The organism is Rhodococcus sp. YL-1 (genome assembly GCF_001942025.1).
Lineage (GTDB): Bacteria > Actinomycetota > Actinomycetes > Mycobacteriales > Mycobacteriaceae > Rhodococcus_F > Rhodococcus_F qingshengii.
The window spans coordinates 57,672-115,342 of sequence record NZ_CP017303.1; the positions used below are offsets into that span (position 1 = coordinate 57,672).

General features: G+C 63.6%; 47 protein-coding genes, 8 pseudogenes and 2 other annotated features (1 of these 57 only partly in view). Of the genes and pseudogenes, 31 read left to right on the plus strand and 24 right to left on the minus strand.

Annotated elements, in window-relative coordinates:
• Positions 1 to 308: 308 nt before the first annotated feature.
• Positions 309 to 524: a hypothetical protein gene (locus BH682_RS32395; RefSeq protein WP_075836103.1), complete on the plus strand. Its 216-nt coding sequence runs from the start codon at positions 309 to 311 to the stop codon at positions 522 to 524.
• Between the two features lie 93 nt (positions 525 to 617).
• On the opposite strand, the gene BH682_RS32400 is transcribed toward BH682_RS32395, so the two are convergent.
• Both BH682_RS32400 and BH682_RS32410 read right to left on the minus strand, forming a co-directional pair.
• Complete coding sequence (locus BH682_RS32400) at positions 618 to 917, minus strand: hypothetical protein (protein ID WP_157127682.1); 300 nt, start codon at positions 915 to 917, stop codon at positions 618 to 620.
• Positions 918 to 1,554: 637 nt separating this feature from the next.
• A protein-coding gene (locus tag BH682_RS32410) for an IS3 family transposase (protein WP_157127683.1) occupies positions 1,555 to 2,828 on the minus strand; the annotation gives its coding sequence in 2 pieces (ribosomal slippage) (positions 1,555 to 2,552 and positions 2,552 to 2,828; 1,275 coding nt in all).
• Positions 2,425 to 2,556 (minus strand) — a sequence feature (AL1L pseudoknot). Its footprint overlaps the gene before it by 132 nt.
• A gap of 57 nt (positions 2,829 to 2,885) precedes the next feature.
• Between BH682_RS32410 and BH682_RS36900 the strand changes: the two genes are divergently transcribed.
• The 4 genes from BH682_RS36900 to BH682_RS32435 all read left to right on the plus strand — a co-directional run bounded on the left by BH682_RS36900 (position 2,886) and on the right by BH682_RS32435 (position 7,646).
• Positions 2,886 to 3,728, plus strand: coding sequence for a hypothetical protein (locus tag BH682_RS36900; protein WP_232354269.1), 843 nt, complete (start codon positions 2,886 to 2,888; stop codon positions 3,726 to 3,728).
• Positions 3,729 to 3,755: 27 nt separating this feature from the next.
• Positions 3,756 to 5,402: a flavin-containing monooxygenase gene (locus tag BH682_RS32425; protein ID WP_075836106.1), complete on the plus strand. Its 1,647-nt coding sequence runs from the start codon at positions 3,756 to 3,758 to the stop codon at positions 5,400 to 5,402.
• A gap of 118 nt (positions 5,403 to 5,520) precedes the next feature.
• Positions 5,521 to 6,726 (plus strand): serine hydrolase domain-containing protein, encoded by a 1,206-nt coding sequence (locus BH682_RS32430; RefSeq protein WP_075836108.1) that lies wholly within the window; start codon positions 5,521 to 5,523, stop codon positions 6,724 to 6,726.
• A gap of 149 nt (positions 6,727 to 6,875) precedes the next feature.
• Entirely contained in the window at positions 6,876 to 7,646 is a 771-nt protein-coding gene (locus tag BH682_RS32435) for a glucose 1-dehydrogenase (RefSeq protein ID WP_075836110.1), read from the plus strand.
• Between the two features lie 91 nt (positions 7,647 to 7,737).
• Here the strand turns inward: BH682_RS32435 and BH682_RS36115 are convergent, their stop codons facing one another.
• Complete coding sequence (locus BH682_RS36115; RefSeq protein WP_143542640.1) at positions 7,738 to 8,250, minus strand: hypothetical protein; 513 nt, start codon at positions 8,248 to 8,250, stop codon at positions 7,738 to 7,740.
• 238 nt (positions 8,251 to 8,488) lie between these two features.
• Between BH682_RS36115 and BH682_RS32445 the strand changes: the two genes are divergently transcribed.
• The 3 genes and pseudogenes from BH682_RS32445 to BH682_RS36905 all read left to right on the plus strand — a co-directional run.
• Positions 8,489 to 10,249: a sigma-54-dependent Fis family transcriptional regulator gene (locus BH682_RS32445; RefSeq protein WP_083954814.1), complete on the plus strand. Its 1,761-nt coding sequence runs from the start codon at positions 8,489 to 8,491 to the stop codon at positions 10,247 to 10,249.
• Positions 10,250 to 10,428: 179 nt separating this feature from the next.
• Positions 10,429 to 10,551 (plus strand): hypothetical protein, encoded by a 123-nt coding sequence (locus BH682_RS37145; protein ID WP_269750910.1) that lies wholly within the window; start codon positions 10,429 to 10,431, stop codon positions 10,549 to 10,551.
• Between the two features lie 48 nt (positions 10,552 to 10,599).
• Positions 10,600 to 11,555 (plus strand): annotated as a pseudogene (locus BH682_RS36905) (IS3 family transposase); the annotation flags it as partial.
• Positions 10,872 to 11,003 (plus strand) — a sequence feature (AL1L pseudoknot). (Overlaps the previous pseudogene by 132 nt.)
• 7 nt (positions 11,556 to 11,562) lie before the next feature.
• On the opposite strand, the pseudogene BH682_RS32465 reads toward BH682_RS36905, so the two are convergent.
• A pseudogene (locus BH682_RS32465) lies at positions 11,563 to 12,913 on the minus strand (IS30 family transposase).
• Positions 12,914 to 13,004: 91 nt separating this feature from the next.
• Here BH682_RS32465 and BH682_RS32470 point away from each other — a divergent pair.
• A pseudogene (locus tag BH682_RS32470) lies at positions 13,005 to 13,325 on the plus strand (integrase core domain-containing protein); the annotation flags it as partial.
• A 53-nt stretch (positions 13,326 to 13,378) separates the two neighbouring features.
• On the opposite strand, the gene BH682_RS36910 reads toward BH682_RS32470, so the two are convergent.
• Positions 13,379 to 14,023, minus strand: a complete 645-nt coding sequence (locus BH682_RS36910) for a hypothetical protein (protein ID WP_223304715.1) — start codon at positions 14,021 to 14,023, stop codon at positions 13,379 to 13,381.
• Between BH682_RS36910 and BH682_RS36915 the strand changes: the two are divergent.
• The 6 genes and pseudogenes from BH682_RS36915 to BH682_RS32505 all read left to right on the plus strand — a co-directional run.
• Positions 13,943 to 14,407: pseudogene (locus tag BH682_RS36915) on the plus strand (helix-turn-helix domain-containing protein); the annotation flags it as partial. The gene BH682_RS36910 and the pseudogene BH682_RS36915 overlap by 81 nt on opposite strands.
• Before the next feature lie 268 nt (positions 14,408 to 14,675).
• Positions 14,676 to 16,169: an APC family permease gene (locus tag BH682_RS32485; RefSeq protein WP_075836116.1), complete on the plus strand. Its 1,494-nt coding sequence runs from the start codon at positions 14,676 to 14,678 to the stop codon at positions 16,167 to 16,169.
• Between the two features lie 13 nt (positions 16,170 to 16,182).
• A complete protein-coding gene (locus BH682_RS32490; RefSeq protein WP_075836118.1) occupies positions 16,183 to 16,503 on the plus strand; it encodes a TIGR04076 family protein in 321 nt (106 codons plus the stop codon).
• On the plus strand, positions 16,500 to 17,528 hold the full coding sequence (locus BH682_RS32495) for an LLM class flavin-dependent oxidoreductase (protein WP_223304713.1): 1,029 nt from the start codon (positions 16,500 to 16,502) through the stop codon (positions 17,526 to 17,528). Before BH682_RS32490 ends, BH682_RS32495 begins: the two co-directional genes overlap by 4 nt.
• Positions 17,521 to 18,534, plus strand: a complete 1,014-nt coding sequence (locus BH682_RS32500) for an LLM class flavin-dependent oxidoreductase (RefSeq protein WP_075836120.1) — start codon at positions 17,521 to 17,523, stop codon at positions 18,532 to 18,534. Before BH682_RS32495 ends, BH682_RS32500 begins: the two co-directional genes overlap by 8 nt.
• Positions 18,488 to 19,957 carry a flavin monoamine oxidase family protein gene (locus BH682_RS32505; protein ID WP_223304712.1) on the plus strand — a complete coding sequence of 490 codons (1,470 nt, stop codon included), beginning with the start codon at positions 18,488 to 18,490 and terminating at the stop codon, positions 19,955 to 19,957. Before BH682_RS32500 ends, BH682_RS32505 begins: the two co-directional genes overlap by 47 nt.
• A 56-nt stretch (positions 19,958 to 20,013) precedes the next feature.
• On the opposite strand, the gene BH682_RS32510 is transcribed toward BH682_RS32505, so the two are convergent.
• Positions 20,014 to 20,616, minus strand: coding sequence for a TetR/AcrR family transcriptional regulator (locus BH682_RS32510; protein WP_075836123.1), 603 nt, complete (start codon positions 20,614 to 20,616; stop codon positions 20,014 to 20,016).
• A gap of 188 nt (positions 20,617 to 20,804) precedes the next feature.
• Between BH682_RS32510 and BH682_RS32515 the strand changes: the two genes are divergently transcribed.
• From BH682_RS32515 to BH682_RS32525, 3 genes are all read left to right on the plus strand, one after another.
• A complete protein-coding gene (locus BH682_RS32515; RefSeq protein WP_075836125.1) occupies positions 20,805 to 22,088 on the plus strand; it encodes an amidase in 1,284 nt (427 codons plus the stop codon).
• Positions 22,089 to 22,153: 65 nt separating this feature from the next.
• Positions 22,154 to 22,432, plus strand: a complete 279-nt coding sequence (locus BH682_RS32520; RefSeq protein ID WP_075836407.1) for a hypothetical protein — start codon at positions 22,154 to 22,156, stop codon at positions 22,430 to 22,432.
• 29 nt (positions 22,433 to 22,461) lie between these two features.
• On the plus strand, positions 22,462 to 23,127 hold the full coding sequence (locus BH682_RS32525; protein ID WP_075836409.1) for a response regulator transcription factor: 666 nt from the start codon (positions 22,462 to 22,464) through the stop codon (positions 23,125 to 23,127).
• 42 nt (positions 23,128 to 23,169) lie between these two features.
• Here BH682_RS32525 and BH682_RS32530 read toward each other — a convergent pair whose 3' ends face one another.
• The 4 genes from BH682_RS32530 to BH682_RS32545 all read right to left on the minus strand — a co-directional run bounded on the left by BH682_RS32530 (position 23,170) and on the right by BH682_RS32545 (position 26,609).
• Positions 23,170 to 24,120 (minus strand): PDR/VanB family oxidoreductase, encoded by a 951-nt coding sequence (locus BH682_RS32530; protein WP_075836127.1) that lies wholly within the window; start codon positions 24,118 to 24,120, stop codon positions 23,170 to 23,172.
• Between the two features lie 31 nt (positions 24,121 to 24,151).
• Positions 24,152 to 24,910 (minus strand): SDR family NAD(P)-dependent oxidoreductase, encoded by a 759-nt coding sequence (locus tag BH682_RS32535; protein WP_075836129.1) that lies wholly within the window; start codon positions 24,908 to 24,910, stop codon positions 24,152 to 24,154.
• 95 nt (positions 24,911 to 25,005) lie between these two features.
• Complete coding sequence (locus BH682_RS32540) at positions 25,006 to 25,368, minus strand: hypothetical protein (RefSeq protein WP_075836131.1); 363 nt, start codon at positions 25,366 to 25,368, stop codon at positions 25,006 to 25,008.
• 68 nt (positions 25,369 to 25,436) lie between these two features.
• Positions 25,437 to 26,609 carry an acyl-CoA dehydrogenase family protein gene (locus BH682_RS32545; protein WP_075836132.1) on the minus strand — a complete coding sequence of 391 codons (1,173 nt, stop codon included), beginning with the start codon at positions 26,607 to 26,609 and terminating at the stop codon, positions 25,437 to 25,439.
• Between the two features lie 183 nt (positions 26,610 to 26,792).
• Here BH682_RS32545 and BH682_RS32550 point away from each other — a divergent pair, with 183 nt between their 5' ends.
• From BH682_RS32550 to BH682_RS32560, 3 genes are all read left to right on the plus strand, one after another.
• Positions 26,793 to 28,256 carry a PAS domain S-box protein gene (locus BH682_RS32550; RefSeq protein ID WP_075836412.1) on the plus strand — a complete coding sequence of 488 codons (1,464 nt, stop codon included), beginning with the start codon at positions 26,793 to 26,795 and terminating at the stop codon, positions 28,254 to 28,256.
• Positions 28,257 to 28,470: 214 nt separating this feature from the next.
• Positions 28,471 to 29,967, plus strand: coding sequence for a GMC family oxidoreductase (locus BH682_RS32555; protein WP_075836134.1), 1,497 nt, complete (start codon positions 28,471 to 28,473; stop codon positions 29,965 to 29,967).
• 31 nt (positions 29,968 to 29,998) lie between these two features.
• Positions 29,999 to 31,453, plus strand: coding sequence for an aldehyde dehydrogenase family protein (locus BH682_RS32560; protein WP_075836137.1), 1,455 nt, complete (start codon positions 29,999 to 30,001; stop codon positions 31,451 to 31,453).
• A 71-nt stretch (positions 31,454 to 31,524) separates the two neighbouring features.
• Here the strand turns inward: BH682_RS32560 and BH682_RS32565 are convergent, their stop codons facing one another.
• From BH682_RS32565 to BH682_RS32585, 5 genes are all read right to left on the minus strand, one after another.
• Positions 31,525 to 33,252: an amidohydrolase gene (locus BH682_RS32565; RefSeq protein WP_190287681.1), complete on the minus strand. Its 1,728-nt coding sequence runs from the start codon at positions 33,250 to 33,252 to the stop codon at positions 31,525 to 31,527.
• A gap of 45 nt (positions 33,253 to 33,297) precedes the next feature.
• On the minus strand, positions 33,298 to 34,491 hold the full coding sequence (locus BH682_RS32570) for a flavin reductase family protein (RefSeq protein ID WP_075836139.1): 1,194 nt from the start codon (positions 34,489 to 34,491) through the stop codon (positions 33,298 to 33,300).
• A gap of 98 nt (positions 34,492 to 34,589) precedes the next feature.
• A complete protein-coding gene (locus BH682_RS32575) occupies positions 34,590 to 35,177 on the minus strand; it encodes an aromatic-ring-hydroxylating dioxygenase subunit beta (protein ID WP_083954792.1) in 588 nt (195 codons plus the stop codon).
• Positions 35,170 to 36,468: an aromatic ring-hydroxylating oxygenase subunit alpha gene (locus BH682_RS32580; protein WP_075836419.1), complete on the minus strand. Its 1,299-nt coding sequence runs from the start codon at positions 36,466 to 36,468 to the stop codon at positions 35,170 to 35,172. The genes BH682_RS32575 and BH682_RS32580 overlap by 8 nt, the downstream gene beginning before the upstream one ends.
• Before the next feature lie 194 nt (positions 36,469 to 36,662).
• Positions 36,663 to 37,208: a nuclear transport factor 2 family protein gene (locus tag BH682_RS32585; protein ID WP_075836421.1), complete on the minus strand. Its 546-nt coding sequence runs from the start codon at positions 37,206 to 37,208 to the stop codon at positions 36,663 to 36,665.
• A 332-nt stretch (positions 37,209 to 37,540) separates the two neighbouring features.
• Here BH682_RS32585 and BH682_RS32590 point away from each other — a divergent pair, with 332 nt between their 5' ends.
• A complete protein-coding gene (locus BH682_RS32590) occupies positions 37,541 to 37,840 on the plus strand; it encodes a DUF485 domain-containing protein (protein WP_223304711.1) in 300 nt (99 codons plus the stop codon).
• Positions 37,837 to 39,384: a solute symporter family protein gene (locus BH682_RS32595; protein WP_075836141.1), complete on the plus strand. Its 1,548-nt coding sequence runs from the start codon at positions 37,837 to 37,839 to the stop codon at positions 39,382 to 39,384. The genes BH682_RS32590 and BH682_RS32595 overlap by 4 nt, the downstream gene beginning before the upstream one ends.
• 221 nt (positions 39,385 to 39,605) lie before the next feature.
• Here the strand turns inward: BH682_RS32595 and BH682_RS32600 are convergent.
• Positions 39,606 to 40,433, minus strand: a pseudogene (locus BH682_RS32600) (hypothetical protein); the annotation flags it as partial.
• 118 nt (positions 40,434 to 40,551) lie between these two features.
• Here BH682_RS32600 and BH682_RS32605 point away from each other — a divergent pair.
• From BH682_RS32605 to BH682_RS32620, 4 genes are all read left to right on the plus strand, one after another.
• Positions 40,552 to 40,743, plus strand: coding sequence for a hypothetical protein (locus BH682_RS32605; protein ID WP_143542650.1), 192 nt, complete (start codon positions 40,552 to 40,554; stop codon positions 40,741 to 40,743).
• A gap of 324 nt (positions 40,744 to 41,067) precedes the next feature.
• Entirely contained in the window at positions 41,068 to 41,556 is a 489-nt protein-coding gene (locus BH682_RS32610; protein WP_075836145.1) for a hypothetical protein, read from the plus strand.
• The gene (locus tag BH682_RS32615) at positions 41,553 to 42,683 is read left to right on the plus strand and encodes a hypothetical protein (RefSeq protein ID WP_190287680.1); all 1,131 of its coding nucleotides are present in this window, start codon (positions 41,553 to 41,555) and stop codon (positions 42,681 to 42,683) included. Before BH682_RS32610 ends, BH682_RS32615 begins: the two co-directional genes overlap by 4 nt.
• A 22-nt stretch (positions 42,684 to 42,705) precedes the next feature.
• Positions 42,706 to 43,989, plus strand: coding sequence for an IS256 family transposase (locus BH682_RS32620; RefSeq protein WP_075832375.1), 1,284 nt, complete (start codon positions 42,706 to 42,708; stop codon positions 43,987 to 43,989).
• Positions 43,990 to 44,319: 330 nt separating this feature from the next.
• Here BH682_RS32620 and BH682_RS32625 read toward each other — a convergent pair whose 3' ends face one another.
• The 4 genes and pseudogenes from BH682_RS32625 to BH682_RS32640 all read right to left on the minus strand — a co-directional run bounded on the left by BH682_RS32625 (position 44,320) and on the right by BH682_RS32640 (position 50,128).
• Positions 44,320 to 45,162 carry a Fic/DOC family protein gene (locus tag BH682_RS32625; protein ID WP_075836147.1) on the minus strand — a complete coding sequence of 281 codons (843 nt, stop codon included), beginning with the start codon at positions 45,160 to 45,162 and terminating at the stop codon, positions 44,320 to 44,322.
• Positions 45,159 to 45,374 (minus strand): antitoxin VbhA family protein, encoded by a 216-nt coding sequence (locus BH682_RS32630; protein ID WP_075835818.1) that lies wholly within the window; start codon positions 45,372 to 45,374, stop codon positions 45,159 to 45,161. Before BH682_RS32630 ends, BH682_RS32625 begins: the two co-directional genes overlap by 4 nt.
• 156 nt (positions 45,375 to 45,530) lie before the next feature.
• A pseudogene (gene nhaA, locus BH682_RS32635) lies at positions 45,531 to 47,327 on the minus strand (Na+/H+ antiporter NhaA); the annotation flags it as partial.
• 119 nt (positions 47,328 to 47,446) lie between these two features.
• Entirely contained in the window at positions 47,447 to 50,128 is a 2,682-nt protein-coding gene (locus BH682_RS32640) for an excinuclease ABC subunit UvrA (RefSeq protein ID WP_051649789.1), read from the minus strand.
• Between the two features lie 202 nt (positions 50,129 to 50,330).
• On the opposite strand from BH682_RS32640, the gene BH682_RS32645 reads away from it, so the two are divergent.
• From BH682_RS32645 to BH682_RS36920, 3 genes and pseudogenes are all read left to right on the plus strand, one after another.
• Positions 50,331 to 51,524 (plus strand): alcohol dehydrogenase catalytic domain-containing protein, encoded by a 1,194-nt coding sequence (locus tag BH682_RS32645; RefSeq protein ID WP_003943355.1) that lies wholly within the window; start codon positions 50,331 to 50,333, stop codon positions 51,522 to 51,524.
• A 209-nt stretch (positions 51,525 to 51,733) separates the two neighbouring features.
• Entirely contained in the window at positions 51,734 to 52,705 is a 972-nt protein-coding gene (locus BH682_RS32650; RefSeq protein ID WP_075836151.1) for a helix-turn-helix domain-containing protein, read from the plus strand.
• A gap of 184 nt (positions 52,706 to 52,889) precedes the next feature.
• Positions 52,890 to 53,033: pseudogene (locus BH682_RS36920) on the plus strand (SRPBCC family protein); the annotation flags it as partial.
• 72 nt (positions 53,034 to 53,105) lie between these two features.
• Here the strand turns inward: BH682_RS36920 and BH682_RS32660 are convergent.
• Positions 53,106 to 53,504: pseudogene (locus tag BH682_RS32660) on the minus strand (transposase); the annotation flags it as partial.
• A gap of 104 nt (positions 53,505 to 53,608) precedes the next feature.
• Between BH682_RS32660 and BH682_RS32665 the strand changes: the two are divergent.
• A complete protein-coding gene (locus tag BH682_RS32665) occupies positions 53,609 to 54,934 on the plus strand; it encodes an ISL3-like element ISPfr2 family transposase (protein ID WP_075836153.1) in 1,326 nt (441 codons plus the stop codon).
• A 104-nt stretch (positions 54,935 to 55,038) separates the two neighbouring features.
• On the opposite strand, the gene BH682_RS32670 is transcribed toward BH682_RS32665, so the two are convergent.
• The 3 genes from BH682_RS32670 to BH682_RS32680 all read right to left on the minus strand — a co-directional run.
• Positions 55,039 to 56,487 carry an aldehyde dehydrogenase family protein gene (locus BH682_RS32670; RefSeq protein ID WP_075836155.1) on the minus strand — a complete coding sequence of 483 codons (1,449 nt, stop codon included), beginning with the start codon at positions 56,485 to 56,487 and terminating at the stop codon, positions 55,039 to 55,041.
• Between the two features lie 86 nt (positions 56,488 to 56,573).
• Positions 56,574 to 57,440 (minus strand): alpha/beta fold hydrolase, encoded by an 867-nt coding sequence (locus BH682_RS32675; RefSeq protein WP_003941838.1) that lies wholly within the window; start codon positions 57,438 to 57,440, stop codon positions 56,574 to 56,576.
• 57 nt (positions 57,441 to 57,497) lie between these two features.
• Positions 57,498 to 57,671 carry the end of a hypothetical protein gene (locus BH682_RS32680; RefSeq protein WP_003941837.1) on the minus strand. The gene runs 231 nt beyond the window's last position, so only the last 174 of its 405 coding nucleotides appear in the window; its start codon lies off the right edge, out of view; the stop codon is at positions 57,498 to 57,500.

The following is a 57,671-nucleotide window of genomic DNA, read 5'->3' on the forward strand; positions in this document are numbered from 1 at the left end:
CGCGCCGATTCGGTGACTATCGCCGGATCTCTACGCACCCCGTGGCGCTGTGTCAGCTCAGATCATCACATGTCGCGGGCCGCCATAGTCAGACCCGCGTTGTTCAATGGGGAAAGCGAGGCGCCGACCCACTACAGCGTCGACTATCGGAGAGAGGGCTGTCATGGCTGGGACGATCTTCTTCTCGTCGGGAGCACGTTGGACCGCCCGTTCGTCAGTCTTTGCCCTCGCTCTGGAGGCACTGATTCCGATGATCGGAGCTCGAAACTCACGAGCTTGTCGTTGCCCTCAACCAGGGCAACGTCGGCATGCTCGACATCGAGGACTTGCCGCCCCGAGGAAGAACCGAGGTGTTGCAGATTCTTGCGGACGGGAGGCATTGGGAAGCGATGCAGGCGATGATCACCGGTGGCCAAGAGTGGATTGATGCCCTCGAGAAACCGATGGCGGAACTGTCAGCTCTCGCAGCTGTCGCGATGCGAGAAGGAAGTGACGGCTCATCGGCTAGCGAAATCCGCCCCTAAGATCGCTGCCGCCGGCAGTGCCCGAAACCCGTGCACCCTTCAGCTGAAAACGTCCAAGCCTTTGGCAACAAAGAAGCTTCGACGACAAACGCCTCAGCTACCCACGCCACCCAATTCGCCGCCAGAATTGGACAAACGCGAGTCGCGACGGCCACGCACATACCTCACAAGAAACCACACCCCACCCAGAACAAGGGACACGAGAACACCCGTGGAAACAAAAATGCCGAAAGCAGCTGCAAACGAAGTAGTTTCGTCGATCCAGAGTGTCGGCACAGCAGACAGCAGAATCACCACGATGGTGGCAACTGTTTGAGCTCGGGGAACACCGGCGAAGTGACCGAACACCACGAAGAAACCCGCCACAACGACTGCAGTCACCATAATCGACATCGGACCGTCACTTTCCTGTACCTACTCACCACACTCGGCCAGCAAGACTGTGGCAGGGATGATGCAAAATTGCCTGGGGAGAACAACACCGTCGACCGTGTCACTTAGCTCGCCGCAACCGAACTCGGTCGATCAGCAACCAGATCCCAAACACTGTGCAGAACAGCACAAAGGTAACACCGCTCGCGACCACAACGGCTGCGGCCGGGGACAAGTCAAGAAAGCCCGTGACAACGATCAATGCGGAAATCACCAACATGCAGAAGGGGAGACCCACCATCAAGCGCTCCATATCCGTCAAAATTCCTCACCCCTTTCGCCCGGCAAAACCAGAACACGCACGCCAATGTCAGGACACTTCCCAGATCATCGCACCTGCACATGACACCACGAACATGAAGAAAGCCACTCACCGTTCTCGGCAAGAGTCAGCGCCACCGGCAATTCCACGCCTACGGCATATGCAATTCCGCACCCAACGCCTCACATCAACACTCACGACACACCCCGCCCCATAACTTTTCGTGGCGGCCGCACCAAGAACCAGTGAGCCTTCCCAACACTGAGCGTCTGACACAAATTCAGCGGTGCGTCCTCGAAAAGAAACTGAACCATCCCGGGTCTCATGCACACACTGTCATTTGTGTGCGACCGGTTGATCGGCACGGTGTTCAGCGTAGTACTTGGCTTCGTACTCGGCCGGTGGGATCCGCCCGAGACGATGCATGAGCCGGCCGGTGTTGTACCAGTGCACCCACGCCGCGGTGGCCTCCTCGACGTCGCCGATGGTGCGCAGCGGCCCCTTGCGGAACGGGGAATCGTCGGCGACGCACTCGGCCTTGTAGAGCCCGATCGTCGTCTCCGCCAGGGCATTATCGTAGGCGTCACCTACCGACCCGATCGACGGCCGAAGTTCTTGCAGGAACAGGGTTTCCCCGAAGCGCAGAGCCGTATATTGAGAGCCCGCATCCGAGTGGTGAATAGTCCTCTCGCGCAACGGATTGCCTTGCATCGACCGCAGCATGCAGGCCTGATTCACCGCCCGCTCTACGAACGCGGTTTCCTTCGACGTCGACACCTCCCAACCGACGATCGTGCCGGCGAACGCATCGATCACGAACGCGGTGTACGCGAAGCAGGGCACCATCCGCACGTACGTGAAGTCGGCGACATAGAGCGCATCGGGCCGGTCGACCCGGAAGTTCCGGTCGACCAGGTCCGGTGGCCGCGGCGCCGACGGTTCCGCGATCGTGGTGCGGACCCTCTTCGTCCGGGTGGTGCCGCGCCACCCGTTCACGCGCATCAGCCGCTCCACGGTGCAGCGGGCCACCTCGATGCCCTGACGTTGCAGGTGGGCCCACATCTTCAGCGAGCCGTACAACGACTCCGGTTTGCGTCTGCCGTGCTCGTCCCGCTCGACGTAGTACGAGGCCAGCACCGCGGTGATGGTGGCGTCCCACAGGGCGCGCTTCGACAGCGGGCGCGCCAGCCAGGCGTAGAAGGTTCTCGGGGCGATCGTGCACCCGTGCTCGGTGAGCACACGGCAGATCGGTACGACCCCGAACTGATCGCGGTGTTCGGCGATGAATCGGCAGATCACTTGCGTGGCGGGTCGCACTCCCGCGCGAAGAAAGATGTTGCGGCTTTGAGTATTTCGATGGTCTTCTCGAGCTCGGCGTTCTTCCGGCGCAATGCCCGCAGTTCGATCTCCGCCTCGGACGCCGACGCGGCATGGGTGCCATCACCCGCCGCTTCGGCCTTGCGGACCCACACCCGTACGGTCTCCGTCTTCAGTGACATCCGTTCGGCGATTGTGCGGATCGCCTCGTACTCCGAGGCGTAGTCACCACGGTGCTCGAGGACCAGGCGCACGGCCTTCTCCCGTACCTCGGCTGGATAGACATTCGGCATAAGGTTCACCTTCCCAAGAAAGAAGGTGTGCATCAAACCCGGGACGATTCAGCGATCATGAGCACACATCGCAGGGCTTCGCGGATCGCCAAGGCGAGCGTCGTGCCCGCCACGGCCGCAGCGATCGTGACAGCAGGGTCGGGCTTGGCCTCGGCCGCTCCGGTCGAGCTGCCCTCGCAGGGCGGGGTGACCACCCCGGCACCGTCCACCCAGGGCGGCACCACCAGCGCCCCGAAGCCGGCCCCGGCTCCTCCGGCCAAGCAGATCTACTGGACCCCGCCTCCGGCGCAGCAGCGTCAGTACGCGCCGCTGCCGGACTACAACTACGACACGAACCGTTACGAGCGGCAAAGCGCCCCGCCGCCGATCGACCCGCTGGCGCTGCGGGCACCGCAGCCGGTCACCCCGGAGCCGATCTACCTCGCCCCACCCGAGAAGATCATGATCGGCGATGTCCACTTCAACCAGCCGAACTGGGTCACCGACGACGACCGCGAGCGCACCAACAACACCGCCGGTCTGATCCGCTCCGAGGTGGCGACGTTCTACACCTCGGTCGGTGTCGATGCCAGCCGCGCCGGCGGTATGCACTGCCCTCTTGCACCGGCCCTCCCGCCGGGTGGTTTCTCGTCGAGTCGAACCGGGTCTCCGGCAGGTACAGCGACCGTCCAAAGAGTGTGTCCGCCTTCAGATAGACCGGTAGGTGCGCTCGCGGGTCGGGTGACGTCTCACCGAACCCGCTGGGCACTCGATCACGCAAGAGATGCGCCCCGCTCAGCTGTGTCGTGGGCCCGTGTGTCAGTTGAGCCGGATGGGCGCCTGTCGTCGCCGCGGACTCAACTGTCCGAAGATCGGACAGCGATCGACTCTTTTGGCCCGCAACAATACTCGGCATCGTGATTCACACCACAGCGAAGGGATGTTGCGATGCCACATCACACCACCACCACGACTCTCGAAGCGGAGACTCCGGCAAATCTCACCACACTCGATGCGCTGATCATCGGTGCGGGGGTGGCCGGCTTGTACCAACTGCATCAGCTACGCGAACAGGGCCTGCGCGTGCGTGCCTACGACACCGCCGAGGACGTCGGGGGGACCTGGTACTGGAATCGTTACCCCGGCGCCCGGTTCGATTCGGAGGCCTACATCTACCAGTACCTGTTCTCGGAAGAGCTGTACAAGAACTGGAGCTGGAGTCAGCGTTTTCCCGGCCAGCCCGAGATCGAGCGCTGGATGCACTACGTCGCCGACAGTCTCGACCTGCGCCGCGACATCCAGTTCTCGACCACGATCACCAGCGCACACTTCGACGAGGCCGCCGGCCGATGGCTGGTACGCACCGACCGCGGGGAAACGATCACCACGCAGTTCCTGATCACCTGCGCCGGCATGCTCTCGGCGCCGATGTCGTCGGTGTTCGCCGGACAGGAGGACTTCCGCGGCCCGATCTTCCACACCTCCCGGTGGCCGAAGGACGGCGCCGACCTCGCCGGGAAACGTGTCGCCGTGATCGGGGTCGGTGCCACCGGAATCCAGGTGATCCAGACCATCGCCGACACCGTCGAGCATCTGAAGGTCTTCATCCGCACCCCTCAGTACGCGTTGCCGATGAGGAACCCGTCCTTCGACGAGTCGGACGTTGCAGCGTACAAGGAGCGTTTCGAGGAGCTGAAGGCAACGCTGCCGCACACCTTCAGCGGCTTCGAGTACGACTTCGAGCACGCCTGGGCGGATCTGACGCCCGAGCAGCGCCACCAGGTGCTCGAGGAGATCTACGCCCACGGTTCGCTCAAGCTGTGGCTCGCCTCGTTCGCGGAGGTGTTCTCCGACGAGGAGGTCAGCGAGCAGGTCTCGGAGTTCGTCCGGGAGAAGATGCGCGCGCGGCTGCAGGACCCGGAATTGTGCGAGCTGCTCATCCCCACCGACTACGGTTTCGGCACGCACCGGGTGCCGTTGGAGACCGACTACCTCGAGGTCTACCACCGCCCGAACGTCGAGGCCGTCGGCGTGCGTTCCAATCCGATCAGCCGGATCGTTCCGGAAGGGATCCTCCTGGCGGACGGCACCCTGCACGAGGTCGACGTCATCATTCTGGCCACCGGCTTCGACGCCGGAACCGGTGCGCTGACCCGGATCGACATCCGCGGCCGCGGCGGCCGGTCCCTCGAGGAGGACTGGTCTCGCGACATCCGCACCACCATGGGATTGATGGTGCACGGCTATCCCAACATGTTGACCACCGGCGCTCCCCTGGCTCCCTCCGCGGCGCTGTGCAACATGACCACCTGCCTGCAGCAGCAGACCGAGTGGATCACCGAGTGCATCCGATACATGCGCGCGCACGGCCACACCGTCATCGAACCGACCCCGGCCGGGGAGGACGAGTGGGTCGCCCACCACGACGAGACCGCGAACGCGACCCTGATCTCGAAGACCGATTCCTGGTACAACGGCGCCAACGTTCCGGGCAAGCCCCGGCGGGTGCTGTCCTACACCGGCGGTGTCGGGACCTATCGAGACAAGACCCTGGCTGCCGCGGCCGCCGGCTACAAGGGATTCCACTTGAACTGATCCCGCCCCCACAGCCGACCCCCACCGAGGGCGACGATCCGCTCCTCGCCCTCGGTTCCGCGGCCCGGATCGCCGCTTCCACCCACGGTCCGGGCCGCCCCACCAGAACGGACCCACGATGAACACCACATCCTTCCCGTCCGCCGCCGACGAAATTCTGCGCCGTGCGGTGACCGCAGACGCGCCGGTGCCCGGAGTCGTCGCCATGGTCACCGACCGTGTCGGCAACCTCTACGAGGGCGCTGCCGGCGTACGCCGCGTCGACGCAGACACCGCGATCACCCCGGACGACATCTTCGCCCTGTTTTCCACCACGAAGGCCGTCACCGCGACCGCGGTCCTCCAGCTGGTCGAACAAGGGCGCGTCGACCTCGACGTGCCGGCGCGGACCTATCTTCCGCAGATCGGCGCGTTGAAGGTCATCGACGGGTTCACCGCGAGCGGCGCACCGCGGCTGCGTGACCCGAAACGCGAGGTCACCACGCGCATGCTGTTGACCCACACCGGCGGTTTCGGCTACGACTTCTTCAACTCGACCTATGCTCGGCTGGCCGAGGAATTGGGCCAGCCGAGCGTGATCACCGCCTCGAAGGCCGCGTTGACGACGCCGCTGTTGTTCGACCCCGGCGAGCGATGGGAGTACGGCACCAATCTCGACTGGTGCGGCCAGCTCGTCGAGGCCGTCACCGGCGAGCGCCTCGGTGAGGTCTTCGCCACCCGGATCTTCGAGCCGCTCGGCATCGAGGACATGACGTTCGAACTCGATGATCGGCTGCGAGCGCGCCTGGTGGGCATGCATGCGCGCAACACCGACGGCTCGCTCACACCGATGGACTTCGAGCTGCCGTCCCCGCCGCAGGTCCACATGGGCGGTCACGGTCTCTACGGCACGGTCGGTGACTACATGCGCTTCATCCGGATGTGGCTCAACGACGGTGAGGGCGAACACGGTCGGGTCCTGTCGGCCGAGACGGCCCGGATGGCCGTGCAGAACCATCTGGGCGATCTGAAGGTCACGCCGCTGACGGGTGTGATCCCGTCGTTGTCGAACGATGCGGAGTTCTTCCCGGGACTGTCCAAGTCGTGGTCTCTGCCGTTCATGATCAACGACGAGCAGGCGCCGACCGGTCGCCCGGCCGGCGCCCTCGGGTGGGCCGGACTGGCCAACCTGTTCTACTGGATCGATCGGAGCAACGGATACGGTGGGTTCTGGGCCACCCAGATTCTCCCCTTCGGCGACCCGACCTCGTTCGGGCAGTACCTGGAGTTCGAGTCCGCCCTCTACACATCGATCCGGCAGCCCTCCGCTGCTGTCCGCTACTAGCCGGGGGGTGGCTCCTCACCAGGGGCCGTCCCCTCTCCATGGGGTCTACCGGCGGCCCCACCACGGTTCGGCCCGCACTCCGTCCGGCACCGAATCACCACTCGCCACTACGACGTACGAATCACGTTGAGAAAAGGAAGTACTCGATCATGAGAAGAGTCGAAGGTAAGGTTGCGCTCGTCACCGGCGGCGCACGAGGGATCGGCGCGGCGACCGCCCGGCTGCTTGCCGCCGAGGGCGCACGCGTCGTCGTGACCGATGTCGACCACGACGCCGGACACGCCGTCGCGGCAGCGATCGACGACACCTTCACGCACGCGATGTTCCTTCCCCACGACGTCACGGCGGAGGACGACTGGGCCGCGGTGATCGAGCAGGTCACCGACCGATTCGGCCGACTCGATGTACTCGTCAACAATGCCGGTGTCGTGTCCACGGCGAACGTCGAGGACGAGTCGCTCGAGCGCTGGCGCTGGCTCCAGTCGATCAATCTCGACGGGGTGTTCCTGGGCACGAAAGCCGCCATCGCGGCGATGAAGGTCGGGGGCGGCGGTTCGATCGTCAACCTCTCGTCCATCGAGGGACTCATCGGCGATCCCGCCCTGGCCGCCTACAACGCCAGCAAGGGCGGCGTGCGGATCTTCACCAAGTCGACCGCGCTGCACTGCGCGAAATCCGGCTACGGCATTCGCGTCAACTCCGTCCACCCCGGCTACATCTGGACCCCCATGGTGCAGGGGGTCGCAGCAGAAGGCGGCGACATCGAGCAGGGGCGTGCAACGCTGACCGCGCTGCACCCGATCGGACGGTTGGGCACTGCCGAGGACATCGCCTATGCGATCCTCTATCTCGCCTCCGATGAATCGTCTTTCGTCACCGGCGCCGAACTCGTCGTCGACGGAGGATACACCGCCCAGTAGATCTGGTCGGGCGGCTCGGGCCGGTTGTCGTAGTCCACCTCGGAAGGGCTACGGCAACCGGCCCGAGGACCGTCCGTAGACGGTGCGCTCGTCACCGTGGCAGGGCGGACAATCGTGCTCGCCGCAGCGCGATCACCTCGGCCAGTTCCGCCTTGTACCGCTCGTAGTCGACACACCACTCACGGTATCGCCGGTCCCGCTCGCACCAGGCTTCGACCTCATTCCACTCCTCACCCTTTCCGCGGCAGCGGCTTCGAGCGCTCGACGCATTCTGGGACGGCCCCGTACTGTGCGCGCTGTCTCTGCCGTCTTCCCCCTGCTCCTCGGCCCGGGCGGCCCACGGCCCGGCATGCGTACCGGCACTCGGCTCGGTCGTCTCCGGACGCCCGCCCCCATCGTCGGCGAGGGACGTCCCGCCGGGCCGCGGACTCGCGTGCACCGTATGTGCCTGGTCGTCGGACTCGGTGCCGGCCGTCTCGGCCGAGCGCGATGTCGGTACGTGCTCGACTCCCGCGGAGCCTGTCCGGCTTCGCCGCCGCCCACTGTCGGCGACTGTCGCCTCGAATATCTCGGGACATGACCGAGGGCTGGAATTCGTAATCATGTTCCTCACAGTCTGGTGTGCAATTTCCGGCGGCGCTGCGCCGGTCGATGGGGCGCGACGGCACCCTGATGACGGTATGGCGCGGTCTGTCTCTCCACGAAGAGTCGACCGGCTCGTCCGGACGCTGATCATAGAACCTGCCACGGCGATGCCCGGCTGTCCGATATTCGAACACTCGTCCCGCGTGATTCAGGACACACTGGATAGGTACGGGATGTGCTCACGAGACGGAGGAGAGATGGCCCGCCAGCGCCGACCCACGCCGACCGCCAACGAGCACCAGGACGTCCCCGACCTTCCCGGCGCACCATCCGGGACACCCACGGTCATAGCGCAGTCCTGGCACCGCTCGCGCCGCGCCGGGGTGGATCCCGACAGCGCCTGCCTCCCTCGCCTGCAGTACGTCGACGACCTGGACCTGCAGCGCCGGTTGGTCCAATGCGCAGCACCGGTTTTGGACCGACTGCACGACGACCTGGCCGGGATGCCACTGAGCATCGCGCTGACCGACGAGCACGCTCAAGTCATGCTGCGCCGCGACAACGACCCTCTGCTCGCCGCTCGACTCGACGGAGCCCACTTCGCTCCCGGCTTCAACTACGCCGAGGACGTCATCGGCACCAACGGTGTGGGCACCGCCCTCGAGACGGGGATGGCCGTCTACATCCACGGCCCTCAACATTTCCACGAATCGATCCGCGCGTTCACCTGCGCCGGCGCACCGATCCACAATCCCCTCACCGGCCGCCTCGAAGGATTGCTCGACATCAGCTGCCTGGCAAAGGACGCGCACCCTCTGATGCGCCAACTCGCCCTCGGAGCGGCCCGCGATATCGAGGCGGCACTGCGCGCAACCGGTTCGGCCAAACAACAACTCGTTCTCGCAGCCTTCGTCGCCGCGTGCCGGCGACGGCACGTCGCGGTCTACTCCCTCAGCTGCGGGATCTTCATGTCGAACTCCTACGGTGCCCGCCTCCTCGACCCGGCCGACGAGGCCTACCTGCGTGAAGAAGCCCACTGCCTGCTCACCCCCTCCCGGCTCGGGAACTTCGATCTGACCCTCCCGTCGGGTCACACCATCGCCGTCAAACGCACCCTGGTCCACGACGGAGGCGAGGTCGCGGGCGTAGTTCTCGAAGTCGAGCGAATTGCCGGCACCACCGCCGCCGTTTCTCCCCAGCGCACTGCGCCCACGCTCCCCGGATCCTCCGGCACCTCCCCGCAATGGACTCGGTGCCGCACCGAGATCGCCGCCCTCGCCACCGCGAACACCAATACCGTTGTCCGAGGCGAGCCAGGTAGCGGCAGACTCACCCTCGCCCGTGGCGCCCACCTGCACAAGAACCCCCAGGCACGACTGACCGTTGTGGACTGCGCGGCGGCAGAGGACCTCGACGACGCGATGAGCACCGCGCTGAACTCCTCGGCCACCACCGTGGTGCTACGACATGCCGACCGGATGCCCGGACCCCAAGCCGACACCGTGGCCCGTTTCCTGGCCGGCGACCAGCACACCTACCCGGCGAGGTGGATAGTCGCCACCACAGCCGACACGGAGGTGCTCACACAGTCAGCCCTCGCCCAGTGCTTCACCGCCGTCGTCGACGTTCCCGCCCTGCGCCACCATTCCGACGACATCCCCACCCTCGCGCGCATGCACCTGGAACAACTCGCCCCACACCGCAAACTGGACATCGACCCCGATGCCCTTCGCACGCTGCAACGCTACTCCTGGCCAGGGAATGTCACCGAACTCGTCGACTCACTCAGATACGCATTACAACAACGCATTTCCGGCACCATCGTCACCGCCGACCTACCTCCAGCGGTCCATTCCGCACCCCGTCGACTCATGACCCCGCTCGAGAACGCCGAGCGCGACGCCATTGTCACCGCCCTGCGCGAATGCGGAGGCAATCGCCTCAAGGCGGCCGCCAGACTCGGCATTGCCAGGTCGTCGCTGTACCGGAAGATCGACACCTACGGCATACACGGGTGAGCAGAAACTACTGCGTGCACCGAGGACAGATGGACCGGATCGGTGAGCACGCCGTTGCTGCGCACCGGCGCCGCACGGACGCTAACTGCCCCGCTTATACCGGTCCGCGGCGGCCGATCCGGTGCCCGCCCAGCCCTGCGGGGAATCCCGCCGCATACCACCGAAGGATGGGATTGACGATGGTCGAGCGCAAAGTCGTGACCAAGACGATCGCGAACCGCTACATGCGGGTCGACAAGGCCGGTAAAGCGCGGATCCTGGACGAGTTGTGTGCCACCACCGGTTGGCATCGTGATCGCTGAATCGTCCCGGGTTTGATGCACACCTTCTTTCTTGGGAAGGTGAACCTTATGCCGAATGTCTATCCAGCCGAGGTACGGGAGAAGGCCGTGCGCCTGGTCCTCGAGCACCGTGGTGACTACGCCTCGGAGTACGAGGCGATCCGCACAATCGCCGAACGGATGTCACTGAAGACGGAGACCGTACGGGTGTGGGTCCGCAAGGCCGAAGCGGCGGGTGATGGCACCCATGCCGCGTCGGCGTCCGAGGCGGAGATCGAACTGCGGGCATTGCGCCGGAAGAACGCCGAGCTCGAGAAGACCATCGAAATACTCAAAGCCGCAACATCTTTCTTCGCGCGGGAGTGCGACCCGCCACGCAAGTGATCTGCCGATTCATCGCCGAACACCGCGATCAGTTCGGGGTCGTACCGATCTGCCGTGTGCTCACCGAGCACGGGTGCACGATCGCCCCGAGAACCTTCTACGCCTGGCTGGCGCGCCCGCTGTCGAAGCGCGCCCTGTGGGACGCCACCATCACCGCGGTGCTGGCCTCGTACTACGTCGAGCGGGACGAGCACGGCAGACGCAAACCGGAGTCGTTGTACGGCTCGCTGAAGATGTGGGCCCACCTGCAACGTCAGGGCATCGAGGTGGCCCGCTGCACCGTGGAGCGGCTGATGCGCGTGAACGGGTGGCGCGGCACCACCCGGACGAAGAGGGTCCGCACCACGATCGCGGAACCGTCGGCGCCGCGGCCACCGGACCTGGTCGACCGGAACTTCCGGGTCGACCGGCCCGATGCGCTCTATGTCGCCGACTTCACGTACGTGCGGATGGTGCCCTGCTTCGCGTACACCGCGTTCGTGATCGATGCGTTCGCCGGCACGATCGTCGGTTGGGAGGTGTCGACGTCGAAGGAAACCGCGTTCGTAGAGCGGGCGGTGAATCAGGCCTGCATGCTGCGGTCAATGCAAGGCAATCCGTTGCGCGAGAGGACTATTCACCACTCGGATGCGGGCTCTCAAGGCGTATTCAACTGGTCGAAGCAACACGTTGCTGTTGAATTGATCGTAGGTGTTCGTCCCAGGCTTCAGCGGGGGTTCGCCATTGGAGTCGTTTCCGTGGTCGCGTGTTGAGAGCGTGGGCGACTGCCGCGAGATCGTCTGGGTTCCATCGCGAGAGATCAGTTCCCTTCGGAAAGTATTGGCGCAGTAGTCCATTCGTGTTCTCGTTGGTGCCTCGTTGCCATGGGCTGTGTGGATCGGCGAAGTAGACCTTCAGCCCGGTGTCGATGGTGAACTGGGCGTGTGCGGACATTTCCTTTCCTCGGTCCCAGGTCAGCGAGCGTTTGAGTTCGGTGGGCATCGACGCCAGTGCCTGCGCCAGTGCTTTGTTCATCGACACCGCTCCGTATCCCGACAGTGCCGGCCCGTTCTTGGTGATCGGTTGCTGTCGCCACCCTTGTTCCCGAGGCAGGTGCACGAGGGTGGTGTATCCGGTTGTGCGCTCGACGATGGTGCCGATCGCGGACCTGTCCGTGCCGATGATGAGATCACCTTCGTGGTGCCCGGGGATCGCACGGTCGTCGGCTTCTTCGGGACGCTCGCTGATGAGTACGTCCGGTGTCACATGGGCCCAGGCAACGCGTTTCGCTCTCGCGCGTGGCATCCGAAGAGCGCGGCCGGTGCGCAGGCACAAGATGAGTTCGCGGCGCAGGCCGCCGCGACCCTCGATGAATAGGGACTGGTAGATGGCTTCGTGGCTGATCCGCATGGACTCATCATCGAAGGAAGTCGATCGGTAGCCGGTGCGAAATCTGCTCAGGGCTCCACGCTTTCACCCATCGGCGGTCCTGACGATGCGGCTTGTTCAAGCCCTTCCATTGCCGTTCGAACGGTCCGGCGACCGCATCGCCGCCCGGCTTGGTGATCTGGCCTGAGAGTCGGTCCTCGACGTAGTGCCGTAACCGATCGTTGGCCGCGAGCTTGGCGGTCTTCGGGCGACGAGCAAACAACTCGGCTTTCCAGTGCGCCACGCTGGCGCGGTACTCGAGCTTGCCGCCACGCGTGGCAGCGTTACGCCGCAGCTCCCGCGAGATCGTCGACGGGCTCCTCCCGATGGCACTCGCGATCGCGCGCACTCCGTGGCCTGTGGCGTGCAGGATCGCGATTTCCTCACGTTCTGTCAGAGAGAGGTACCTGCCTGCCGGCGCGGGCCATGAATACGGCGTCATCCCGCCAGCGTGCCGGAACCACCGCTGGCCCACAGGCTGTCCCACGCCGACAGCGTCAGCTGCCTCGCGAGGAAGCTTGCCTGTGGCGATCTGGTCCCAAAACTGCCGTTCCTTCGACCGGGGATGGCCCGGTGCTCCCGGTGACCTCATCGGAGCCCTGCCCGTTACTTCCCGCACCCAATCCGATGGACGACCCACAACACCCTCCTGACCTCGAATGTTGCGTCCACCGATTGAGCCCAATCAATTCACCTCGGTCCGCTACGGCGAACGGCTCGCCGAACTCGGTGCAATACCGTCGATCGGGACCGTGGGCGATTCCTACGATAATGCTCTCGCCGAGAGCGTGAACGGCTACTACAAGTACGAACTCATCTACGGCCCAACGCATCCTGGTCCATGGCGCAGCATCGACGACGTGGAACTGGCGACACTGTCGTGGGTGCACTGGCACAATCACAGGCGGCTGCATGGTCACTGCGGCGACATCCCGCCAGCAGAGTACGAGAAGACGTTCTACGCTACTGAGCAGGGTGAGCAGACCTTGGTTGAAATCAAATAGCCAGAGCCTCCATCAGACCCAGGGCGATTCAGTTACGCAATCACCGCCGGCTTTCACCGGTCGCTTCGCATCACCATGTTGGTGCCGTTCGCCCCTGGGGACAAGGGCAGTAGCTCCATCACCCTCGACACCACTGGATGCGAACCACGGGAGGTCCACCGCGGAATCGGACTCAGACAAGCCATTCGGCAAGCCGAGACGATCCACATCCACCTAGACGGCAAGAAGCTGAGCACTCTGCGCATCGACGAGTACCCGATGAGATCGACGAGTCCGAGCTCAGGACTACCGCCGATATCGCCCGTGACCTGGATATCGTCCAAGACAGAACCGGCAGCATCTTCGCAATGCCCACGGAAATCAGCGGCCTCGAACGGATCTGGCTCCGAATCCTTCGCATCATAGTCCGCGGAAACCGGCACCTCCTCGAACGGTCTTGCGGCAAGCAACCCCTGACCAGCACGAGATCCCGATCGCCTGAACGTCGCCGGTCGCACACCCCCGGCGCGCACACCGCCGCGATCGGTCCGCAGTTCGAACGAGTGTGCGCGTCGGTGGATCGACACCCAGTACGTTGCCGGCAGCGCCGCACCGATCCCGAAGACCGACCACGTGATGGGGCAGTCGTGCGACAGCTCGGCCTCGCCGAGAGCCACCTGAATCGGGTAGCCCGCGCGGTCCAGTGGATTCGCGCACACTACGCAGAGCCGATTCGCGTCGAAGACGTTGCACTACAGGCAGGTATGAGTGTGTCCTCATTTTACCGTCACTTCCAGACCGTGACCGCGACGAGTCCCATCCAATTCCAGAAACAGATCCGACTCCAGGACGCCCGGTTGCTGCCGGCGACCGACCCGAACGACGTCACAGGCGTCGCCCACCTCGTCGGCTAAGACAGCCCTTCCCCATTCAGTCGGGAATACCGCAGACAGTTCGGCACCTCACCCAGTCAGCGACGCCGCACATCTGAACTCCGCGCGTCTGCCCGGTGCGCCCGGGAACCCGCGACACCGACACCGTACGAACCGGTCCGCTTTCCCGGCCGCCGGTCAGGGGTAAAGATTTCTCTGATGCGTTTTTAGACCACAAGCGTTGACACAAAAGAGTGACGTGTCGCACAGTAGTGCTTGCCGAAATACTCCGAAGCCGGGCAGCCTCCCGCAGCCCTCGACTGGTCCACCCTCACGTTCGAGACGATTTCGATACGTCAAATCTGCGCTGAAAGGCGGGGACTGACCGACGAAGCGAAGTCGGTCGACGAAACGGAGCCGTTACGTCACCGCACTAGATCGGCAATAGAGCGGCCGCATTCTTTCATCAACATACGTTGACCAAACGAAGGACTTGCCCATGTCGACAGCCAACGCCCTCCCGCCGGGCGGATCACCCCGCTCGACGGAGTCGAGCACCTCCGGTCCGACCGGTTCACTCGCACAGGGCAAACTCGGCACGACCGACCTCGTCGCGCAGTCACTGGCCGTCGGACCGATCACCTCCGCAGCGCTGCTCGGGGGGATCATCGCTGCGAAGGGTGGCAGCGCCGGCCCCCTCTACCTTGTCGTCGTCCTGTTGGGCATCCTCGGGCTCGGGGCGATTCTGGTCATGTTCGCACGCCGGTACACCCATGCCGGTGTCATGTACGAATATGTCGGACGCACGTTGGGTCCCACCGCAGGTATTTCCACGGCCGGGTTCTACTACCTCGCGTACATCATTCTCGGCGGCCCGACAATGCTCGTCGGAGCCGGAGTTCTCGGCCATGATCTACTGCTCAGCTACCTCGACGTCGACATTCCGTTCTGGCTGATCTCGCTCGGCGTTCTCCTCTTCGTCGCTCTCGTGAACATCAGGGGCGTCGATCTGTCGGTACGCGCCCAGTTGACCATCTTCGTGCTCTCCGTCGTGCCCTATCTCGTCATCGCCGTCACGGTGATCGCCAAGGGCGGCAGAGACGGCAACAGCGCCGTCGTTCTCGACCCGTCCGCAGCGAGCGCGGGTCAATTCCTGCCGACCTTCATGTTCTGTGCATTGTTGTTCGTGGGGGTTGAATCGGCGGCATCCCTCGGCGAAGAAGCAAGGGATGCAAGGAAGTCAGTCCCTCGCGCCATCATCGCCACCATCCTGATCGTCGCAGGCTTTTGTCTTCTCATGCAGTATGCCGGGACGATCGGGTTCGGCGCGGACTCCGTCGCCGTCGACTGGGCGTCGGACCCACTAGGCCTGTCGACACTCGGATCCATGTACGTGGGCACCTGGATAGCCCCGTTCGCCCAGCTCGGCCTGGTCCTCGACATGATCGCGGTCGCAATCGGTTTCATGGTTGCATCGTCGCGCGGGATCTTCGCTCTCGCCCGCGGCGGCCTGCTCCCCGGATCTGCCGCCAAACTCAGCCGGTGGCAGACTCCTGTCGTCGGAATCGCCGTCTTCGCTGCCGTATCGGTCGTCGGTATCGCCGTCGTGGCACTCGTGAGCTCCCGAACCGGCATGGATCCGTACGTCGGTTTCTCGATCGGCGCGACACTCGGCGGACTACTCGTGATGAGCGCATATTTTGTTCTGATAGTCTCGGCGACAAAGCTTCTCGTTCGTCGCGAATGGCATGCAGCAGGCTGGATCGCCGTCGTCGTCGCAGTTCTCACGGTGGGCGCGGGAATCGTCGGTTCCGTGATTCCACTGCCCGCCGACGAAGCACGATACGGCGTGTTCTCCGCCGGTGTCCTGCTTGCGCTCTGTGCCGCGTGGGGCATATTTCACGGCATCGGACGGAACCACACGCTCCCGGAACTCGCCGACGCAGAAGCCCCTCTCCCGCACACCGACGTCCCGCACTCTCACATCATCTGAAAGGACTTCCCGGATGGACAACGAGGAAATGACGTTGTACGACCTGCGAGTCACCGTATGCGAGATCAAAGGACGATCCGTGTGCGGCATGAAGGAAGGTGACTACTTCGAGGTCCGCAACAGTGACCAACTCACACTCCCCGACGGACAAGCTTTCTGCTACTGGGCAATTCAATCCGTACTGCCGATGCTCCCGGCCAAGATGCGGCGCCTGCCCGCCGCCGACTGGCTGGAGCAGGACACCATGGCATGTTGCCCGGACCCGGGGGAAGGACTTCTCATGCGGATCGACCGCATCGGAGAAGTCACGATGCGGACGGCAGATCTGACGTGAGCACACAACGTACCGAGTTCGGTGTGGGGTTCGGAGGAACACTGCCTCCCGAGAGTTACGCTGCGTTGGCACGGCAGCTGGAGACCCACGGATTTCACGTTGCGACCGCGTTCGGGGACCTGATGATGCAGCCGCCGGCGATGGTGCTGGCCGGCATGGCTCAGGCGACGGAACGATTGCGCCTCGGCGTGGGCTGTTTCACCCCGTGGACCCTTCATCCGGTGGAAATCGCCGGCCAGATGGCCTATCTGGATGCACTGTCCGACGGTCGTGCATTTCTCGGTCTGGTGCGGGGTGCGTGGATGGACCAGCTCGGCATCGACACCTCCCGCGCACTCGCGGCCGTAGCCGACACTCTCGCGGTGGTGAACGCCGTTCTCCGAGGCGACGGGAACGGCTACCAGGGAACGACGTATTCGATCGCCCCCGGAACGACGCCCTACTACCCGGTTCTGCGACCGACGCTGCCGCTGATGATCGGCACCTGGAGCCCCAAACTTGCCGAGTTCGCCGGTCGGCACGCCGACGAGATCCAGATCGGCGGGTGTGCGAACGCAGAGATGCTTCCGCTGATCCGACAATGGGCGAGCGCGGGCGAGGAATCAGCCGGGCGCGCCGCCGGATCGGTCGCCTTGGTGTCGACGGCGGTCACCGTCGTCGACGAGGACGGCGACATCGCCAGGGCCAGGGCCAGAACCGAAGCGGCACTTCCGATGCATGCCGTCGCGGCACTCGATCGCACGGTGGACGTCGACCCGGAATTGTTGTCACGCATGGGCGCACTGCTTCGTCGACACGACTTCGAAGGAGCGGGAAAACTGATCCCGGACGAACTGCTTCACCGATTCACCTTCTGCGGCACACCGATCGAAGTCGCCGAGCACGCCGCGGCCGTCTACGACGCCGGCGCACGGCGAGTCGAATTCGACTCGCCCTTCGGCGTCACACCCGAACGTGGTGTCAACCTGCTCGGCACCGAGGTTCTCCCCGTTCTGCGTACGCTCGGGTACGGTCTCGATGACTGAATCCCGGCGACACTACGAAATCGGAATAGGACTGGCAGGAAGCCTGTCCCCCAAGGACTACGGGCAACTGGCAGCGCGGGCCGAGGAAGCCGGTTTCGACGCCGTCACCGTGTTCGGGGATCTCATGTACCAGCCACCGGGCATGGTCCTCGCGAGCATGGCAGCGGACACCTCCGTCGTCCGGCTCGGCGTTGCCGCGTACACGCCCTGGACTCAGCACCCCGTCGAGATAGCCGGGCAGATCGCGATGCTCGATGCGCTGTCGGGCGGCCGCGCCTTCTACGGTCTCGTCCGAGGCGCCTGGATGGACCGACTGAACATCGATCAGAAACATGCACTCGCCGCGATCGAGGACACCGTCGCCATCGTGAAGGCCGTGCTGCGGGGTGAAGGCGAAGGTCACACGGGCAGAGTCTATTCACTCGCGCCCGGAACACGACCCTTCTACGACGTGGTCCGGTCGGAGGTGCCTTTGCTCATCGGCTCGTGGAGTCCCCGTCTGGCGGCCGTCGCCGGGCGTATAGCCGACGAACTGCAGGCAGGAGGAAGTGCGAACCCGCACATGATCCCTCGATTGCGTGAGCTGGCGGATCAAAAACCGGGAACTACACCGATCCGATTGTCTCTCAACGCAATCACTGTTGTCGACGACGACCGCGACGCGGCACGATCCGCCGCCCGCACAGCCGCAGCCCCGTACTTCGACGTCATCGCCGCTCACGATCCCACCGTCGAACTCGATCCCGCACTACTCGACCGAGTGAGAACCGCGTGCAGACGAGGTGAACACGAAAGTGCCGGCCGTCTGATACCCGACGACGTTCTGGACAAGTTCGCATTCTCCGGCACTCCCGACGACGTCGCCGAACACGCCGCGTCGATCATTCGCGCCGGAGCATACCGCGTCGAATTCGACACCCCCTTCGGCCTGAACACGACGGACGGACTCCGAGTCCTCTGTGACCGGGTGTTACCGAAGGTGCACGCCCGGCTCGCCGAATCCTGAAACCGAATCAAGCGTCACACCTCATCGAGCAGAAAGTTTCGACGATATGAACCAGCAGACACCGTGGAACCAGAACGAGCAGCCTCGACGCAAGCGAGTCGTCGTCGTAGGCGCGGGATTCGCAGGGCTCACTGCAGCAAGGGAACTCGAGAACGCCGGTGTCGAGGTACTGGTCGTGGAGGCACGAGACCGTGTCGGAGGCCGGGCGTGGACGGACTCACGACTCGGCGGCCATCAGCTGGAGATGGGCGCGACGTGGGTACATTGGATGCAGCCGTTCGTGTGGACGGAGATAACTCGGTACGGGCAGGAGATCTATCCGAGCCCCGACATCGATCGCGCGTACTGGGTCAGCGACGGAACGGTGCATACGGGAACCGAGCACGATCTCGACGTTGCGCTGACCCCACTTCAGGAACGCATATTCGAGGGATCGCGAGAGTTCTTCCCCTACCCACACGATCCTCTGGCGATTCTCGACGATCCGAACACCGATGACGACCTCAAACAACGTTTTCTGGCGGCGGACACCGGCAGTGTGCTCGACTGTCTGCGCGACGGTTCCTTCACCCGGGAACAGATCGACCTCGCCGACTCCTACTGGTCCGCCGGTTACCAAGGGTCGACGGCGACGGCCTCGCCGCTGATGGCCAAACACTGGGCGTCACTGAGCGATCACCGTAGTTCTCTCATGGACGAGCAGACCCTGCGGTTCAAACTGACCGCCGGAATGCGCGGCCTGTACGAAGCTCTCGCGTCGGACGTACGCGGAAGGATCCTTCTCGAGACACCGGTCGCCCACGTCGCCCACGACACCGAGTCCGCCACGGTGACGTTGCGCGACGGCGGCGTCGTCCACGCCGATGCCGTCGTCGTGACCGTCCCCATCGGGGCGCTGGGTAATCTGACGTTCGAACCGGCACTCGGTTCCGAACAGGCCGAGCTCGTCGAGAACGGATCCAATTCGACGGGGCTCAAGATCTGGATCAAGGTGGCGGGAAGGCAGTCGGTGATCGCGGGCGCCCCCGGCGGACACCCGATATCGTTGCTGCGGAGCGAGTACTTCCTCGACGAGGAGGATGCCACCATCCTCGTCGGATTCGGATCCGACCACACGGCAATCGATCTGAGCGATGTGGCCTCCGCCCAGAAGGCGGTGGACGTGTGGGCGGCCGGTCTGGAGGTTCTCGACTGCGGTGGGCACGACTGGGTCGCGGACGAGTGGTCGGGGCAAACCTGGGCGACACTGCGGTCCGGTCAGTTCTTCAACGGCTGGAAAGCATTCCACAACACCGACACGAGACTGCGCTTCGCCGGCGCGGACTTCGCGAAGGGGTGGAACGGGGTGGTCGTCGACGGCGCCATCGAGACGGGAATCCGAACGGCAAGGACACTGCTCCGGGATCTTCGAACCGAGAGCTGAGCCGGCTGTCGGGATGGCGCTCTGCAGACCGGGAGGGCAGTCCCGACGCGAGCCCGTCAGTCGGGCGGTACAGGGGCGCGGCAGCCGTCGACGATCGTGTCGATCAGCGCCAGCTGATTCTTCCTCGACGTTCCCGGACGATCCAGTACGGCGGTGACCTGAAGACCGATCATCGTGGTCATGATCAAATCGGCGTACCTGCTCACCGCGATCGACTGCAGGACACCGTCTTCGACCGCTTCACGCAGATGGAGAGCGATTTGCGCACGCCACTGAGCGACAGCGGTGTTGTTCGACAGTTCCATGGTGCTGTCGGTAATAGCTCTCTGCCACAGCGAGATTGCGATCCTCGCTTCGAGACGTGCCTCCTCGGTGAGCGGCATGATCTCCCGGCACATCTTGTACAGGGCCGTGAGCCCGCGCTGATTCGCGACCGCACGATCTATCCGGCCGTTCGTCTCTTCGAGGACCAACTCGAAAGCCGTCCGGAGAATCTCGTCCTTACCGGAAAAGTACCGGCTCAGAGCACCGTTGGTGTAGCCGGCTTCGGCGGCCAGATCACGCATGTTGATGCCGTCGATGCCACGCGCGGCAATCAATCTCCACGCCGCGGACACGATCGCGTGACGCCGCTCGGCGTGGTCGACTACCTTCGGCATGCGCTCTCCATCGGATCGAAAGAAACACCACCGTAGCAAGAATCGATCGGTGGACCACTCGTCCGTCGATCCACGGCTGCGCCTGCGGCGACGTCGGTTCGCACACCGCGTGCGAGGCTCAAGGTTCCTTTACTGTCGGCCGGAACCATTGCAGGGCATACTTGAAGTTCAAGCTACGAGGAGGCACGGTGAGCTCGGCCAACTGTCGTCAATCCATCAGCGCCCAAGCGGCAGCCGTCCGCGAAGGCTCCGTCACGGCACAAACACTCGCGTGGCAGGTGCGCGAAGACATCGTGCGGCGAGAGCCGAGTATCCGGGCCTGGGTGGAGTTGTCGAACGATCTCGATGCTCAGGCGTACCGGATAGACAGCGGGCACCTGGACGGCCCACTCGCAGGCGTCTCACTCGGTGTGAAGGATCTCGTCGACGTCGCCGGGCTGCCGACCCTGGCGGGATCGACTGTGACGTCGACGCATCCGCAACCCGACGATGCCGCCTGCGTCGCGCGGTTCCGCGCATTGGGCGCGATCGTCCAAGGCAAGACCGTCACCACCGAGTTCGGCTACTTCGCACCGGGACCCACCCGCAATCCACATGCACCGGACCACACCCCCGGCGGCTCGTCGAGCGGTTCGGCCGCCGCCGTCGGGGCCGGTGTCGTTCCCGTTGCGCTCGGAACCCAGACGGCGGGATCGCTGACTCGTCCCGCGTCGTTCTGCGGAGCAGCCGGCCTGGTTCTGTCGCAGGGCACCGCCGACCTCACCGGAATAACCGGGCTCAGCGATTCGCTCGATTCACTCGGTCTGCTCGCTCGATCCACCGAAGACCTGCGGTACGTGTACGCGGCCTTCGCCGGTCTCGGCGACATCACCGGCGTCGAATCACCGCGCAAGGCCCGACTCTGGACCGGCAGCGAACTCGGTGTCCTAGACCCGTCCATGCAGAAGTTGCTCGCCCTCCTGCCCACGGTATTGAACGGCATCGGGGTGAAGGTGGAGGAATTCGAATCGGACGACCACGTTCGCACTCTCGCCGACGACCACGCCACCGTCATGTCGTACGAGGCGGCCGGAACTCTGCACGAGACGTTCGAGCGGCACGGCGCAGACCTGAGTACACCTCTACGCGAACTGGTTCGGGACGGACGCTCGGTGACCGCCGATTCCCACGCTGCCGCACTCGTCCGCAGGGACCGGAGTCGCCGCATGCTGAGCGAGATACTCGGCGACGACACGGTGATCATCGGTCCCGCCGCCCTGGGACCTGCACCGCAGGGTCTGGACGCGACGGGCTCACCGATCCTGAGCCGCCCGTGGCAGTTGCTCGGTGCACCTGTGATCGTGGTGCCCGGTGCACGCACACCCGGCGGCCTACCGCTCGGGCTTCAGATCATCGCCCCAACGGGGCACGAAGCCGGGCTGTTCGACGTCGCCGTTCGGTTGGAACCCGCACTGCGAGCGATCTCGTCATGACGAGCACCACGCGAAAGGAATCGACGACGGTGGCTGCCACATCCGGATCGACAACCGATCATCGCATGTTCCTCATGTGCTACGAGGACAAATTCAACTACGGCTGGCACCACGTCGACCTGTTCGTCCACGACGGCAGTGGCCGCGAACTCAACTGGGTGCACTGGACGGTGGAGGCGGACGGTCCGGACGCCGCGGACCAGTCCGTCCGGCGTGAGGAACCGACACTGCTGCGGACGTCGGACTGGGAGCATCGCGTCAGTTCTTTCGGCATGAACTACTGGATGGCCGACGCCTCGTGGCCGGATGCAGACGTCGGCGGCAACGGCTCGGCCCTGACGTGATCGGACTCGACCGGATCGGAGATCACCCGATGAACGACACCTCGAAACGACCGGGCGACGCGGAGCAGGCGATCGAGAAGAATCCGACGACCGTGTACGTCGTCGACGACGATCCCGAACTGTGTGAGTCGGTCGACTGGTTACTCGACAGCATCGGCATCAAACCGACGATCTGCCACAGTGCGGACGAATTCCTGACCGCGTACTCCGGACACCATCCGGCGTGCATCGTGCTCGACGTCAGGATGCCGCACATGAGTGGTCCGAGGTTGCAGGAGAAGCTCAACGAACTCGCTCCCCACGTGGCGATCATCTTCGTCTCGGCGCACGGCGACATCAGGATGTCGGTGTCCACGATCCAGGCAGGCGCCATGGACTTCCTCGAAAAGCCTTATGCGCCTCAGCGTTTACTCGACGCCGTACAGACCGGGGTCGAAGCAGCGGCCGAACGGTTTCACACCTACGAGCTCAAACGACGGATCGAACGCAAAGTCGACCTGTTGACCCCGCGAGAGCGCGAGATCCTCACCCTCGTGGTCGAGGGACTTCCCAGCCAGAACATCGCCCGAATGCTCTCGATGAGTGTCAAGACCGTCGACGTGCACCGGGCCCGGATCAAGAGCAAGACCGATGCCGACAGCGTCAGCACCCTGGTGCGCGACGTTCTGCGGTTCGACGTAACGATCTCTCGGTAACCGGGGCGCGATCCGTCTTCGCACCCCGGCCGCCGAGTCACGTCAGTAGTAGTCGATGACCAGACGCTCGCCCTTCGCCCGTGACACACAGACCGCGATGACCTCGCCGGATTCCTTCTCCGACTTGCTCAGTACGTTGTCGCGATGGTCGGGGTCGCCCGAGAGCACCTGCATGATGCACGTTCCGCAGATCCCCTCCTGGCAGGACGTGTCGATGTCGCACCCGTTCTCGTCGAGAACGTCCAGGATGCTTCGATCTGCCGGTACCTGATAGGTCTCGCCGTCCAGTTCCACCTCGAAGGCCGTGTCCGGCCCGTCTCCGAAGTGTTCGACGGCATGGAAGTTCTCGATGTGAACATTCGCCGACGGAATGTACTTCGCGGCGACGGCAACCGTCTTGTCCATGAAACCGGTTGGACCACAGACATATACATGAGCACCGACCGGAGCCTGCTGGAGTGCCGCAGCGAGTACCGACTCCTGCTTCTCACGGGGAACACCCAGATAGGAGTGTAATTTCTCGGGGCACCGGTCCTGCAACAACGGAAGGAACGCCGCTTCCTGCGCGCTGCGCGCGAAGTAGTGGAGTTCGAACTCGATGTCGTGGACGTGCATGTACCTCGCCATGCTCAGCATCGGCGTGATACCGATTCCGGCCGCAACCAGGACGTGATACGTTGCCTCCGAGTCGATCCCGAGCAGGCTGCGCGGAGCACTGATCTTCAGCCGGTCGCCCACCCGCAGTTCGTGCAGCGCAGCGGAACCTCCTCGCGAGTTCTCCTCACGTTTGACGGCCACGGCGAACGTCTCGCCGGCATCAGGCGTACTGCACAACGAGTACTGCCGGGTGATCGCAGTCGGCCCGATCACGTCGATGTGCGCACCAGGCGAGTACGTTCCCATCGGTGTGCCGTCGCTCTTCGACAGATACAACGTCTTGACCGACGGCGTCTCGACCACAATTTCGGAGACTACGACGTCGATGAGTTCCATGAGATTCTCCTGCTGCAGCGGTAGATGTCGATCAACGAACGTAGAGTCCGCCGTTGACGTCCCAGCAAGCGCCGGTGACGAAATGAGCGTTGTCGGCCGAGAGCAATCCGACCATGTCGGCGACGAACGTCGGATCTCCCAGTGTCCGAACCGGAATCCCGGCGACGACTGCATCCAACTTCTCCGGGGGAACCGTCGCCTTGACGATCGGCAGATCGTGCGGACCCGGGGCGATCGCATTGACCGTGACACCGTTTCCGGCCAGTTCTCGCGCAAAGATCTTGGTGGTGGTCAGGATTGCCCCCTTGGACGTCGCGTAGTGCGCTCCGGTGGCGGTACCACCGTTCTGGCCTGCCAGCGAGGCCATGTTGACGATCCGTCCGTACCCTCGGCGCGCCATCGCCGCACCGAAGATCTGGCAGCCGAAGAAGACACTGTTGACGTTGGTGGACAGCACTCTCGTGAACTCGTCCTCCGTCAGCGTCATGGCATCGGCCGTCTCGGTGATCGCGGCGTTGTTCACCGCGATGGTGGGTACGCCCCAACTGTTCTCCAACTCCGTCAGCACGGACACGAAACTCGTGCGGTGGGCGACGTCCAGAGACGTGGCTCGCGCCGTCGACCCGTCCGGCGACAGTTCGGCCGCGATCTCCGCGGCCGCATCGACCGCGATGTCGGTCAACAGAACTCGATGTCCGTCCGCGTGCAGGCGACGAGCGATGTGTGCGCCCATCCCGCCGGCAGCGCCGGTGACGACTGCGATCCCCGAACGACTCGGAGTACGTGACATATCTTGACCAACCTAACTGGGGTGCGGGTATCCGGTGGACAGGATTGCCCGAAGACGGGGTGCGCGTGTGCTTCCCGGGGAGAACGGGTGCCCGTTCAGAGTTCGACGTCGTCCCTGATCGTGAGTTCGCGCCCCATCCGCGCCTCGACCTTGAAGTACTTCCACAGTGCGTGATCGCCGACCATCTTCGTGCGCAACAGATTACACGCAGCCTTCACGGTCTGCTGGTCGCGAACGTCGGCAAGGACGTAGAACGTCCACGGCCATCCGTCCGACGGTCCCACCATGTGGGCATCGTCGTCGAACGTACCGAGAATGTCGATGCCGTCCATGTTCTTGAGTGTCGACAACATCGACGACGTCGCAAGCCAGATCGGACCGATGTCCGACTTCGGCAGGTCAAAGAAGTTCTGGTTGTTTCCGAAGCAGAACAGCGTGCGCAATGACTCGTCGGCCATGGCATCTCCTGTGATTCGGTAATTCGGTGACTCGGGGTGCAGTAGATCGGGGGTGCTGAGTGCGACGGTCAGGGGAAGCTCGGAATCCCGGCTTCCAGACCCATGAGAAGAGCGCCGGCGGCCTCGTACGTGTTGGTCTGCAGCATCGCGTGCTGGGCCGGCACCAGGGCGTCCTGGAGATAGCGTTGCAGTGGATGCGTCTCGTAGATCGCTCCGGTTCCCGCGAGATCGAAGGCCTGCAGCACGACGCTGCGCCCGGCGTGGGCGGCGTGTGTGGCACTCAGGCGCAGCAGGGCCGTGTCTTCGGGGGTGATCGCGGCGCCGTCTACCGCCTTGTCCCACACGTCGTCGGTGATCTGATAGAAAAAGGCACGCGCAGAACGTAGTTCGGCCTCCGCGCGAGCGAGCCCCGTCTTGTACGCCGGACGGTTTCCCTTGGCCTCACCACCGGTGATCGACGTACGGGATGCCCCCACTTCCCTGACGTAGTCCAGCGCGCCACGAGCGGCGCCGAGCGTCACCACGGCCAGTACCTGAGCCGCATACGAGAGGGAGGGGTACCTGGTCAACGGTTCGTCGACGCGGGGCGCTCCGCCGCGGACGAATGTCATCTCCTCCGGAACGAACAGACGATCCGCACGAATCGAATGCGAGCCGGTGGCCTTCATCCCCGCGACACCCCAGTTGTCGACGATCTCGACGTCCGACGGAGTGACGAGCGCCGTCAACGGGCGACCGGCGGTTTCCGGACCACCTTTGAGTCCGATCCCGAGGATGTCGGCGCCGCGACAACCGCTCGCGAATTGCCAGACGCCCGAACACAGATATCCGCCGTCGACCTTCTCTGCCTCCTGCATCGGGAACAGCCCACCGGCGTAGGCCACGTCCGGGCCCGCAGCGTAGATCTTTTCCTGCGTCGATACCGGCAGCGCCGCGAAGTACACCAGCGAAGACCCGAAACTCGACACCCATCCGGTCGCGGGGTCGACAGCGGAGATGCGCTCGACCATCGACATGAATTCCGACGGCGGCAGCGGTTCACCACCGAAGGCTGCCGGTGTCGACGCCCGGTACATCCCGGCCTTCTTCAACAAAGCTATGTACTCCCGGGGAACGTACCGCTGGGCGTTGAACTCCGCCCGCTGGTCCTCGAGCACATCGAGTGCGTGATCGAATGCTGCGGTACGCGCCGGTCCGGGCGGCTCCGCGACTATCCGATCGGTCAAGCTCTCGGCGATCATCCGTGTCTCCGTTCAGGTTCGGCAATCCCTGTGGAGTTATGCTAGGAGCTCACTGAAATCGTCGGTATCAGGAGTTTCCGCGCAGTGCCTGAATATTTCTTTACGTGTCGACACCGATCGGGCGAGACCGGCGGAGAGGTTGTGAATGTGAACAGGTTTCCGGCGCGGCGCGATTTCGAGCAGATGGCCCTCGAAACCGGCATGGGGATTCTGATCCACGAAGCGAGCTCGAAGAACATCCTGTGGGCCAACCCCGCCGCCTGCCGGATGTTCGGGTTCACGCTCGAGGAACTGAAGCCTCTCAAGGCGCATCACATGAGCGCACAAGAACGTCAGTACCGTCGCGAACTCGGCGTCGCCTGGTTACAGTCCGCTGTCGTACACGGCACCAGTCGCAAACAGTGGAAATACCGGACCAAGGACGGCGTCGACTTCCTCACGGACTGCCGGGCGACACTGGTTCACTTCGAGGACTGCCCCGTGGTGATGGTCGAATTCCGCAACATCGACGAGGAAGTCGAACTCCAGGAGGAACTGACGTGGGTGTCGGAGTCCTTGCAGCGCATCATGACACACACTGCCGCAGGCATCGTCGTCCTGGACGACGACAACTGTATCGAAGACATCTCCTCGATGGCGGCGGGGTTGTTCGGGCGTACCCCGGCGCAGTTGTCGGGCATGCACCTCGAAGACGTCGGACGGTGCGAGCCTCGACTGACGTCCGAACAGGTCGTCGAACGCCTCGGAAACACCTCCGTCTCGATCCAGTTGGAGGTCCGCAAGAGCGACGGAATCATGACGTGGCTCGCCGGTGAGCTGGAAATCGTGGCGCACGACGGTATTCGATCTCGGGTACTGACCGTCAGGGACGTCACCGAACGCGTCGAATGGGAACGCAAGCACGCGTATCAGGAAGCGAATCTGCAGTATCTGAGCCGCTACAACGCCATGGGCGACATGGCGATGATCCTGGCCCACGAACTCGGTCAGCCATTGGCAGCCTCGACCAACTACCTGAGCGGATTGAAGACCCGAGTAGCGGCCGAGACCATCGACGCACGCAGTCTCACATACGGAATCGCACAGATCGAGCAGCAACTTCATCGCGCGGCCGAGATCGTGACCTCCGTCAAACGTTACGTGCAGCGTATCGAGAGTACGGCCGTACTGATGGATCTCAACGAAACCGTCGAGGAAAGCCTCTACTTCGTGAGGCTACGCGCGGCCGAACGGGGGGTACGGGTGTACGCGGAGATTCCGGAGCGCAGTTTCCACATCCACGGCGAAAGCGTGCTGATCGGCCAGGTCGTCATCAACCTCTGCGTGAATGCGCTTCACGAGATAGTCAGACCCACAACCGAAGTCAAGGAACTTGCCGTCACGACCGGTGAGTCGGACGGCAACGCCTACGTCTGCATCCGCGATCAGGGGCGCGGCATGGAGGGCCCGATCACCGACAGGCTGGCCTCCGGGGCGTTCTCGGCGAAACAGGACGGCGCCGGTATCGGTCTGATCATCTCCGAACACATCGTCGAGCGGCACGGCGGCTTCATCGAGTATCTGCCGAACGATCCGACCGGTACGATCGCGAAACTCGTCCTGCCACTTGCAGAGCGGGCACCTGCAGGTGAGCGGCCGGCGTCGTAAAGATTCCCGTACAGGCCGTCGGGCAGAAATCCGTATCCACTCGGCGGATCCGCCGGTAGGTTCATGACACCGACAACGGCGTCGTGAACACTCGTCCGCTCGAACCGTCGATCGAATACGTGTGTGCAGCGCACCCGCACGAGACATCCCGCTACCTCCGTGCCGCACCACGTCGTTCTCGTCGGGCACAGCGATGCAGCCACCAGGAGGTCACATGTCCACTCCCGATGTTCTCGTACTCGGTTCCGGCACTGCGGGTTCGATCGTCACGCGCCGGCTCCTCGACGCCGGACACACCGTCACCCTCGTCGAAGCCGGAGGTCTCGACACCAATCCCGCCATTCACGATCTCTCCAGAGTCGGGGAATTGTGGTTGGGTCCGGAAGACTGGGGGTATTTCTCCGCCCCACAGGAGCGCGCATCGGGTAGGCGCCTGCATATCCCACGCGGCAAGGTCGTCGGCGGCTCCAACCAGCTCAACGGAACGATCTGGGTACACGGAAATCCGTGGGACTACGACCGGTGGGCGTCGATGGGAAACACGGGGTGGGACTGGGCATCGGTTGCGCCGCTGTTCGAACGCCTCGAGTGCGGCGCCGCCCGAGACGGTCTGATGGGGACCGTCGAACCAGAGCTCGCCCCCATTCACCAGTCCATCATGGATGCGGCGGTCGCCTGGGGTATGCCCGTCAACGCCGCATACAATTCCGGCGATCAAGAGGGCGTCTCGCGCATGAAGTTGAATCTGCGTGACGGGAAACGCCAGTCGACGTGGGCAGCATATCTTCGGCCGGTACTCGGTCACCCGAACTTGACCCTGGAACTCGGTTCGCTGATCGACTCCCTGGTGATCGTCGGCGGGGTCGTCGTCGGCGTCAGAGTGATCGGCGAGGGCGGGATGCGAAAGCTTCGCGGCGGCACCGTCGTGTTGTGCAGCGGGGCGATCGGATCCCCGGCCGTGCTCCTCCGCAGCGGAGTCGGACCCGCAGCCGACCTCGAGCGACTCGGAATCGACGTCGTGGTGGATTCACCAGGTGTCGGCAGCAATCTGCAGGACCACTTCCTCGTGCCGGTGATCTTCGGAACCGACCGGCCGGTGGACCCGCCGAAGCCGTTCCAGCCGGTCACGCAGACGCATTGGTTCTGGAAGAGCGACCCCACCCTGCCTGTTCCCGACACCCAACCGATCAACTTCAGCGTGCCGTTCTACTACGACGAGACAATGACAGGGCCACCGTCCGGATTCACGCTCCACGCCGGCCTCGTTCGCCCGCACAGCGTCGGCAGTGTGTCGTTGACGTCCACCGACCCCGCCGCCCATCCGACGATCGACTTCAACCTCTTCGACGATCCGCGGGACATGGCGGCCCTGGTCTATTCCGTCCGCCAGTGCCGCGAGGTGGGACGGCAGGGGCCGCTCGCCGATCTCTGGGGCGCATACGAGGTACTGCCGGGACATGATGTCGCCGACGACGATCACGCCCTCGAGCAGTGGATACGACGAGCCGTCAACACCTACCACCATCAGGCGGGGACCTGCCGAATGGGGATCGACGACCAGGCTGTCGTGTCCCCGGACCTTCGAGCGGTCGGTCTCGACAATCTGGTCGTCGCCGACGCCTCCGTCATGCCGACCGTTCCCACCGGAAACACCAACGCGCCGACCGCCATGATCGCCGAGCGCGCCGCCGAGCTGCTGACCTCAGCATGATCCGCCATCCGAACAACGAAGGGCTCCAACCATGATCGATCTCTCGACAGTACGCACCGACCTGTTCATCGGCGGTGAATGGCGGAAGGCGCGTGAGACGTTCACAACGCTCAATCCGGCAACCGGCCGACCCCTCGCCGAACTGGCTGCCGCCGACGCCGCGGACGTCGACGCCGCGGTCACGGCAGCCACCGACGCCTTTCGCGGCGACTGGGGCGCCCTGCCCCCGTCACGGAAGGCAGTACTGCTCAACAAACTCGCCGACCTCGTCGAACGTGACGTCGAGAGGCTGGCCGCCCTCGAATCCGCCGACATGGGCCGTCCGGTCGGAGCCGGCATTGCGCTGATGATCCCCAATCTCGTTGCCACCCTACGCTACTACGCCGGTTGGGCAGACAAGATCAACGGTGAACTCATCACCAACGACGGATACATGGGTGGACCGACCCCCACACACGCGTATCTGCGGCGCGACCCACTCGGTGTCGTCGCGGCCATCGTGCCCTGGAACGCGCCGCTGATGATCCTGGGCTGGAAGCTGGCGCCCGCGCTCGCCTGCGGCAACACCGTCATCGTCAAACCGGCCGAGGACGCGTCCCTGTCGATCCTGGCGCTCGCCGACCTCGTGACCGAGGCAGGTTTCCCGCCCGGCACCGTCAACGTGCTCACCGGTATCGGCAAAGTCGCAGGCGAGGCCCTGTCCCTTCACCCCGGAGTCAAGAAGATCTCCTTTACCGGATCCACCGAGGTCGGTCGGACGATTCTCCGCAATTCCGCCGCCACGTTCAAACGCACCGCACTCGAACTCGGCGGCAAGGCACCACAGATCGTCTTCGACGACGCGAACCTCGAGGCCGCTGTTCAGGGCTGCGCGATGGGGATGCTCTTCAATCAGGGTGAAGTGTGCGCGGCCGGCACCCGAATACTCGCTCACCGAACCGTTTTCGACGCCGTGGTCGCCGGGCTGAAGGGTGCAGCCGAGGCGCAGGTGCTCGGTGATCCGTTCGACCCGGCCACCACGCTCGGCCCCGTGGTCAACGCGAAACAGCGTGACCGCGTCGTCGACTTCATGAACAAGGGTGCAGCCGAAGGCGCTGACGTGATCACCGGCGGTTCGGCCGCCACCGGCGAAGGATTCTTCGTCCGACCCACCGTCCTCGTCGGCCGGAACGACATGACTGTCGCACGTGAGGAGATCTTCGGCCCGGTGGCTGTCGTCATTCCGTTCGACGACGACGACGAGGCGGTCGCTCTGGCCAACGACAACCAGTACGGGCTGTCGGCGACGCTGTGGACCGGTAACGTTTCTCGGGCACACCGGATCTCGGCCCGTATCGAGGCGGGGGCCGTCGCCGTCAACGGTTGGTCGCCGCTGGCGCCTCAGCTGCCGTGGGGTGGGATGAAGGCCAGCGGTATCGGACGCGAACTCGGCTACGAAGGGATTCTGTCCTACACCGAACCCAAGACCGTCACCGTCGTGCTGTAAACGCTGCGACGACGGAAAAGCCCTTGTGGATCGTGAATCCACAAGGGCTTTTCCGTCCGAGTGCGACCGATCTAGTGAGCGTGCACGATCTCGCCGTCCACCATCGTCAGCGCGATCGTCCGGCCGAGCAACGAGTCGACGTCGGCGTCGTCGGGCCACTGACCGTGCAGCACGGCAAGATCTGCACGGTGTCCCACCATGAGGGTCCCCCGCCACCCTTCGCCGTGCTCGCGGTACGCCGCCTCACGTGTGATCGACGCCAGGGCGTCGAGCGTGGTGATTCCCTCGGTGTCGTCGGCCGGAACCGGACCACTCCAGCAGTGCGACCGCGACACCGCGTAGACGACCGCCGGACGCCAGTCCGGGGGCACCACCGGCGAATCGGAGGTGATACCGGGACGGACTCCCGCCCGCAGTGCAGACCCGATCGGCTCGGTCCGTCTCACCCGTTCCTCCGGCAGCATCGTGGCGAACGTGCTGATGATGACCGGGTTGAAGCAGGCCCCGATTCCGTTGTCCACCAATGTTTCGATTCCACCCTCGTACAACTCCGTGGTGTGGATCAGGTAGTGGCGGGCCGGACTGTTCGGAGCCACTTCGGCGATCAGGTCGATCACGGTCTCCACGGTCTGGTCTCCGATGGAATGGATACCGATCTGCAAACCTGCATCGTCGACGGCCCGAATGATCTCCTTCAGTTCGGCGACCTTGTCGACGTCACTGTTGCCCGCAACCACGAGGTGGCCGCACCGATGCCCCGGAACGTTGATCTCGTGCACCGGTTCCTTGTGCCACGTCGTGCCGTTCTGCGGGGTCCCGTCTGCGAAGACCTTCACGCCCACGATCTTCAGTCGCCGCGGATCGATGTCCCGGCCGTCGTAAGCGCGTGCCAGACCTGCATCGAGATGCGCGCGGACGTCGGCGGCGTTGCAGCCCCCGGTTCCCACCGGCAACACGAGAACCGAAACACGCATGGTGAGTTCACCGTCGGTGGCGAAATCACCGAGTGCCTCGAGCGCCTCGGGTGATCCTGATCCGTCCAGAAGTGACACGTGCCCTGGCCCGAGTCCCGGTTCGGTGAGTGCCGTGATCCCGAGCGCGTGCAAGTCCGCCTGGCCTGCGCGGTACGCGTCGAGCAACTGCTCTCGCGGAACCGGCGGCACTGCAGCGATCAACAGTGCGATCGCGGCATCGGTGAGAAATCCCTCCGGATTCCCGCCGCCGTCACGTGCGATCACACCACCCTCGGGGTCCGAAGTCTGCGCCGAGATCCCGGCCAGGTCGAGGGCGACGGAGTTCGCGCACAACGAGTGCCCGCTCCAGTCGAACAACACGACGGGAGTCCCGTGAATTCCGTTGACCGCCAACGCGTCATCGATATCACGCGCGGTCAGGTTGCGGCCGAGAACCTGACTGTCCCAGCCATGTCCGCGAATCCATCCACTGGAGTCGACAGCGTCGCCCGTCAGGAACTGCGGTAACTGTGCGATGACGGTGAACACGTCCGCGTGCATCTTCACGTAGGTGTGTGCGGTCACCGAATAGGCGGTGAAATGCAGATGTCCGTCGTTGATTCCCGGAATCACGGTGTTTCCGTCGAGTTCCACCACGCGGGTGTTCTTGCCGATCCACCGGTCGACGTCGTCGCCGAGGGCGACGATCTCGCCGTCCTTGACGGCGATCTTCGTGGGCCGCGAGGCGATCCACGCCGACGTCGCCCGGTCGCCAGGAACCCAGTCGGACAGGTCCAGGATCGGTCCGCCTCGCAGGACCGTGTCCGCTGCAGCATTGTTGTTCACAGTTCTCCCGTCATCGATTCCGAACTTCCAGGCACCACTCGAACATCACGACGCACGCGTCGACTTCCCTTCGAGTACATCCACCACGTCACGGGCATCGGCCAGCCAGTTCTCGATCCGAGCGCGCGTGGCACCGAGTGGGAGTTGCGCTAGCCGCAGAGTCAGCGAGTAGACCCCACTGCGATCGCGGACCGGCAGCAGGAGCGAACCCAGATCGTAGCTACGGTGATCCTCGAGTTCACACACCCGGTAGTCGACGATCGTGTTCGCCATCGACTGCCGAATACCTCGTTCCCGTGACGGCGTCAACCGCCCTGCCGAGTACTCGTTCGTGGCGTCACGCACGGGGTCGTAGGCGGCACGCCCCACCTCCGCAGGCAACAGGGAGAACAGATATCCGTTCTCGCGCAGGAAGGCCAACCGGCTCCGGTGGACGTTCTTGACGTCCTCGTCGACATCTCTCAAACGGCCGATCCAGTCGTCCTGGCTCTCCGGTGGCTGATCGAAGAAATACGTGTCGCCCACCGGCGGCACCATCGGTGCCCGCTTGCCGAAATCCGCTCCCCGTTCGATGCCAGGACCGGTGGCCGACAGAACTGCGGCAACCTCGTCCGGGCCGGTGGTGGTGAAGACCGTGACCTCGCAACCGATGCTCGACGCGAGCTCTTCCACCTCCAGGCGTGCTGCGTGCGCCGAATGGATCGCAGGCAGGATCTCGTGATCCATACGCGCCATCAGCGACGTGCACACGAAGCTCCCGTAGCCGCCCTGGAAGAAGATCAGCGGCGACACCGCGTTGGTGACCGCCATGTCCTGTACCGAACACAACACGATCCAGTGATCGCCCGCCTCCACCGTCTTCCAGATTCGCGTGTCGATCCAGGCAACCGAATCCTGAAGAACGGGGTTTCCGAGTGGCGAAGGATGCCAGTCGATCCCGTCGAGCTTCTTCTCCCACCGCCGCGCGATCGTCAGGACGACGTCTTCTTGGTCGCCGCCGACGATGTTGATGCACAACGACGAGCACTCCAGCATCTTCTCGAAGGTCCTCGACGTCTTCATCGGCATGAACGAGACCAGCGCAGGTTCCATCGACACGGAGCTGAACGTTCCGACGACCATGGCCAGAACATCTCCGCCGGAGTCCAGTCCCGTGACCACCACGACACCGGTCGGATAGTGGCCGAGCACTTGACGGAACAGTTGCGGGTCGGCCGATGCCGCTGTCACTTCGGACATGATTGCCCCTTCCTGGCTGGGTGCGGCTGAACGAGACGGAGTCGGCGAGTCGAACGACGAGATCCGTGGCCCGCCGACAGTGGTACGTGCAGGTGTCGTCAGAGCAGGAATCCCGCGGCAGGAACCGCGTCCTTGCCGTCGATCAGCCGCACGACCTTCCGCTCGATGCGATCCTGCGCCGGCGAGGCTCCGAGAGCGATGACGAAGTCGACGTTTGCGCTCCAGATGTCGTGCCGCCCACGCTTGTACGCGATCAAGGTCTGGGCGACACGCAGTTCGAGCGCGTCGTCGGTGACCATACCGGGCACCACACGCCCGATCGTCCGCACGGTTTTGGCCGAGTCGACGGCTGCGATGGCGTACCCCTCGGTCATGCGCGCCACTCGCAGGCGCCGCATCCGGGCGTCGTCGTAGACCATGTTCAGGGTGTTGTCGAAATCCGTGGCGTCGGGATCGATGGGAATGACGTAGTGGGCGTCCTCGGTGTAGAGACCCTGCCATCCCTCGTAGTTCTTGTGATCGAGAAGCTCGGCCTCGCGGGCGATCAGGTCGAGGCCACGAACGACACGTTCGTCGGTGGTCGGCACGAATGCGACCGGCAGGCTACGAGCGTCGAGACTCGGCGCCCACGCACCTGGCTTGGGCTTCGGCTTGCGCGGTGACCTCTCGGCGGTGATCTCAGTCATTGCTCATCATCTCTTTCCACTTGGCGTACGCCGACCGCATACCGGTCTCGTCGGTGACGTGGGAGGTCGACCACCCCTCGCGGGACTCGGTCTCCCGTCCGAGCCCACGGTTGACCATGATCGGCAGGTCCGGGCCGCCTGTCGCCCCGCGCTGCACACGATCCCAGCCCTCGGCGTCGTCCGGCGTGCCGAAACCGAACGGCCCCTGAAAGTGCTCGTGTACGCGCAGACGTTCACGGTTGACGGGGTCGACGATCTCCGCAGGCCCGTCCGGTCCGAGAGCGACATGCTCGATGTACGTCTCGTCCACCGAGATCGGCCGCAACACCCGGAAGAAGGAAATGGACATCGAGACGTTCGGGAACAGATTCAGATTGAAGCCGGTCCCGTGCATCGCACGCACCATCTTGCGTATCGCGGCGTCGTCGAGCCCCTGCGCCGTCAGTTCCGCGACGAGCCCGTCGAATCGTTCCTGTAAGGGTTCCGAGCCGTCGTCGATGTCGAGATCGGAGTGCTCGGGCACCATCTGCATGACCGAGTGCCCGTTCTTCAGGTCGTACGTGGTGCATTGCGGATCGTTCATGAAACTCATCATGTCCGCCGTCTCGGAGTCCACCGAGGCCATCCACGAGCGGTGCACGATCGGGAAGTGATATCCGTCGGTTGTGTTCTCCAACTGGATCTTCCAGTTTCCGTGGAACTTGAACCTGTGCGTACCCAGAACCTTGAGCGGGTACCCGCCGCCCTGCTTGAAGAAACGGTCGATCCAGAGTCGGACGTCGCCGAGGAACTCCTCGAGCGGCTCCGCGTTCTCGTCGAAGGTCGCGAAGATCATGCCGCCGTACGATTCCGTGCGAAGCTTCCGAAGTCCCATCCCCTCCTTGGACATGACGCCTTCGTATCCTTCCGGGTACGGGATGCCGCGCAGGCGACCGTCGAGTGCGTACGACCATGCGTGATACGGGCAGGTGAACCCGTTCGCCTCCCCCGATCGCGACTCACAGACACTTGCCCCCCGGTGACGGCAACGGTTCAACAACGTGTGGATCTCGCCCTTGCGGTCGCGGGTCACGATCACCGGCTGCCTGCCGACGTGCGTCGTCTTGAACTTGCCCGCGTCGGCGACCTCGCTCTCGTGCGCAACCCACACCCAGGTCTTCTCGAAGATGTTCTTCATCTCCAGCTCGAAGATGTCGGGATCGGTGTACATGCGTCCCGCCACACGGTCATTCGTGACCAGATCGGCAGGAGCAAGGTCGTACACGTTGTCCGGGGTGAAGTCGATAGTCATGATGAACTCCAAGAGGAAAGTAGGGCGGTCACGGGAATCCTGGGATGCAGGACGTCCACTCGAGTACCGGCCGAACCGCTCCCGGCAGAAGCGTTCGGCGTTCGTGTTCACGATATGAGGAGTCGACGCTCCCGCCAATCAGCAATCGCACGCCGACGCGTAAGTGATTCCTTTACCGGCACTCACCCGACCGTTCACGGCTTCAGAAGTACCGACTGCCGGGGATACGCCTCCGCGAAGCTGTCGGGAAGCGGAGCGACGAAGACGTTTTCGGTCCGGGTCCTGGAAATGAGCCACTGCCCGTCGACTCGGCGAAACGCATTGTTCAGCCGGCTCGACCGCAACAGGGAACGTCCGTCGGAGAACAGCCACGGCTGCACGTGTATCCACTGCCCTTCCGCGTCCCCGCCGTCGACGCGAATCTGTTCCGACGTCAGGTAGTGCGCATTGAGCAGCAAGGCCGGATCCGCCTTTCCGCACCAGAATTGCTCGAAGTGCGTCCGGATGGCAGCTTTGCCCTCGGCGCGCCCGAACTGGCCGTCGTAGTACTCCCCGACACCTTCCCAGACCGCGTCCTCGGTGTAGAGGTCGAGAATCAGGTCGATCCGGCGAGAGTCGTCCTCGACTCCGAACTCCGGGCAGGGCGTGTCACACAGAAACATGTATCTCGCCTGCAATCTCCGAATGTCGGCTTCCGCCTCCAGCACCCGAACTCGTTCTGCAAGTTCCGTAATCGTCATGTCGGCCACAGCCACTCCTCCCGTACCGAGGTGTGTGCCACGACGGTCGCCGAGCCGGCACACCTCTCCGGGAATCACGCTAGGACCGCACGAGCGAGAGTCGGTATACGAAAATCCTTTACCACTCGCATCCCGCTCGGGTAAAGAAATCCCTGATTGCACCCGATTCCGTCAAGCAACCACCATGAGTACTCCAAGCGGATTTCAAGTACGCACTGCGTACGCATGTACCGAGGAGTGCCCATGCCGCTCGACCGACCAACTCGCCCACGAACCGGGTCGCATCACACGATCGCGCCGACTACGTCGCGCCCGATGCTCGGGGACGAACAGTGACCGCACACGATCACAGCTCGGACGTCGCCGCATCGCTGTACGAGATGAGTCGCACGAGGACCCGGCTGACGCTGTCCGTCAGCGCCTTGGTCCTGGCGTTCTTTCTACCGCTGCCCGTACTCGGCGGATTCACCACGGCACTGGACGGCGTTGTCTTCCAAGGTGTCACGGTGGCATGGCTGTACGCGTTCGCCCAATTCGTCATGGCCATCACCGTCGCCCGCTGGTACTCGCAGTGGGCGGCCCGATTCGATCGACGACTGGCGTCGTTGCTGAACGCGGAGCAGAAATCATGAGTGTTGCATCAGGTCTACTGTTCGGCTTACTCGTCGCGGTCACTCTACTCATCACCTGGTGGGCGGCGAAGAAGAACAAGACAGCCGCAGATCACTACGTCGCGGGTGGGCGACTGTCCGGGCGCCAGAACGGTGTCGCCATCGCCGGCGACTTCATCTCTGCCGCGTCGTTCCTCGGCGTCACCGGCGCCATCGCACTGTCCGGATTCAACGGCTTCTACCTTGCAGTGTTCGTTCCGGTCGCCTTCCTGCTCGCACTGCTGGTGGTGGCCGAGCCGCTACGGAACCTGGGGCGGTTCACGCTCGCCGACGTACTCGCAACGCGCTTCGTCGGCCCCTCCGTCCGCTCCGCCATGGCGACGAGCACCGTGGTCATCAGCGTCGTCTACCTGGTGGCGCAGCTCGTGGGTGCGGCATTGATCATCTCGTTGCTCTTCGACTTCGAGTACTACGTCGCCGTCCTGATCATCGGTGCGCTGACAACTCTGTACACGCTCCTCGGCGGGATGCTCGCCACCACCTGGATCCAGATCATCAAGACCGTACTGCTCATCGGTTGCGCGATTGCGCTCTTCCTGTTGGTGGTCATTCGCTTCGACGCCAACCCGTTCGGCCCCTTCGCGGCAGCGCTCTCCGAATTCGGTGAGTCCTTCGTCGGGCCGTCGCGCACGTCGGATGCCGCGTCGTTCGACCAGGTTTCCCAGGTGGTCGGGTTGGTTCTCGGTGTACTCGGACTCCCCCACGTTATGATTCGCTTCCTCACCGTCCCCGACGGAAAACAGGCGAGATCCTCTGCCACCACGGCCATCTGGATCTTCTTCGCCTTCTACCTGATGGTTCCGATCCTCGGATACGGCGCCGCCAACATCGTCGGCCAGGAGGCCATCGCACAGGAGAACAAGGGCGGGAACCTCGCTGTCGCGCAACTCGCCGAATCCCTCGGTGGCGGTCTCTTGTTGGCCTTCGTCGCTGCAGTGGCATTCGTGACCATCCTGGCCGCTCTCTCCGGCCTCGTCATCGCAACCTCAGGTGCCATCGCCCACGACCTCTACGGCCAGGTGATGCGGCGGGGCAACGTGTCCGATGCGGGCCAGCATCGCGCGGCCCGCATCGCCACCGTGCTCACGTGCGGCATCGGCATCGTGATCGCGCTGGCGGCAGGAAACCAGAACGTCGCATTCCTGGCCTCGCTCGGAATGTCCATCGCCGCCTGCGCGAATCTGCCCGCCCTCATGTTGACGATGTACTGGCGAAGAATGACTGCGCAAGCAGTGATCGCGGGCATCGTCACAGGGCTGGTTCTGTCCCTGGCGATCATTCTCGCCAGCCCGGCCGTCCACGGATCGAGCGCACTCCTGAGCTTCTCCAACCCGGCGCTGGTGGTCGCACCGATCAGCCTCGTCGTGTCGATCGTCGTGGCACTCGCGACCGCACCGAAAGGCGAACGAGCAGACCAGGCCGATGCAACGTACGACGACATGCGGATCACCGCTCTCACCGGTCGCGCCGCGCGATCCGTCGGTGACTCCTCACACGCGTCGTGAGGTCGCACCTGAGCGCCACGCCCTTCTGGCAGCAGGTCGTCCGCACCGTCGCCTGAGCCGGAGCAAGGTCGTCGACAACTGACACGGCAGAGTTTTCTTTCCCGGTTGGGACACGGAACTTGCCGTGAAGGAGATGCCGATGCTCACCTCGGCCTTCTCGCGACTAAGAGTTCCCGGCAACAGAAGCACACCCCGCACACTGCCGAAATCGGATGATGCCCTCCCTGTTCGGCATACACCCAGGCTTCGGTGACGTCGAGATCGTCGAGTTCGGCGCCGATACCGCCGTCCGCGACCGAGGACTGCAGGGCGTCGAGACTGACGGATGTCACCCAGGTCTGCACGGGTTGATCCGTCAGCATGTGCGGGTGCGGGAGCGGCAGTTTCGCCGGAAGTGCGAGCATGTTTCCCGCGGGAAGAGTGATGCGCCACAACCCGAACGGTGCCCCCTTGGCTCCGGATGCGGCGGCGTCGATCGCGTTCTCCCCCGTCAGGTGGCGGGGTTTGCCGTAGCCGAATTCGAGCATCCCCGCCGACGCCAGATAGGCCGCCCGCTGGTCGATCGACACCACCACGTCGGCGGTGTCGAGATCGTCGGCGTCGAGCGAGTTGCGCGTCCAACCTGCTGCGGGTTCGAGATCTCCGCGCGGTTCCCCGTCCAGCGGCGGCACCGGGCCGGCCGTGGTGACGTCGATCCCCTTGCCGCTTCGGGTCCGTTCGCGTTTGATCTTGTCGAGCACCGCAGCCCCGGTGCGAGCCGGTGTCGGCCCCGGTAGCGTCCCGAGATACTGTGCGCACCAAGCGATCCGGCGACCCAATTCACGCGCTGCCGGCAGGTCCTCGTCCGGAAGGTATGTTCCCGTGTCCGGGGATCCGAGGATTCCCATGTCTCCGACGCGGTTTCCCCAACCGAAGTCCTTGTTCCAGTACGTCCACACGTACGGTTCGATGAAAATGTCGACCATCGAGGTGAACTTCCCCGTCGTCCGCGAGAGATGCACGACATGCCCCGGGTCTCCGCGCAACTCCCACCCGGACGTCAACATCGGTTCGGCTCCCGAGTTCCGCCCCTTGAGGGCTGCTCACCAGTATGAGCGCGCTTTCGCCGCCCACTGCGCAAACCACTGCAGGCAATTGATTATCACGCGGATCGAACACAACCTGGACTTGAACGAGATCGGATACCCGAATCTGTCGTTGCGCGGCTTCACCGGCGTTGTATGCGTCGGTGAAGTCTCGGGCTTTTCCTTGGTCATCTACGAGTGTGGCGGAGAACCGCCCATCGATCACTACCGCGCTACCGGATGCAGACTCGCCGTAGTGCTTCTCATCGCTCAAACCGAAGTATTCGACTCGTGAGAGCGCTATCGCCAGGCGAGCCCCGTCTGGTAGCGGGACGGCACCGGACACAGCCACTGTCAGGCCCTCCACAACGACGTCGGCAGTCAACACAACAGGTGGAGCGTCGGTAGCCACTGCAGGTTTTCCTGCAGCAGGCGCCGGCGCCTCGTCACGGAAATGGGGACAGAACTCGGTGCGCGCATAGTCGTTGAGACGCTGAGCATCCGATAATCCTGCGCCACTGAATACGTCCTCGTTGACGGAGTTTTCCCACGACGTTTCGCCAGCACTCTCACTGCCGGGTGGGCGACTGCACCGATCGGTGCAGCCATCGGCGGCACGATGGGCCTGACCGGCGCCGCAGCGGTCTCGGCAGGTTTGGCGATGCTCGGCGGAGGATCCCTCGCGGCTGGCGGCTTCGGCGTAGCAGGCGGAACACTCCTGCTGACCGGAGTCGGTGGGCTCGCCGGCGCCGGTGTCGCTGCCGCCGGCGTGCGCTACAGCCCGTTGGGTTCGCAGGCGATCGCGAGTGAGGCCGTCAAACTCGACCTCGTCGCTCGCATGGTCCTCGCCGATGCTCCGGACCGGGACGAGAAGATGCGGCGCGTCGTGGAAAGCCTGCAGGAGCGACGCAACGACGTCTCCGTCCGCATCGGACTGCTGGTCGAGACGATCAACACTCTCAAGCAGGAAAAAGCAGCCACCTCCGCGGAAAACAGCGAACTACGCGCTCGGGTGAGGGACCTCGAAGCCGAACTGATCGAGACCAAACAGGCGCAGACGACCTTGGAGTTGGTTCGTGAGCGTCTACCGGAGAAGATCATCGCGTGAGCGAGGATATCAAGCGCAATCTCGACACGCAGTCACGTCGACTCGGCGACATCGAAAACCTCATCCGGGCAACTCTCGACGATCAGGAATCGGCGGTATCGCTCGAACATGGTCCCCGCCACCAAACCTATGACGAACTCACGACATTCAACGACGACCTTCGCGGACGACGCGATTGGACCGACGTCGATCTCGACGCAGCACTGACCGATCAGCAACGTCAGGCATTCGAGTCGTGGCAGCAGAAGCATCGTCTCACCTGGTCCACCTCCGACCTCGTGGCTGTCGGGGCTGTCGGTGTCGTCGGGATGATGTGCACCTGGTTCGACACCTCGATCGACAGCTCCATCCGAGATCGACTCACACTCCTCAAGTCCTCCGGCATCGTCAGTAGGTGGGAGAAAGCCGGCAAACGACTCCCGATCGATTACATGGGGCCCGGTTTCGGGGGACGCGCACATCGCGTCAAAAGCGCCGGCCATGATCTCGCGCGGCCGATCGAGGCGATCAAACAGATCATGGCAGGTGAATTCAGCGGCACCGCATGGCATACCGGCGTCGCCACCCCGGTCATCGTCCCAGACAAGTTCCAGGACGTCGATTCCGCGTCAGAGGCGGCTCTGCGGTTAGCTCAGCATCTCCTCGCGGACGTGATCACCCCGATGAGTCTTCCGATTCCCGGTATGTCCTTCCTCTACGAGAGCGACAGTAAAGCGCTACGCGATTTCGCACTCCACGCCTACAACGGTCTCAGTGCGGGCAACGGATGGAACGTACGAAACGGGATCGCGTTACCCGCAATGACCGTCCTGGTCACAGAAATCTTGATACGCACCTACGTGCACCTCGACCTCTACCAGCAGACCGGCACCGCCCGTTTGGAACTTCCACACAAGCGCCGACGAAACGAATTACTCCTGGCAGCGCACAGCCTCGTATCAGCTATTTCGCTGGGAAAGATCGCAGCCCAAATCACCGCCCACTGTGTCGCGGGAAACTATGTCCGCGCCGTGCATCCCTCGCACATCCGGCACGCGAACATTCCCGCACTCCTACGCGCAGGCGCACTCGCCGGAACCGTCGTCAACGACGCCTACCGAGCCGGGACTGTAAGAACAACGGTGTAACTCTGAAAGGAGATACGCCACTATGACTGATGTGATTGAACGTGAGACAGAGACGAACTCGGCTCAGCCGGGTATCAGCGATGCGCGGCTCAAAGAGCTGGTCGAGCAGGCGCGAGCCGAAGGGCTGCAGTTGACCGGAGATGGTGGATTGCTGTCGAAGCTGACCAAGCTAGTCGTGGAGTCCGCGCTCGAAGGCGAGATGGACGACCACCTCGGATACGGCAAGAGCGACCCGGCAGGCAGGGGCAGCGGCAACTCCCGCAACGGCAGACGAGCCAAGAACGTGTTGACCGAGGCCGGCCCGGTCGAACTCGAGGTGCCCCGTGACCGGGATTCCTCCTTCGAGCCGAAGATCGTGGCCAAGCGGCAGCGTCGGCTCTCAGGCGTGGAGGACATGGTGATCTCATTGTCGGCCAAGGGTTTGACGACCGGTGAGATCGCTGCACACCTGGCCGAGGTGTACGGAGCTGATGTGTCCAAGCAGACGATCTCGACGATCACCGAGCGGGTGATGGAAGGCATGGCCGAGTGGCAGAACCGGCCGTTGGATCCTGTGTACCCGGTGTTGTTCATCGACTGCATCCACGTCAAGATCCGCGAGGGCAACGTCGCTAACCGGCCGATCTACGTCGCGATGGGGGTGACTGTCGACGGCACCCGCGACATCCTCGGATTGTGGGTCGGTGAGCACGGCGACGGGGAGGGAGCGAAGTACTGGCTTCGGGTGTTGTCCGAGCTGAAAAACCGTGGTGTGCAGGATGTTCTGATCGTCGTGTGCGATGGTCTCAAGCATCTACCCGACTCGATCGAGCAAGTGTGGCCACAGACCATCGTGCAGACTTGTGTGGTCCATCTTCTCCGTAACACCTACGCCTATGCCTCCCGCAAGGACTGGTCCGAGATCGCCAAGGACCTCAAACCCGTCTACACGGCTCCGTCGGAGCAGGCCGCGCTCGACCGATTCGCAGAGTTCAGTGACAAATGGGAGAAACGCTATCCCGCGATCATCAGGCTCTGGACTAACGCCTGGGCTGAGTTCGTGCCGTTCCTACAATTCGACAACGCCATCCGGCAGGTCATTTACACGACCAACGCCATCGAGAGTGTCAACGCTCGAATCCGCAGGGCTGTCAAGGCCCGTGGACACTTTCCGACCGAGGCCGCGGCCTTGAAATGCGTGTATCTGGCCATCATGAGCCTCGATCCCAAAGGCACCGCCCGCAGGCGCTGGTCCAACCGATGGAAGGCAGCACTGAATGCCTTCGAGATAACGTTCGACGGACGGCTGTCTGCCGGACGAAAGTAGTTAGAAACCAATCAATTACACCGTTTTCTGGACAGACCCCCTTCGCTCTGGTTTTCGGGTTACGTGCGAGTGTGTCTGACACGAGTCGGAATCTGTCCTACGGTGGGTTGATGGATCAGTCAACGCCGGTGACGCAGCCGTGTTCAGAAGTGATCTCGCCGGGCGTTCTGTGCGGTGGGGTGTGGGTATCGATGCCAACTGTGGTCGGTAGTCCACAGGGTTCGGGGAAGTGTGAGACGTGTGGGAGTACCCGGCGGACGCCGAACGTGCCGACAGTGTCGCATGTCGTCGATGCGGCTGACCTGCGCTGACTCCGCGCAACCGCGAGGGTCAGTCTCTGCCGAGGTCGTGTTCGCGTTTCGGTGTGGCCGGCCGTTTCGGTGTGGTGTCTTCGGGGGCCGCGCTGCGGGCACGGTGCGTGGGTGATGCGGGGAAGCTCATGCGGGCGCGGTTGGCGATGTCGCTGAGTTCGTTGGGGTTGTAGGGTTCGCGGTTTCCGCTGCGGAGGTGCTCGATCATCGCTTTGTGATGCTCGGCTACCTCGAGGTGGATGACGGCGCCTTGAGTTTTGGCGAGTGTGGGCGGTTCGGTGTTGTTGCGGTGCACGCCGGGGGCGAGTACGTCGCGGAGCGGTGTGTGGGTTGCTTCCATCGCGACGTAGCGGGCTGCTTGTACTGCGGAGGCGTGGACTTTCTGCCAGTCGATGGTCCAGCCGGAGGATTTGAGGAGTCCGTCGAAGAACACTCGTTGTGTTCGGGAGTTGCCGTCCCGAAACGGGTGCAGGACAGTGGTTTCGCCCCAGTGGTAGGCGAGTCGGTCGACGGCCCGGTCTTTCGGGAGTCCTTGGGGGAAGTTGTCTTTGGCGATTCCGCGGAAGATGAACGCTGCTTGGTTTTCGATGTGTTCGGGTCGGCAGTGTGGGAGGTTCATGCCGACGGCGCCGGTGTCGCGGGTGCGGAGGGTGCCTGCCCAGTCGTAGACGTCTTGCAGGATGAATTGGTGGATCTTTTTGAGGTGGTCGAAGTCGAAATTGCCTGGTATGGGCTGTGTTTCGAGTTGCAGGATTCGCTGGTAGGCGGCTGCTCGTTCGTCCTCGAGGAGTGCTTGGGGGTCGGTGTGCCCGAGTTTGTTGATCAGGACCCCGGTTTCGGGGTCGACGTACGGGTCTTTCAACTGCGGGCAGCTCGGCGGCGGCGGTTTTCGGCGAGGACGAGTGCGACTGCTTCGTCGCCGGTGATTTCTCCGCGTAGTTGCCGGCGTCCGATTTCGATGTCGTAGTCGGTGGGTTCCATGCCGGCCATGCGGTGGCCGGCGGTGGCGGCGGCGATGGCTCGGTCGATCTGGGCTTCGGTCATGTGCGACTGTGCGTTGCGTGCAGTGGTCACCGGTGCTCCTTCGTCGACTCGGGCGAGTGTGGCGGTGCGCGGGGGAGCTGCGCACCGTTGTCTATTCTACCTGATCATTGCCTGTTTTCCTGCGGTCAGCAATGGTTGTGGGTTGGTATCAGTACAGGACGTTCCGGGCGGCGGAGTCTGCGGCGTTTACTGCAGGGACGTGCGAGCGCCTCGGCGGCTGTGCTCGAGTTCTTTGGTGAGGGTGCGCGCGTCATAGCTTCCGATTATTCGGCAGCCTTCGACGAAAAAGGTCGGTGTTTCTCGGGCACCACTGGACTGGGCACTGGAAATGTCACGTTGTACGCGCTCGGCGACCGCGTCGCTGTCGAGGTCCGCGACGAACTGGTCGACGTCGAGTCCTATCTCGGCTGCATAGCCGATGAGATCGGTTCGCGCGAGCGCGTTCTGGCGGGTGAACACGAAGTCCAGCCATTCCCAGAACATGTGCTGCCGTGCGGCGGCCTCTGCTGCATGTGCGGCAACCAGTGCGTGTGGATGGATGTCCACCAGCGGTAGGTGACGGACCACGTAGCGCAGATCGTCGCCGAAGTGGACGTGCAGGTCGTCCCATCCTCCGGTGGCATGTGCGCAGAATCCACATTCGAAGTCGACGAACTCTACAAGGGTCAGCTGGGCGTCTTCGGGTCCACGAATGTGGTCGATCTCGGGATCTACGGGAGGTTCCAGCACGATGGGGAGATCGGCTTCGGCCTCACCCAGCTTGGTCGCTGCCACGCGGAAGATCACCGCACCCAGTACTGCAGCCAGCACCATGGCGACGAGCACGCCGACGGTCGCCTGCCCGGCCAGTTCGGGAGATGTGCCGAAAGCCAAACCTATGATCAGCAGCGATACGGTGAATCCCATCCCCGATAGCGCAGATCCGCCCATCACACTGCCCATGCCGACCCCCTGCGGTAATCGGCCCGCTCCGAGTCGGACAGCGATGTATGTGGCTGCTCCGATGCCGAGGAGCTTGCCGAGAACCAGGCCAAGCACAACTCCCCAGGTCACACGGGCACTGAACGCTTCAATGAGCAGTCCGCCACGCAGGTCGACGCCGGCGTTGGCGAGAGCGAAGATCGGTACCACGATCAGCGCGGTGGGTACCCGGAGGTATTCGTGTATCCGCTCGTTGACGGCTGTGCCTTTGGCCAGTCCACGTGATACTGCACGACCTGACGCGGCGCTCGGAGACTGCCAGAAGTCACGAAACAGTTCTCGAGCCGCCTCCACCTTGTGCCGCTGTGTCGGGTACGCGGGAATCAGAAGGCCGGCGACCATTCCGGCAAGCGAGGGATGAACACCCGACTCGATCGTGCTGAACCACAGCACGATCACCACGAGAATGTATGGCGCGGCTCGCCACTGTCGCGCCCGCCCGAGTAGCCACAATGCTGTCAGGCATGCCAGGGAAACGAGCAGTGGAATCAGGCGAATGTTTTCGCTGTATACGAATCCGATGATGGACACCGCGAGGAAGTCGTCGACCACCGTGACGGTAAGGAGAAACACTCGCAGTTGGCCTGATCGTGCGGGCCCGAGGAGCGCCAAGGCCCCGAGCATGAAGGCGGTATCGGTGCCGACGACCACCCCCCAACCCTGCAGGCTGTCTCCGCTGCCGACGATCACGGCGTAGATGACGGCGGGTAGACACACCCCCGCGACTCCGGCGATCACGGCGATACGGGTGCGGGTTCGATCACGTAATGACCCGTGGGCGAACTCTTGGCGTACCTCGAGCCCGATCAGAAAGAAGAAGACGACCATCAACCCGCCGTTGATCCAATGGTGAAGGCTCATGTGCAACGCCACCGGGCCGAGTTCGAATCCGGCGCCTTGATGCCAGAGGTCGAAGTACGCGTCCGAAGCCGGCGAATTTGCCCACAGCAGGGCGGTCACGGTTACCACCAGCAGCAGCACCGCGGAGCCGGACTCACGCCGGAGAGAGGCCGGAGAGAGTTGGAGAGCTGATTACGCAGGCCTTGGGGTTTCGGTGCCTGTCGTGCCATCGCTAGTTGATCCTTATCGCCGTTCAGTCCAGGCGGTGGTGCGCGGTCAGGTCAGTGTTGTGTGGTGCCGGCGCCTGTGTTTTCCAGCGCCGCTCGTAGATAGGGGGCAGTCGCACTGTCGGCAGTGGCAGCTACCTGCTCGGGGGAACCGGTGGCGACGATACGTCCGCCGTCGGCGCCCGCTCCCGGTCCGAGGTCGATGACGTGGTCGGCCTGGGCGACGACGCGCATGTCGAGTTCGACCATGACGACGGTGTTGTCGGCGTCGACGAGACCCTGCGCGTGAGCGAGCAGTCTGTCGCTGTCGGACGGGTGGAGCCCAGCAGTGGGCTCGTCGAGGATGTAGAGCGTGTCGCCGCGTTGAGCACGCTGGAGTTCGGATGCCAGCTTGACACGCTGAGCTTCGCCGCCGGACAGCTCGGTGGCGGGTTGTCCGAGTCGCAGGTAACCCAACCCGACCTCGCGTAGGACGGTGAGCGAGCGAAGAACGTCGTTCTCACTGGTGAAGAAGGCGTGGGCTTCGTCGATGCTCATCGCGAGAACGTCGGCGATGTTGCGGTCCCGCCAGGTGATTTCGAGTGTGCTCTGCGTGTAACGAGTGCCGTTGCAGTCCGGGCACGGACTGTAGACGCTGGGCAGGAAAAGCAGCTCGACCATCACGAAGCCTTCACCTTCGCAGGTCGGACAGCGGCCACCGGCGACATTGAAGGAGAACCGCCCCGGTTTGTAGTTCCGTTTCTTGGCCGCAGGTGTTGCGGCGAACAGCTTGCGGATGTGGTCGAACATGCCGGTGTAGGTTGCAACATTGGATCGGGGTGTGCGCCCGATAGGGCGCTGATCGATGGCGACCACCCGACGGAGCCCTCCCAAGGTGCCCTCGATGCGGCCGCGGACCGCGCCCTGATCTCCGGTGAGCAGCAGATCGGTGTCGTCGCGCGGTTCGACGTTGGCATCGGGCGCGGCGGGCCGGCCCAGTTCAGCGTTGATCAACGCTGGTAGAGCCTGGCTGACGAGGCTCGATTTCCCCGAACCGGAGACTCCGGTGACCGCGGTCAAGACCCCGAGAGGGAAAGACACGGTGAGGTCGCGGAGACTGTTGCGCTCGACGCCTTCGACGCGAAGCCACCCGCGGGGGGTACGCCGCTGGCGGCGCACCTGCTCCGACGTGTCGAAGAGATAGCGTGCGGTGACCGAGTCCGGTACGTCGGCCAGCCCGGCGGGTGTTCCACTGTAGAGCACGCGTCCACCGTTCTCGCCGGCACCGGGACCGATATCGACCAGCCAGTCCGCTTCTCGGATGACGGGTAGGGAGTGCTCGACGACGAGGACGCTGTTTCCTCGCTCACGAAGTCCGTGCAGAATTCTCAGCAGCGCCGTCAAGTCGCCGGGGTGCAGTCCCGCCGAAGGTTCGTCGAGGATGTAGGCGACGCCGAACAGCTTCGAGGACAGCTGCGTCGCCAGGCGCAGTCGTTGCAGCTCTCCGCCGGAGAGTGTGGGCGTCGTCCGGTCCAGTGACAGATATCCCAGCCCGAGGTCGATGATGGGTTGGATTCTTTCGAGGAGGTCGTCGAGCAGGCGCCGCGCCGCCACCTGTTTTTCCGCTGACACGTTCGGGGTGCGTCGCACGTCGGGAGCGGCGGTGTGCGCCGATCCTCCCGATGCGACACGTCGTCGCGTGGCCTCGGCTCGTCGGGTTTCGTCGAGAGCTTCTCCTGCCGCCTCGGGTAGCCAGTCGCTGGACACAACAGTGCGCGCGATCTCTGCCAGTCGTGCCAGGGGCAAGGACGCGAACTCGGCGATATCCAGGCCCTCGAAGGTGACCGAGAGCGCCTCCGCCTTGACCCGCTTGCCCTGGCACATCGGGCATACCTCGCTGGTGACGAACTCAGAGACCCGCTTCTTGACGATCGAGCTCTTGGTGTTCGCGAAGGTATCGAGCACGAACCGCCGGGCGCCGACGAAATTGCCCTCGTAACTGGGTTCGGTTCCGGCTTTGATCGCTCGCCGAGTCTGTGCCGGGGTAAATCCCGAGTACACAGGAACGGTGGGGCGGTCCTCGGTGAACAGGATCCAGTCGCGATGTTTCTTCGGCAGCTTCTTCCACGGAGAGTCGACGTCGTATCCCAGTGACACCAGGATGTCGCGAAGGTTGCCACCCGGCCAGCCCGGCGGCCACGAAGCGATCGCGCGCTCCCGGATGCTGAGTGTGGGATCGGGGACCATCTTGTCGACATCGACCTCGTAGACGCGCCCGATGCCATGGCAGGTCGGACATGCGCCCTGCACGGTGTTCGGCGAGAAGTCCTCCGCGTAGAGCATCGGTTGGTCATCTGGGTAAGACCCGGCACGGGAATAGAGCATCCGCACGAGACTGCCCAATGTCGTCACGCTGGCGACATTCGATCGAGCATTACCGATGCCTCGGTGCTGCTGCAGTGCAACCGCCGGTGGCAGTCCCTCGACGACGTCGACATCGGGTACACCGACCTGGTCGATCAGCCGACGAGCATACGGTGCCACCGACTCCAGATAGCGCCGCTGCGATTCCGCGAACAGTGTCCCGAACGCCAGCGAGGATTTCCCCGAGCCGGACACACCGGTGAACACCACCAGACGGTCTCGAGGAACATCGAGATCGACGTCGGCGAGATTGTTCTGCCGAGCTCCCCGCACCACGACACCCTGCCTCCAGCGATCATCGGCCTCGGCGAGATGTTCGGAACGGTTTGTCATGCCGGTGACCATAACGAAGGAAGGGAGCCTTGCGGCAGACCCCACAGCACTCCTGGCACACATCGTCACTCAGTTGACACGCAAGGTCACTGACACGTATCGCCACGTGCGCATACGTTCGAAAGGTCCCCCGGTGGCCACGCCACCACAACCGGGTCCCGAATCGCAGCGTGCAGGGATCCCCCAGGTTAGGAGCGACAGCATGGCAGACAGCAACCGCGCAGTGGTGTTCGAGAGCCCCGGCACCATGAAGGTCGAGAAACTCGACTTCCCCAAGCTGGAGATGCCGAACGGACGAAAAGCGCCCCACGGCGTCATCCTGAAAATCGTCGCTACCAACATTTGCGGCAGCGACCTGCACATTTACCGAGGGTCCTTCCCCGTCCCCCAGGGTATGGTCATGGGCCACGAGATGACCGGAGAGATCATCGAGGTCGGCTCCGACGTGGAGTTCCTCAAAGAAGGCGATCTCGTCTCGGTCCCCTTCAACGTCGCCTGTGGACGATGCCGCAACTGTAAAGCTCGCCGCACAGATGTCTGTGAAACCGTCAATCCTGCAGTCTCCTGCGGCGCATACGGTTTCAATCTCGGCGACTGGGTGGGCGGACAAGCCGAATACCTGTTCGTCCCGTACGCGGACTTCCAACTCCTCCGTTTCCCGGACAAGGACCAGGCCATGGACAAGATCCTCGATCTTGCCCTGCTCTCGGACATCCTTCCCACCGCCTTTCACGGACTCATCGAGGCAGGGGCCAAACCAGGTTCAACGGTGTACATCGCCGGCGCCGGGCCGGTCGGACGCTGCGGCGCAGCAGCAGCACGCCTTCTCGGCGCATCCTGCATCATCGTCGGCGACTACTATCAGGACCGACTCGACCTGGTCAAGAACAACGGCTGCGAGACCATCGACCTGAGCCAGGACATCCCCTTGCCCGACCAGATCGAGGCCATCCTCGGTGAGCGCGAAGTCGATTGTGGCGTCGACTATGTCGGCTCCGAAGCACACGGCATCGGCTCGGAGTCCAATCAGCCTCAGCCGGCAGGTGCCATCAACGACGTCCTCGAAGCCACCCGTGCCGGCGGCGCCACCGGCGTCATCGGCGTCTACGGCCCCGACCCTCTGGCACCGACAAAGGCCGAACAGGAAGGCATCTTCCCGCTCGAATTCGGCAAGGCCTGGATCAAGTCACCGCGCCTGTCCGCGGGGCAGGCACCGATCATGCATTACAACCGCGAGTTGATGATGTCGATCCTGTGGGACCGCATGCCGTATCTGAGCGCAATGCTCAACACCAAGGTCATCGGCCTCGACGAAGCACCCGCCGCCTACGAGACCTTCGATCAGGGGTCATCGAGCAAGTTCATCATCGACCCACACGGAATGATTCCAGCCTGAGCACGATCCAGCACGGAAAGCTCACGGTCTGAGCACAATACAGCACGGAATGCTCACGGCCTGAGCGTTTTGCAGCACGCGTAGATTTCCGGCCCTGTGATCGCCCCCCGACTGGCGGACACAGGGCCGGCTCGCTCTCTCCCCGACCCGCAGGACTTTCCCGCGCGGCTCAGTAAACTCAGTGGTATCCGTAAGGCAGGTGATCCGCCATGGCTGATGCAGACGAGCCCTCATTGCCACACTTCGAAACGTTGTCGACCTCGCGGGCGCCGGACGACGGTGTCATCGACTACTGGCGAGAGGCCCGGCGCCATGCCTACGTCGACGTCAGCACCGACCCCGCCAACCCCGACTTCTACGGCGATGTCCGTCTCGGCCGATACACGAACTTCACTCTGTCCACGAAACGAGCCACCGCCGAGCAGACACACCGCAATCGCAGCCGAATCGCCCAAGGGCGGGAACAGGACGAGTATCTGTTCGCCACATTCCAGACGCGCGGAAGTTGCGTCATCGAACAGGCCGGACACACTGCAGTAGTCCCGCCAGGATCCATGGTCATCTACGACAGTTCCCTGCCCTTCGCTTTCCGCGCCGATGCACCCTACGAACAGGTCATCGTCAAGGTGCCCGCCGATCGAGCCTTCGCGCTCGCCGGCATCGACCGGACCACAGACATCCTGGCCACGACCATGAGCTGTGCAGGAGCGATGTCCGCCGTCGCAGCCTTTTTCACCCAACTGGCCCAACACCAAGACAGCGATCCCCACGGCGCCGCACAGCTCGAGACTCACGCCTCCTCACTGGCCACATCACTACTGAGTCTCGTCACACCGGTTCGCTCCGCCGAAATACCCGCCTTCCTACGACGAGATCAGGTTCTGGCCTACATCCATGCCCACCTTGCAGACCCCGACCTCGACGCCGAACGCATCGCCACCGCGATGCGACTCTCCCGCCGCAGCCTCTACCGCCTGTTCCAGGGAACCGACCACACAGTCATGGGATATCTCCGCGCAGCGCGCATCCAGTCCGCCCAGCACCTACTACGAAAATACCCTTCCCGGCCCGTCTCCCTCATCGCTCGACAAACAGGATTCTCCGACCCCCGCACCTTCTACCGAGCGTTCCGCGACACCACCGGCATGACACCCAACGAACACCGAGAACGCCTCGATTGACAACGCACTGCACATATCCGCTCTACAGCTCAACGAGGCCGCCGGACGGGTCAACAACGACCGGCTCGGGCGAATCATGGCCCGCATACGACATGTGGCCAGAAACCTGACCCCAATTGCGAGTCTGAAAACGAAACGCTTCGAACCTCATCATCTGAACACGGACCGTCCCGACCTGCACTTCATGTCCGGAGTACGGGAAATTCGACAAACCGACGATGTGCACACACAGTGGATCCTCGAAATAGCCGGACAAACACGAGAATTCGACGCCACCATCACCGAACAGCACCCGGACGAACGCATCGCGTGGGAATCGGACGCAGGCCTCGCAGTCCTGGTGGGCTGTCGCACTTCTCGCGGGTCTGTCCAGAAAACGGTGTAATTGATTGGTTTCTAACTACTTTCGTCCGGCAGACAGCCGTCCGTCGAACGTTATCTCGAAGGCATTCAGTGCTGCCTTCCATCGGTTGGACCAGCGTTGGCGGGCGGTGCCTTTGGGATCGAGGCTCATGATGGCCAGATACACGCATTTCAAGGCCGCGGCCTCGGTCGGAAAGTGTCCACGGGCCTTGACAGCCCTGCGGATTCGAGCGTTGACACTCTCGATGGCGTTGGTCGTGTAAATGACCTGCCGGATGGCGTTGTCGAATTGTAGGAACGGCACGAACTCAGCCCAGGCGTTAGTCCAGAGCCTGATGATCGCGGGATAGCGTTTCTCCCATTTGTCACTGAACTCTGCGAATCGGTCGAGCGCGGCCTGCTCCGACGGAGCCGTGTAGACGGGTTTGAGGGCTCTTCCCAGATGAGGGTGTAGGTCGGCCGGGCGCGTCGGTCCGCAGATAGACGTCGAGGTCTCCCGACGACGGAGGTTCCTACGCCATCCATCCGAAAGACCTCGACGTGTCCGACGCTACCCCGCCGGCCGGCTTCGGCCGCCCTGACCTGACCGCCTTCGCTCGACTCGACGGCCTCGGTCTGAGCGTGACCGGACAACGACTTGAACCGGATCGTGCGGTCCTCGCGTGCCGCGTGGTGGAACCAGATCAGTGGTGCCGACGGTGCGGCAGCGAAGGCGCTGCTCGTGACACCGTGATCCGGCGGTTGGCCCACGAGCCGCTGGGCTGGCGACCGACCGTGCTGGAAGTTGTAGTGCGCCGCTACCGCTGTGCCGACTGCGGACACGTGTGGCGCCAAGACACCAGCGCCGCGGCGGAGCCACGCGCGAAGCTCTCGCGCACCGGGCTGCGGTGGGCGCTGGAAGGGATCGTGGTCGCACACCTCACCGTCGCCCATGTCGCCGAGGGACTCGGGCTCGCGTGGGACACCGCCAACAACGCGGTCCTGGCTGAAGGCAAGCGGCTGCTGATCAACGACCCCACGCGGTTTGAGGGCGTGAAGGTCATTGGCGTCGATGAGCACGTCTGGCGCCACACCAGGCGTGGCGACAAGTACGTCACCGTGATCATCGACCTCACCCCGATCCGCGATGGCGCCGGCCCAGCAAGGCTGCTGGACATGGTCGAGGGCCGGTCGAAGGCGGCGTTCAAGACCTGGCTCGCCGACCGCGACGACGCCTTCCGTGACGCGGTCGAGGTGGTCGCGATGGACGGCTTCACCGGGTTCAAGACCGCCGCTGCAGAGGAGATCCCGGACGCAGTCACGGTGATGGATCCCTTCCACGTCGTGCGCCTGGCCGGTGACGCCCTCGACAGGTGCCGGCGCCGGGTCCAACTCGCGATCCACGGGCACCGTGGGTTCAGGGACGACCCGCTCTACAAGTCGCGGCGCACGCTGCACACCGGCGCGGACCTGCTCACCGACAAGCAGAGCGACAGGCTACGCGCGCTGTTCGTTGATGACGCTCACGTCGAGGTCGAGGCGACCTGGGGTGTCTACCAGCGCATGATCGCCGCCTATCGCCACGAGAACCGGCAACGTGGCCGCGAGCTCATGGAGAAGCTGATCACCGACCTCAGCGCCGGCGTCCCCAAGGTGCTCACCGAGCTCACCACCCTGGGCCGGACCCTGAAGAAGCGAGCCGCTGACGTGCTCGCCTACTTCGAACGACCCGGCACCAGCAACGGGCCGACCGAGGCGCTCAACGGACGGCTCGAACACCTGCGCAGCTCCGCACTCGGGTTCCGCAACCTGACCAACTACATCGCCCGAAGCCTGCTCGAGACCGGCGGCTTCAGACCCCAACTCCTACACCCCCGATTGGGGTGAGCCTCCAAACCGGCAGAAATGATCTGAGGCGTTCATGCGAAGACGCCGTCGGCTGATGTCGTGGACGAACGAACCACGTGCGTGGATCAACGGCAACCACCGCTCTACAGAACGTCGATGCCGGTCAGAACGAGCACCTTCTCCTCAGTGAGATCTTCCATTGCCGAAAGGACTCCCTCTTTGCCTGTCCCAGAGTCCTTCACGCCCCCGTACGGCATCTGATCGGCGCGGTAGCTCGGGACATCACCGACGATGACTCCACCGACGTTCAGAACACGTGAGGCGCGAAAAGCGGTCTGCAGGTTTGAGGTGAAAACCCCTGCCTGCAAACCGAACCGAGACTCATTGACCTTCTCGAACGCATCCTCGTCCGAGGAGACCTTGCAGAGCGCCACGACAGGTCCGAAGACTTCGTCGTCGAGTACCCGCGCGCCGCGGGGCGCGTCCTCGATCACGGTGGGCTCGACAACGGCCCCCACTCGTCCGCCACCGGTGAGAACGGTCGCACCGCCTGCCACCGCCTCGTCGATCCACTGCTCCACACGCACGGCAGCACGCTCGTCGATCAGTGGACCGACATCGGTAGCGTCGTCGTCGGGTGCACCGGTGGACAACATGCCGATCCAGGACAGTATCCGTTGCCGCATGCTCTCGTAGTGCTTGTCGTGCAAGAATATTCGCTGCACCGCGATGCAGGACTGACCAGCTTGGTACATCGAGAACCGCGCAATTCGTTCGGCCGCGAAGTCCTGTCCGGCTTCATCGGACCAGTCTTCACACACCACGACGGCGGCGTTTCCTCCCAATTCGAGCGTGACGTGTTTTCGCGGCACCCGATCGCGGATGGCCCACCCCACAGGAACCGAACCGGTGAATGAGACCACCGGCAGACGCGGATCCTGGACCATCTCCGAAGCCTTTTCGTTCGAGACGGTCAACACGGACCACGCGCCTTCTGGCAGTGACGTTTCCGCCAGCAGCTCACCGAGCACCAGACTCGACAGCGGTGTCGCTGGCGCAGGCTTGACGATGATCGGCGCACCGACGGCGAGCGCCGGCGCAACTTTGTGGGCGACCAAGTTGAGCGGAAAGTTGAACGGGGCGATCCCGAGGATGGGGCCGCGCGGGACCCGGTGAACCAGAGCCAAACGACCGTCCGAGCCTGCATCGGTATCGAGTCGTTGCATGTGTCCACTCCAGCGCCTGGCCTCCTCGGCTGCCCACCGGAAGGTGGTAGCGGCGCGGGTAACCTCGACAGGCGCCCACTTGATTGGCTTGCCGGATTCGGCTGAGATGAGCTGGGCAATCTCCTCGTGGCGGTCGTTCAGACGCGTTGATATGTGTATAAGAGCGTCTGCGCGGATATGCACGGGTGTACTCGCGAATTCGGTGGCCACCGCCGAGGCAGCTGCGATCGCGGACTCGATGTGCACCGGATCCGCCTCGGACACAGTTGCGACAATCCGACCGTCGAATGGATTGCGGATCTCGATACGGCTATCGGTCGTCGTCGCCTCGCCGGCGATCAGGAATGGAAAGTGTTTAATGCTCATCGGTATTCCTCTTCGAAGTGTACAAACAACTGCTCGCCGACCCCCTTGTTGCGGTGGCCGGCGAGCGCGTTGATGTACTGGACAGGTCAGACGGATGCAGCGGTGGCTGCGTTCTTCTGGAGAATCTCGAGCGCTTGGATGAGGTAGGTGCGGAAGACTGCGTGGTTCTCGCTCATCGGGAAGTGACCGATGTCTTTCATCTCGATGAACTGCGCGTTCTTGATTTGCGCGGCCGTTCGGGCGCTGTCTTCCGGCGTGGTCAGGTAGTCGTAGTCGCCGGTCAACATCACGACGGGGCAGCGATCGCCGTCGATCTGATCGAGCTTGTCGCGCAGATCGTGATCGACCGAGTAGAAGTGCAGGTCGCCCTTGAACGCTTCGGATCCCTGGGTGTAATAGAACCAGGTCTTCCAGCGATCTGCCTCCGGTGACTGGGGAGCCATGAGATCCCACGTGCCGCTGGCGCACACCTGCGCTGCGTTCGCGTGCGGGTGCTGCCACCAGTCGAGGTAGAAGCCAGGCGAGTAGTCGGCACCTTCGACAGGGATGACGCCGGCGAAGCGATCCGGATTGCGCAGCGCAAGCTGCAGGGCGATGTTGCCGCCGAACGAGGATCCCATGAAGATCGGATTCTCGAGTTCGAGCGCATCAACGAGTGCAACGATGAAATTGGCGTAGTGGTCAGCCGAGAGTTTGTATTCCTCGGTCCACCACTCGGTGTTCTCCGGCGGATCGGACTTTCCATGTCGAGGTAGGTCGTAGGCGATGACGCGATAATTCGCGGTGATCTCTTCGTCTTCCAGCAGCCCGCGCCACTGATGGTTGTGAGCCCCGGCGGTGTGCTGGCACACCAAGGGCTGACCGGTGCCGTTCTCCAGGTAGAAGACCTTGTACAGCAGGCCGTCGACGTCGACGTCGACGTAGTGTCCCGTCACCGGGGAAATCTTGCTCATCTCGAGGGTTCCTTCGTTGGGGGGAGATTTTGAACTGGTTTGGGTGGCGCTGGTGAATCAGACCGGCACACCGACAGTGCGGAGCAGTTCGATCTGGCGTGTCACGCACCGCAAGTTCTGCATGAGAACCAGCACGTCGCCTTCGAGCTTCATGTCCCGTTGGAATGAGGCAGCCCAGATCCCGTGGTACATCGGCGCGGGTACGGGCACGCCGAACCCCTGCCAGGTCTT

Excerpts from the sequence above, each read along its gene's own strand:
- BH682_RS32585 (WP_075836421.1), bottom strand. The coding sequence starts at position 37,208 with ATGACGATTACGGAACTTGCAGAACGAGTTCGGGTGCTGGAGGCGGAA.
- BH682_RS36900 (WP_232354269.1), top strand. The coding sequence starts at position 2,886 with ATGAGCACACATCGCAGGGCTTCGCGGATCGCCAAGGCGAGCGTCGTG.
- BH682_RS32540 (WP_075836131.1), bottom strand. The coding sequence starts at position 25,368 with ATGGCCGACGAGTCATTGCGCACGCTGTTCTGCTTCGGAAACAACCAG.
- BH682_RS32525 (WP_075836409.1), top strand. The coding sequence starts at position 22,462 with ATGAACGACACCTCGAAACGACCGGGCGACGCGGAGCAGGCGATCGAG.
- BH682_RS32490 (WP_075836118.1), top strand. The coding sequence starts at position 16,183 with ATGGACAACGAGGAAATGACGTTGTACGACCTGCGAGTCACCGTATGC.
- BH682_RS32425 (WP_075836106.1), top strand. The coding sequence starts at position 3,756 with ATGCCACATCACACCACCACCACGACTCTCGAAGCGGAGACTCCGGCA.
- BH682_RS32535 (WP_075836129.1), bottom strand. The coding sequence starts at position 24,910 with ATGTCACGTACTCCGAGTCGTTCGGGGATCGCAGTCGTCACCGGCGCT.
- BH682_RS32530 (WP_075836127.1), bottom strand. The coding sequence starts at position 24,120 with ATGGAACTCATCGACGTCGTAGTCTCCGAAATTGTGGTCGAGACGCCG.
- BH682_RS32550 (WP_075836412.1), top strand. The coding sequence starts at position 26,793 with ATGGCCCTCGAAACCGGCATGGGGATTCTGATCCACGAAGCGAGCTCG.
- BH682_RS32555 (WP_075836134.1), top strand. The coding sequence starts at position 28,471 with ATGTCCACTCCCGATGTTCTCGTACTCGGTTCCGGCACTGCGGGTTCG.
- BH682_RS32595 (WP_075836141.1), top strand. The coding sequence starts at position 37,837 with ATGAGTGTTGCATCAGGTCTACTGTTCGGCTTACTCGTCGCGGTCACT.
- BH682_RS32395 (WP_075836103.1), top strand. The coding sequence starts at position 309 with ATGCTCGACATCGAGGACTTGCCGCCCCGAGGAAGAACCGAGGTGTTG.
- BH682_RS36115 (WP_143542640.1), bottom strand. The coding sequence starts at position 8,250 with ATGATTACGAATTCCAGCCCTCGGTCATGTCCCGAGATATTCGAGGCG.
- BH682_RS32445 (WP_083954814.1), top strand. The coding sequence starts at position 8,489 with ATGGCCCGCCAGCGCCGACCCACGCCGACCGCCAACGAGCACCAGGAC.
- BH682_RS32510 (WP_075836123.1), bottom strand. The coding sequence starts at position 20,616 with ATGCCGAAGGTAGTCGACCACGCCGAGCGGCGTCACGCGATCGTGTCC.
- BH682_RS32485 (WP_075836116.1), top strand. The coding sequence starts at position 14,676 with ATGTCGACAGCCAACGCCCTCCCGCCGGGCGGATCACCCCGCTCGACG.
- BH682_RS32400 (WP_157127682.1), bottom strand. The coding sequence starts at position 917 with ATGTCGATTATGGTGACTGCAGTCGTTGTGGCGGGTTTCTTCGTGGTG.
- BH682_RS32575 (WP_083954792.1), bottom strand. The coding sequence starts at position 35,177 with ATGACTGAGATCACCGCCGAGAGGTCACCGCGCAAGCCGAAGCCCAAG.
- BH682_RS32610 (WP_075836145.1), top strand. The coding sequence starts at position 41,068 with ATGGGCCTGACCGGCGCCGCAGCGGTCTCGGCAGGTTTGGCGATGCTC.
- BH682_RS32570 (WP_075836139.1), bottom strand. The coding sequence starts at position 34,491 with ATGTCCGAAGTGACAGCGGCATCGGCCGACCCGCAACTGTTCCGTCAA.
- BH682_RS32430 (WP_075836108.1), top strand. The coding sequence starts at position 5,521 with ATGAACACCACATCCTTCCCGTCCGCCGCCGACGAAATTCTGCGCCGT.
- BH682_RS32545 (WP_075836132.1), bottom strand. The coding sequence starts at position 26,609 with ATGATCGCCGAGAGCTTGACCGATCGGATAGTCGCGGAGCCGCCCGGA.
- BH682_RS32670 (WP_075836155.1), bottom strand. The coding sequence starts at position 56,487 with ATGAGCATTAAACACTTTCCATTCCTGATCGCCGGCGAGGCGACGACG.
- BH682_RS32435 (WP_075836110.1), top strand. The coding sequence starts at position 6,876 with ATGAGAAGAGTCGAAGGTAAGGTTGCGCTCGTCACCGGCGGCGCACGA.
- BH682_RS32580 (WP_075836419.1), bottom strand. The coding sequence starts at position 36,468 with ATGACTATCGACTTCACCCCGGACAACGTGTACGACCTTGCTCCTGCC.
- BH682_RS32675 (WP_003941838.1), bottom strand. The coding sequence starts at position 57,440 with ATGAGCAAGATTTCCCCGGTGACGGGACACTACGTCGACGTCGACGTC.
- BH682_RS32560 (WP_075836137.1), top strand. The coding sequence starts at position 29,999 with ATGATCGATCTCTCGACAGTACGCACCGACCTGTTCATCGGCGGTGAA.
- BH682_RS37145 (WP_269750910.1), top strand. The coding sequence starts at position 10,429 with ATGGTCGAGCGCAAAGTCGTGACCAAGACGATCGCGAACCGCTACATG.
- BH682_RS32640 (WP_051649789.1), bottom strand. The coding sequence starts at position 50,128 with ATGACAAACCGTTCCGAACATCTCGCCGAGGCCGATGATCGCTGGAGG.
- BH682_RS32650 (WP_075836151.1), top strand. The coding sequence starts at position 51,734 with ATGGCTGATGCAGACGAGCCCTCATTGCCACACTTCGAAACGTTGTCG.
- BH682_RS32500 (WP_075836120.1), top strand. The coding sequence starts at position 17,521 with ATGACTGAATCCCGGCGACACTACGAAATCGGAATAGGACTGGCAGGA.
- BH682_RS32645 (WP_003943355.1), top strand. The coding sequence starts at position 50,331 with ATGGCAGACAGCAACCGCGCAGTGGTGTTCGAGAGCCCCGGCACCATG.
- BH682_RS32520 (WP_075836407.1), top strand. The coding sequence starts at position 22,154 with ATGTTCCTCATGTGCTACGAGGACAAATTCAACTACGGCTGGCACCAC.
- BH682_RS32620 (WP_075832375.1), top strand. The coding sequence starts at position 42,706 with ATGACTGATGTGATTGAACGTGAGACAGAGACGAACTCGGCTCAGCCG.